The 54,761-nt window shown below is 35.2% G+C and carries 72 protein-coding genes and 2 rRNA genes (2 of these 74 cut by a window edge); 35 read left to right on the top strand and 39 right to left on the bottom strand.

Going from position 1 to position 54,761, the window contains the following annotated elements; genetic code table 11:
* Positions 1-988, bottom strand: partial view of a cryptochrome/photolyase family protein gene (locus C6990_RS02540; protein ID WP_182128181.1) — the 5' portion only. It extends 359 nt beyond the left edge of the window; 988 of the gene's 1,347 nt are visible here — the first part of the coding sequence; its start codon is at positions 986-988; its stop codon lies beyond the left edge, outside the window.
* Between the two features lie 23 nt (positions 989-1,011).
* A complete protein-coding gene (locus tag C6990_RS02535; RefSeq protein ID WP_182128180.1) occupies positions 1,012-1,557 on the bottom strand; it encodes a hypothetical protein in 546 nt (181 codons plus the stop codon).
* 95 nt (positions 1,558-1,652) lie between these two features.
* Between C6990_RS02535 and C6990_RS02530 the strand changes: the two genes are divergently transcribed.
* From C6990_RS02530 to C6990_RS02520, 3 genes are all read left to right on the top strand, one after another.
* Positions 1,653-2,060 carry a hypothetical protein gene (locus C6990_RS02530; RefSeq protein ID WP_182128179.1) on the top strand — a complete coding sequence of 136 codons (408 nt, stop codon included), beginning with the start codon at positions 1,653-1,655 and terminating at the stop codon, positions 2,058-2,060.
* 125 nt (positions 2,061-2,185) lie between these two features.
* Entirely contained in the window at positions 2,186-2,584 is a 399-nt protein-coding gene (locus tag C6990_RS02525) for a hypothetical protein (RefSeq protein WP_255465132.1), read from the top strand.
* Positions 2,585-2,652: 68 nt separating this feature from the next.
* Positions 2,653-3,498, top strand: a complete 846-nt coding sequence (locus C6990_RS02520) for a cobalamin B12-binding domain-containing protein (protein ID WP_182128178.1) — start codon at positions 2,653-2,655, stop codon at positions 3,496-3,498.
* Between the two features lie 6 nt (positions 3,499-3,504).
* Here C6990_RS02520 and C6990_RS02515 read toward each other — a convergent pair whose 3' ends face one another.
* From C6990_RS02515 to C6990_RS02505, 3 genes are read right to left on the bottom strand one after another with little or no spacing between them, the layout of a single operon-like run.
* Positions 3,505-4,839 carry a phytoene desaturase family protein gene (locus tag C6990_RS02515; RefSeq protein WP_182128177.1) on the bottom strand — a complete coding sequence of 445 codons (1,335 nt, stop codon included), beginning with the start codon at positions 4,837-4,839 and terminating at the stop codon, positions 3,505-3,507.
* Between the two features lie 54 nt (positions 4,840-4,893).
* Positions 4,894-5,334: an SRPBCC family protein gene (locus C6990_RS02510; RefSeq protein WP_182128176.1), complete on the bottom strand. Its 441-nt coding sequence runs from the start codon at positions 5,332-5,334 to the stop codon at positions 4,894-4,896.
* An 11-nt stretch (positions 5,335-5,345) separates the two neighbouring features.
* Positions 5,346-5,735: a hypothetical protein gene (locus C6990_RS02505; RefSeq protein WP_255465130.1), complete on the bottom strand. Its 390-nt coding sequence runs from the start codon at positions 5,733-5,735 to the stop codon at positions 5,346-5,348.
* A gap of 124 nt (positions 5,736-5,859) precedes the next feature.
* On the opposite strand from C6990_RS02505, the gene C6990_RS02500 reads away from it, so the two are divergent.
* Together C6990_RS02500 and C6990_RS02495 are read left to right on the top strand one after the other, a co-directional pair.
* The gene (locus tag C6990_RS02500; RefSeq protein ID WP_182128175.1) at positions 5,860-6,045 is read left to right on the top strand and encodes a hypothetical protein; all 186 of its coding nucleotides are present in this window, start codon (positions 5,860-5,862) and stop codon (positions 6,043-6,045) included.
* Positions 6,038-6,223, top strand: coding sequence for a hypothetical protein (locus C6990_RS02495; protein WP_182128174.1), 186 nt, complete (start codon positions 6,038-6,040; stop codon positions 6,221-6,223). Before C6990_RS02500 ends, C6990_RS02495 begins: the two co-directional genes overlap by 8 nt.
* On the opposite strand, the gene C6990_RS02490 is transcribed toward C6990_RS02495, so the two are convergent.
* Genes C6990_RS02490 through C6990_RS02480 form a run of 3 tightly spaced genes read right to left on the bottom strand, consistent with a single transcriptional unit; the run spans position 6,220 to position 8,244 of the window.
* On the bottom strand, positions 6,220-7,434 hold the full coding sequence (locus C6990_RS02490; RefSeq protein ID WP_182128173.1) for a redox-regulated ATPase YchF: 1,215 nt from the start codon (positions 7,432-7,434) through the stop codon (positions 6,220-6,222). The genes C6990_RS02495 and C6990_RS02490 overlap by 4 nt on opposite strands.
* 34 nt (positions 7,435-7,468) lie before the next feature.
* The gene (locus tag C6990_RS02485) at positions 7,469-7,834 is read right to left on the bottom strand and encodes a hypothetical protein (protein ID WP_182129049.1); all 366 of its coding nucleotides are present in this window, start codon (positions 7,832-7,834) and stop codon (positions 7,469-7,471) included.
* Positions 7,831-8,244, bottom strand: a complete 414-nt coding sequence (locus C6990_RS02480; RefSeq protein WP_182128172.1) for a CoA-binding protein — start codon at positions 8,242-8,244, stop codon at positions 7,831-7,833. The genes C6990_RS02485 and C6990_RS02480 overlap by 4 nt, the downstream gene beginning before the upstream one ends.
* An 84-nt stretch (positions 8,245-8,328) precedes the next feature.
* Between C6990_RS02480 and C6990_RS02475 the strand changes: the two genes are divergently transcribed.
* Complete coding sequence (locus tag C6990_RS02475; RefSeq protein ID WP_182128171.1) at positions 8,329-8,847, top strand: hypothetical protein; 519 nt, start codon at positions 8,329-8,331, stop codon at positions 8,845-8,847.
* A 36-nt stretch (positions 8,848-8,883) separates the two neighbouring features.
* The gene (locus tag C6990_RS02470) at positions 8,884-9,891 is read left to right on the top strand and encodes a biotin--[acetyl-CoA-carboxylase] ligase (RefSeq protein ID WP_182128170.1); all 1,008 of its coding nucleotides are present in this window, start codon (positions 8,884-8,886) and stop codon (positions 9,889-9,891) included.
* A gap of 2 nt (positions 9,892-9,893) precedes the next feature.
* Here the strand turns inward: C6990_RS02470 and C6990_RS02465 are convergent, their stop codons facing one another.
* Positions 9,894-10,256 (bottom strand): hypothetical protein, encoded by a 363-nt coding sequence (locus C6990_RS02465; protein ID WP_182128169.1) that lies wholly within the window; start codon positions 10,254-10,256, stop codon positions 9,894-9,896.
* Positions 10,257-10,371: 115 nt separating this feature from the next.
* Here C6990_RS02465 and C6990_RS02460 point away from each other — a divergent pair, with 115 nt between their 5' ends.
* The 3 genes from C6990_RS02460 to C6990_RS02450 all read left to right on the top strand — a co-directional run bounded on the left by C6990_RS02460 (position 10,372) and on the right by C6990_RS02450 (position 13,129).
* Positions 10,372-11,808, top strand: a complete 1,437-nt coding sequence (locus C6990_RS02460) for a M57 family metalloprotease (protein WP_182128168.1) — start codon at positions 10,372-10,374, stop codon at positions 11,806-11,808.
* Between the two features lie 120 nt (positions 11,809-11,928).
* On the top strand, positions 11,929-12,840 hold the full coding sequence (locus tag C6990_RS02455) for a transcription initiation factor IIB (protein ID WP_182128167.1): 912 nt from the start codon (positions 11,929-11,931) through the stop codon (positions 12,838-12,840).
* 1 nt (position 12,841) lies between these two features.
* A complete protein-coding gene (locus C6990_RS02450) occupies positions 12,842-13,129 on the top strand; it encodes a hypothetical protein (RefSeq protein ID WP_182128166.1) in 288 nt (95 codons plus the stop codon).
* Here the strand turns inward: C6990_RS02450 and C6990_RS02445 are convergent.
* Together C6990_RS02445 and C6990_RS02440 are read right to left on the bottom strand one after the other, a co-directional pair.
* Positions 13,126-13,536, bottom strand: coding sequence for a phosphoribosyltransferase (locus C6990_RS02445; RefSeq protein WP_182128165.1), 411 nt, complete (start codon positions 13,534-13,536; stop codon positions 13,126-13,128). The genes C6990_RS02450 and C6990_RS02445 overlap by 4 nt on opposite strands.
* A 36-nt stretch (positions 13,537-13,572) precedes the next feature.
* Positions 13,573-13,965, bottom strand: coding sequence for a DUF6659 family protein (locus C6990_RS02440; protein WP_182128164.1), 393 nt, complete (start codon positions 13,963-13,965; stop codon positions 13,573-13,575).
* 44 nt (positions 13,966-14,009) lie between these two features.
* Here C6990_RS02440 and C6990_RS02435 point away from each other — a divergent pair, with 44 nt between their 5' ends.
* Positions 14,010-14,618, top strand: coding sequence for a poly(R)-hydroxyalkanoic acid synthase subunit PhaE (locus C6990_RS02435; RefSeq protein ID WP_182128163.1), 609 nt, complete (start codon positions 14,010-14,012; stop codon positions 14,616-14,618).
* Positions 14,608-15,672, top strand: a complete 1,065-nt coding sequence (gene phaC, locus C6990_RS02430; protein WP_182128162.1) for a class III poly(R)-hydroxyalkanoic acid synthase subunit PhaC — start codon at positions 14,608-14,610, stop codon at positions 15,670-15,672. Before C6990_RS02435 ends, phaC begins: the two co-directional genes overlap by 11 nt.
* A 27-nt stretch (positions 15,673-15,699) precedes the next feature.
* Here phaC and C6990_RS02425 read toward each other — a convergent pair whose 3' ends face one another.
* The 6 genes from C6990_RS02425 to C6990_RS02400 form a co-directional block, all read right to left on the bottom strand.
* Entirely contained in the window at positions 15,700-16,125 is a 426-nt protein-coding gene (locus C6990_RS02425) for a hypothetical protein (RefSeq protein ID WP_182128161.1), read from the bottom strand.
* A complete protein-coding gene (locus tag C6990_RS02420) occupies positions 16,122-16,547 on the bottom strand; it encodes an AbrB/MazE/SpoVT family DNA-binding domain-containing protein (RefSeq protein WP_182128160.1) in 426 nt (141 codons plus the stop codon). The genes C6990_RS02425 and C6990_RS02420 overlap by 4 nt, the downstream gene beginning before the upstream one ends.
* A 34-nt stretch (positions 16,548-16,581) precedes the next feature.
* Positions 16,582-17,373 (bottom strand): alpha/beta fold hydrolase, encoded by a 792-nt coding sequence (locus C6990_RS02415; RefSeq protein WP_182128159.1) that lies wholly within the window; start codon positions 17,371-17,373, stop codon positions 16,582-16,584.
* 96 nt (positions 17,374-17,469) lie between these two features.
* A complete protein-coding gene (gene msrA / locus C6990_RS02410; protein WP_182128158.1) occupies positions 17,470-17,925 on the bottom strand; it encodes a peptide-methionine (S)-S-oxide reductase MsrA in 456 nt (151 codons plus the stop codon).
* Positions 17,926-17,964: 39 nt separating this feature from the next.
* Complete coding sequence (locus C6990_RS02405; protein WP_255465229.1) at positions 17,965-18,978, bottom strand: hypothetical protein; 1,014 nt, start codon at positions 18,976-18,978, stop codon at positions 17,965-17,967.
* Between the two features lie 86 nt (positions 18,979-19,064).
* A complete protein-coding gene (locus C6990_RS02400; protein WP_182128156.1) occupies positions 19,065-19,442 on the bottom strand; it encodes a DUF6659 family protein in 378 nt (125 codons plus the stop codon).
* Positions 19,443-19,586: 144 nt separating this feature from the next.
* Between C6990_RS02400 and C6990_RS02395 the strand changes: the two genes are divergently transcribed.
* A complete protein-coding gene (locus C6990_RS02395) occupies positions 19,587-20,660 on the top strand; it encodes a hypothetical protein (protein WP_255465228.1) in 1,074 nt (357 codons plus the stop codon).
* On the opposite strand, the gene C6990_RS02390 is transcribed toward C6990_RS02395, so the two are convergent.
* Both C6990_RS02390 and C6990_RS10945 read right to left on the bottom strand, forming a co-directional pair.
* Positions 20,661-21,494: a class I SAM-dependent methyltransferase gene (locus tag C6990_RS02390; protein WP_182128155.1), complete on the bottom strand. Its 834-nt coding sequence runs from the start codon at positions 21,492-21,494 to the stop codon at positions 20,661-20,663. It abuts the gene before it with no gap.
* A gap of 41 nt (positions 21,495-21,535) precedes the next feature.
* Positions 21,536-21,667, bottom strand: a complete 132-nt coding sequence (locus tag C6990_RS10945) for a hypothetical protein (protein ID WP_255465127.1) — start codon at positions 21,665-21,667, stop codon at positions 21,536-21,538.
* Between the two features lie 97 nt (positions 21,668-21,764).
* On the opposite strand from C6990_RS10945, the gene C6990_RS02385 reads away from it, so the two are divergent.
* The gene (locus C6990_RS02385) at positions 21,765-22,250 is read left to right on the top strand and encodes an RDD family protein (RefSeq protein ID WP_182128154.1); all 486 of its coding nucleotides are present in this window, start codon (positions 21,765-21,767) and stop codon (positions 22,248-22,250) included.
* Between the two features lie 167 nt (positions 22,251-22,417).
* Here the strand turns inward: C6990_RS02385 and C6990_RS02380 are convergent, their stop codons facing one another.
* Complete coding sequence (locus tag C6990_RS02380) at positions 22,418-23,494, bottom strand: two-component system sensor histidine kinase NtrB (protein ID WP_182128153.1); 1,077 nt, start codon at positions 23,492-23,494, stop codon at positions 22,418-22,420.
* A gap of 346 nt (positions 23,495-23,840) precedes the next feature.
* Here C6990_RS02380 and C6990_RS10940 point away from each other — a divergent pair, with 346 nt between their 5' ends.
* Positions 23,841-23,966: a hypothetical protein gene (locus C6990_RS10940; protein WP_255465126.1), complete on the top strand. Its 126-nt coding sequence runs from the start codon at positions 23,841-23,843 to the stop codon at positions 23,964-23,966.
* A 35-nt stretch (positions 23,967-24,001) separates the two neighbouring features.
* A complete protein-coding gene (locus tag C6990_RS02375) occupies positions 24,002-24,199 on the top strand; it encodes a hypothetical protein (RefSeq protein WP_182128152.1) in 198 nt (65 codons plus the stop codon).
* Between the two features lie 451 nt (positions 24,200-24,650).
* Here C6990_RS02375 and C6990_RS02370 read toward each other — a convergent pair.
* Both C6990_RS02370 and C6990_RS02365 read right to left on the bottom strand, forming a co-directional pair.
* A 23S ribosomal RNA gene (locus C6990_RS02370) occupies positions 24,651-27,640 on the bottom strand.
* Between the two features lie 147 nt (positions 27,641-27,787).
* Positions 27,788-29,258, bottom strand: a 16S ribosomal RNA gene (locus C6990_RS02365).
* Together the 16S and 23S rRNA genes form the textbook arrangement of a ribosomal RNA operon.
* A 377-nt stretch (positions 29,259-29,635) precedes the next feature.
* On the opposite strand from C6990_RS02365, the gene C6990_RS02360 reads away from it, so the two are divergent.
* Positions 29,636-30,934 (top strand): aspartate aminotransferase family protein, encoded by a 1,299-nt coding sequence (locus tag C6990_RS02360; protein ID WP_182129047.1) that lies wholly within the window; start codon positions 29,636-29,638, stop codon positions 30,932-30,934.
* Here the strand turns inward: C6990_RS02360 and C6990_RS02355 are convergent.
* The gene (locus C6990_RS02355; RefSeq protein WP_182128151.1) at positions 30,925-31,287 is read right to left on the bottom strand and encodes a hypothetical protein; all 363 of its coding nucleotides are present in this window, start codon (positions 31,285-31,287) and stop codon (positions 30,925-30,927) included. The two genes, C6990_RS02360 and C6990_RS02355, sit on opposite strands and share 10 nt — an antisense overlap.
* A gap of 99 nt (positions 31,288-31,386) precedes the next feature.
* Here C6990_RS02355 and C6990_RS02350 point away from each other — a divergent pair, with 99 nt between their 5' ends.
* Positions 31,387-32,208 carry a tetratricopeptide repeat protein gene (locus C6990_RS02350; protein WP_182128150.1) on the top strand — a complete coding sequence of 274 codons (822 nt, stop codon included), beginning with the start codon at positions 31,387-31,389 and terminating at the stop codon, positions 32,206-32,208.
* Positions 32,209-32,210: 2 nt separating this feature from the next.
* Here the strand turns inward: C6990_RS02350 and C6990_RS02345 are convergent, their stop codons facing one another.
* The gene (locus C6990_RS02345; protein WP_182128149.1) at positions 32,211-32,924 is read right to left on the bottom strand and encodes a hypothetical protein; all 714 of its coding nucleotides are present in this window, start codon (positions 32,922-32,924) and stop codon (positions 32,211-32,213) included.
* Between the two features lie 75 nt (positions 32,925-32,999).
* Between C6990_RS02345 and C6990_RS02340 the strand changes: the two genes are divergently transcribed.
* From C6990_RS02340 to C6990_RS02325, 4 genes are read left to right on the top strand one after another with little or no spacing between them, the layout of a single operon-like run.
* On the top strand, positions 33,000-33,386 hold the full coding sequence (locus C6990_RS02340; protein WP_182128148.1) for an SHOCT domain-containing protein: 387 nt from the start codon (positions 33,000-33,002) through the stop codon (positions 33,384-33,386).
* A 1-nt stretch (position 33,387) separates the two neighbouring features.
* Positions 33,388-33,843, top strand: a complete 456-nt coding sequence (locus C6990_RS02335) for a cupin domain-containing protein (RefSeq protein ID WP_182128147.1) — start codon at positions 33,388-33,390, stop codon at positions 33,841-33,843.
* Between the two features lie 5 nt (positions 33,844-33,848).
* Entirely contained in the window at positions 33,849-34,211 is a 363-nt protein-coding gene (locus tag C6990_RS02330) for a cupin domain-containing protein (RefSeq protein ID WP_182128146.1), read from the top strand.
* Positions 34,212-34,260: 49 nt separating this feature from the next.
* The gene (locus C6990_RS02325) at positions 34,261-34,938 is read left to right on the top strand and encodes a DnaJ domain-containing protein (RefSeq protein WP_182128145.1); all 678 of its coding nucleotides are present in this window, start codon (positions 34,261-34,263) and stop codon (positions 34,936-34,938) included.
* Here the strand turns inward: C6990_RS02325 and C6990_RS02320 are convergent.
* From C6990_RS02320 to C6990_RS02305, 4 genes are all read right to left on the bottom strand, one after another.
* Positions 34,935-35,342, bottom strand: coding sequence for an HIT family protein (locus C6990_RS02320; protein ID WP_182129045.1), 408 nt, complete (start codon positions 35,340-35,342; stop codon positions 34,935-34,937). The genes C6990_RS02325 and C6990_RS02320 overlap by 4 nt on opposite strands.
* Positions 35,343-35,380: 38 nt before the next feature.
* Positions 35,381-35,659 carry a hypothetical protein gene (locus tag C6990_RS02315; RefSeq protein WP_182128144.1) on the bottom strand — a complete coding sequence of 93 codons (279 nt, stop codon included), beginning with the start codon at positions 35,657-35,659 and terminating at the stop codon, positions 35,381-35,383.
* 1 nt (position 35,660) lies between these two features.
* Positions 35,661-35,828 (bottom strand): hypothetical protein, encoded by a 168-nt coding sequence (locus C6990_RS02310; protein ID WP_182128143.1) that lies wholly within the window; start codon positions 35,826-35,828, stop codon positions 35,661-35,663.
* A 134-nt stretch (positions 35,829-35,962) separates the two neighbouring features.
* Entirely contained in the window at positions 35,963-37,246 is a 1,284-nt protein-coding gene (locus C6990_RS02305) for a multicopper oxidase domain-containing protein (RefSeq protein ID WP_220463368.1), read from the bottom strand.
* 197 nt (positions 37,247-37,443) lie between these two features.
* Between C6990_RS02305 and C6990_RS02300 the strand changes: the two genes are divergently transcribed.
* Positions 37,444-38,583 (top strand): 3-hydroxyacyl-CoA dehydrogenase, encoded by a 1,140-nt coding sequence (locus tag C6990_RS02300; protein WP_182128142.1) that lies wholly within the window; start codon positions 37,444-37,446, stop codon positions 38,581-38,583.
* 26 nt (positions 38,584-38,609) lie between these two features.
* Positions 38,610-38,915, top strand: coding sequence for a hypothetical protein (locus tag C6990_RS02295; protein WP_255465125.1), 306 nt, complete (start codon positions 38,610-38,612; stop codon positions 38,913-38,915).
* A gap of 73 nt (positions 38,916-38,988) precedes the next feature.
* Here C6990_RS02295 and C6990_RS02290 read toward each other — a convergent pair whose 3' ends face one another.
* Positions 38,989-39,498, bottom strand: a complete 510-nt coding sequence (locus C6990_RS02290; RefSeq protein WP_182128141.1) for a TIGR00725 family protein — start codon at positions 39,496-39,498, stop codon at positions 38,989-38,991.
* Positions 39,499-39,758: 260 nt separating this feature from the next.
* Between C6990_RS02290 and C6990_RS02285 the strand changes: the two genes are divergently transcribed.
* Together C6990_RS02285 and C6990_RS02280 are read left to right on the top strand one after the other, a co-directional pair.
* Positions 39,759-40,169, top strand: a complete 411-nt coding sequence (locus tag C6990_RS02285) for a hypothetical protein (protein WP_182128140.1) — start codon at positions 39,759-39,761, stop codon at positions 40,167-40,169.
* Between the two features lie 2 nt (positions 40,170-40,171).
* Positions 40,172-40,369, top strand: coding sequence for a C2H2-type zinc finger protein (locus C6990_RS02280; RefSeq protein ID WP_182128139.1), 198 nt, complete (start codon positions 40,172-40,174; stop codon positions 40,367-40,369).
* 1 nt (position 40,370) lies between these two features.
* Here the strand turns inward: C6990_RS02280 and C6990_RS02275 are convergent, their stop codons facing one another.
* Genes C6990_RS02275 through tuf form a run of 3 tightly spaced genes read right to left on the bottom strand, consistent with a single transcriptional unit; the run spans position 40,371 to position 42,225 of the window.
* Positions 40,371-40,577 (bottom strand): TFIIB-type zinc ribbon-containing protein, encoded by a 207-nt coding sequence (locus tag C6990_RS02275; protein WP_182128138.1) that lies wholly within the window; start codon positions 40,575-40,577, stop codon positions 40,371-40,373.
* A gap of 29 nt (positions 40,578-40,606) precedes the next feature.
* Positions 40,607-40,915, bottom strand: a complete 309-nt coding sequence (gene rpsJ, locus C6990_RS02270; RefSeq protein ID WP_008299200.1) for a 30S ribosomal protein S10 — start codon at positions 40,913-40,915, stop codon at positions 40,607-40,609.
* 11 nt (positions 40,916-40,926) lie between these two features.
* Positions 40,927-42,225, bottom strand: coding sequence for a translation elongation factor EF-1 subunit alpha (gene tuf, locus C6990_RS02265; protein WP_048115949.1), 1,299 nt, complete (start codon positions 42,223-42,225; stop codon positions 40,927-40,929).
* A 130-nt stretch (positions 42,226-42,355) separates the two neighbouring features.
* On the opposite strand from tuf, the gene fbp reads away from it, so the two are divergent.
* The 6 genes from fbp (at position 42,356) to endA (ending at position 47,396) form a co-directional block, all read left to right on the top strand.
* Complete coding sequence (gene fbp / locus C6990_RS02260) at positions 42,356-43,492, top strand: fructose-1,6-bisphosphate aldolase/phosphatase (RefSeq protein ID WP_182128137.1); 1,137 nt, start codon at positions 42,356-42,358, stop codon at positions 43,490-43,492.
* A gap of 64 nt (positions 43,493-43,556) precedes the next feature.
* Positions 43,557-43,967: a hypothetical protein gene (locus C6990_RS02255; protein ID WP_182128136.1), complete on the top strand. Its 411-nt coding sequence runs from the start codon at positions 43,557-43,559 to the stop codon at positions 43,965-43,967.
* Positions 43,968-43,975: 8 nt separating this feature from the next.
* Positions 43,976-44,224, top strand: a complete 249-nt coding sequence (locus C6990_RS02250) for a hypothetical protein (protein WP_182128135.1) — start codon at positions 43,976-43,978, stop codon at positions 44,222-44,224.
* A 56-nt stretch (positions 44,225-44,280) separates the two neighbouring features.
* Complete coding sequence (locus C6990_RS02245; protein WP_182128134.1) at positions 44,281-46,047, top strand: ATP-dependent DNA ligase; 1,767 nt, start codon at positions 44,281-44,283, stop codon at positions 46,045-46,047.
* Between the two features lie 66 nt (positions 46,048-46,113).
* Positions 46,114-46,767, top strand: a complete 654-nt coding sequence (locus C6990_RS02240) for a DUF47 domain-containing protein (RefSeq protein WP_182128133.1) — start codon at positions 46,114-46,116, stop codon at positions 46,765-46,767.
* A 92-nt stretch (positions 46,768-46,859) separates the two neighbouring features.
* Positions 46,860-47,396: a tRNA-intron lyase gene (gene endA, locus C6990_RS02235; RefSeq protein ID WP_182128132.1), complete on the top strand. Its 537-nt coding sequence runs from the start codon at positions 46,860-46,862 to the stop codon at positions 47,394-47,396.
* On the opposite strand, the gene C6990_RS02230 is transcribed toward endA, so the two are convergent.
* Both C6990_RS02230 and C6990_RS02225 read right to left on the bottom strand, forming a co-directional pair.
* Positions 47,393-47,770, bottom strand: coding sequence for a hypothetical protein (locus tag C6990_RS02230; protein WP_182128131.1), 378 nt, complete (start codon positions 47,768-47,770; stop codon positions 47,393-47,395). The two genes, endA and C6990_RS02230, sit on opposite strands and share 4 nt — an antisense overlap.
* Positions 47,771-47,772: 2 nt before the next feature.
* The gene (locus C6990_RS02225) at positions 47,773-48,009 is read right to left on the bottom strand and encodes a hypothetical protein (RefSeq protein WP_182128130.1); all 237 of its coding nucleotides are present in this window, start codon (positions 48,007-48,009) and stop codon (positions 47,773-47,775) included.
* A gap of 96 nt (positions 48,010-48,105) precedes the next feature.
* On the opposite strand from C6990_RS02225, the gene C6990_RS02220 reads away from it, so the two are divergent.
* The gene (locus C6990_RS02220; protein WP_182128129.1) at positions 48,106-49,875 is read left to right on the top strand and encodes an SDR family NAD(P)-dependent oxidoreductase; all 1,770 of its coding nucleotides are present in this window, start codon (positions 48,106-48,108) and stop codon (positions 49,873-49,875) included.
* 2 nt (positions 49,876-49,877) lie between these two features.
* A complete protein-coding gene (locus tag C6990_RS02215; RefSeq protein ID WP_182128128.1) occupies positions 49,878-50,330 on the top strand; it encodes a hypothetical protein in 453 nt (150 codons plus the stop codon).
* A 103-nt stretch (positions 50,331-50,433) separates the two neighbouring features.
* On the opposite strand, the gene C6990_RS02210 is transcribed toward C6990_RS02215, so the two are convergent.
* Genes C6990_RS02210 through C6990_RS02195 form a run of 4 tightly spaced genes read right to left on the bottom strand, consistent with a single transcriptional unit; the run spans position 50,434 to position 52,911 of the window.
* A complete protein-coding gene (locus C6990_RS02210) occupies positions 50,434-51,207 on the bottom strand; it encodes a sulfite exporter TauE/SafE family protein (RefSeq protein WP_182128127.1) in 774 nt (257 codons plus the stop codon).
* Between the two features lie 40 nt (positions 51,208-51,247).
* Positions 51,248-51,889, bottom strand: coding sequence for a hypothetical protein (locus C6990_RS02205; RefSeq protein ID WP_182128126.1), 642 nt, complete (start codon positions 51,887-51,889; stop codon positions 51,248-51,250).
* A gap of 42 nt (positions 51,890-51,931) precedes the next feature.
* Positions 51,932-52,423, bottom strand: coding sequence for a DUF192 domain-containing protein (locus C6990_RS02200; RefSeq protein WP_182128125.1), 492 nt, complete (start codon positions 52,421-52,423; stop codon positions 51,932-51,934).
* 38 nt (positions 52,424-52,461) lie between these two features.
* Positions 52,462-52,911 (bottom strand): hypothetical protein, encoded by a 450-nt coding sequence (locus C6990_RS02195; protein ID WP_255465121.1) that lies wholly within the window; start codon positions 52,909-52,911, stop codon positions 52,462-52,464.
* Positions 52,912-52,944: 33 nt separating this feature from the next.
* On the opposite strand from C6990_RS02195, the gene C6990_RS02190 reads away from it, so the two are divergent.
* A complete protein-coding gene (locus C6990_RS02190; RefSeq protein ID WP_182128124.1) occupies positions 52,945-53,409 on the top strand; it encodes a metal-dependent transcriptional regulator in 465 nt (154 codons plus the stop codon).
* Here the strand turns inward: C6990_RS02190 and C6990_RS02185 are convergent.
* Positions 53,396-54,761, bottom strand: the 3' portion of a protein-coding gene (locus C6990_RS02185) for a PINc/VapC family ATPase (protein ID WP_182128123.1). Its footprint extends 455 nt past the window's final position; only the last 1,366 of its 1,821 coding nucleotides appear in the window; its start codon lies beyond the right edge, outside the window; it ends in the stop codon at positions 53,396-53,398. The two genes, C6990_RS02190 and C6990_RS02185, sit on opposite strands and share 14 nt — an antisense overlap.

Here is a 54,761-nt window from a genome sequence, read left to right as displayed (position 1 = left end):
CAATCATTCTAACTCGATTATGCATAAACCCAGACTGGTTAAGCTGTCTCATCCCTGCATCAACAATAGGGAATCCAGTTTTCCCATTACACCAAGCAGAAAAATGCTCTTTGGAATTAGACCACCTGATTTTTTGAAATTTCTTTCTAAATGATTTTTTTTGGGACCATGGGAAATGAAATAAGATATGGTTGAAAAACTCTCTCCAATAGATTTCACCCATCAGAATATGGTCTAAACCAAGTTTTTGTTTAATTGCATGATGAATTTCCCTGATAGACAAAGTTCCAAATTTGTTATGCGCAGATAATGTTGTAGTATGAAAAAGACTTGGAAAATCTCGAAATTTTTTATAATCTATGAACTTTTCCAAATTTTTTAGTATTTTCAAACCTTCATTTCTGCCACCTGGAATTTCGGGATTTTTAATTTCTGGTGCTAAGATTTGAGCACTAGATATTTTTGCATTAAAATAATTTTTTTTAGAATTTTTTGAAGGAGATCTAACAGGAAATTGGCGTGCCTTTTTGTAGAAATGAGAGTAAATCATGTAGGGGTTTTCATCATTTGTTTTTATTTCATTTGGATTATGTAAAAGATAATCAAGTGAATTATGAAAATTAATGTTATTTTTTTTACAAACTTGATGAATTTTAGCATCACGCGATTTTGAGTATTTAGAAAAATCAGTATTTGCAAAGATTGCATCTACATGGTGTTTTCGAATTATTTCATCTATGATCAGAGACGAATCGCCCTGAAATTGATTAAGAGTACTGTTCTTCTTTTTTAATTGTAAATCCAAATCAGATATGGATTGGGAAAGAAAAGTCCATCTAAATTTAGAAATTTTTGGATTCTTTACTAAATCAGCATCAAAAATAAAACACGGAATGACAGATTTTGAATGTTCGAGTGATTTTATTAATCCAGTGTTGTCATGTAATCTTAAATCTCTTCTAAAAATAAATAAGGACTTTTCATACATCTTTAGTTTAAAATGCTAATTTATTATTGAATTGTAAATTTTGCACCAAGTGTTTTGCCCATTACTTTTAGAGCGTATCGGCAAACATTTGGGTTAAGTGTGAAAAATCCTCTAAACATTCCAGCTTCAAATTCTTCAGCAATTAATCCAAATGGGCCATAAGGTCCTCTAGTGATTACAGTCCATACCTTTGCCAAATTTGTATTTCCACAATTCAACACTTGGATTTTTGGAGGGGTTTTGAATTCAGTTTTTCCAAAATTTGCAATAACCCATATTTTTGGAATTGTTTTAATCATTTCCTGATATCTTTTTTCAACAAATTTGTACCGCTTGACTTCTTCAAAAGAGGCCAATAATGGTTGACTATTTTTTTGCGCATAAGCTTCAATTAATTTACTAAGATGAAATAATGACTTTCGGTCAGATGAGAAGTTATGGTATCCTGCTTCAATGAATTTATCTAAACCCCATAAAGGAAGAATAGATTTATCTAAATTGTGCCATTCTGCAAGCTGGGGGAATTCTGCCCAAACTTTACCAACAAAATCAGTATAAGGACTATCCATGATTGATTAATTTTAAAATCAGATATAAGTTATCTCTTTAAAATTTACATAGTACCATCCAATTGTTTTTATTCATCAAGATTTTACTAGAAACAATGGGGCGTTATGAAAAACTTTTAGATATGCTGATGGATTTCAACAATTCCATCAGATTTGCTGCAATTAGTAATACCAAGGGGGAAATATTATGGCATAGTAAAAGAAACGATGTAAAACTAAAGGTGCCCTTAGCAGAGACTAAAAAAGCAATGAGGCGTGAAGCCGATGATTGGGCGGATCGTTCAAAATTTGAAGATAGGAATGAATTAGGAAGGGCAATGTATCACATAACTTCTTTTGAAAAAATTAAACGAATAACCATACCAGTAGATGCGTTTCATCTCTTGTTTGTAAGTGTAGATAATGAACCACTAGCAAAAACCAAAAGAAAAAGTTACGGCAGATTAGTCGAGATGGGAAAAATAATGTCCATTGTAGATTTTGTCAACACATTTGAAGAATAGTAAGAAAATATTTTTTAAAGAAGATTAGATTTTTAGAAATTTAATTCATAGAAATTCATTTGCTCTTATTTACCACTAGTTCAGAGATTTAGAATATTTATTAACAGAATTACCTAACAAAAAGGGTGGACAAATATGAAAAACTTCTCAACATGTTGATGGATTTTAACGAGTCTATCAGATTTGCTGCAGTTTGTAATAAAAATGGAGAATTTCTTTGGAACAGTCAGCGAAAAGGAGTCAAAAACATTGTCCCGTTAGAGGAGACAAAGGATACCATTTCAAGAGATATAGAGGCATGGAAAGAAAATTCAGCAATTACAGGCATCGTAGGTTCAGGATTATACACCATAGCATCATATGATAAAATCAAAAGAATAACAGTTCCGCTGGATGAAGGCAATATGTTATTTATCAGCGTTAACAACAAGCCCATGTCAAACATCAAAGGTAAAAGTTATGGCCATTTAGCCGAAATGGGAGAAATTTTATCGATTGTTGATTTTATCAAAGCAAAAAAATAGTCCAGAAAGTTTACCACTAGTAAAAATTATTGGCATTAGTTATATATCGAATATTTCTTAAAACTGTATTGGTATACATTAGAGCTAAAAAAGTAAAATCTGATCAATATCTCTATCTTGTAAGGAGTGTGTGGGATTCAAAGAAGAGCACATCAAAACAAGAGATTGTGAAATATCTTGGTAAGGCATCTGAAGTTGTAAAAGACGACATACCATTAGACTATAGAAAAGATCCAAAAGTTCTATCTGTTCTTGCATCATTTAATCCAAAAGACATTAAAAAAAGAGAGGATGCATCAAAAAAATCTAAGAAACAATTATACAAAAAATTGACTGATGGAAATATTCAAGATTCAATTAAAATTTATGAAGAATATGAAAAATTATTTAATACCGCAGACTTTTTTGACAAAATTCTCAAGCCAGTTATGTACCAAGTTGGAGAAGATTGGGCAAGTAACAAAATCAGTGTTGCCACAGAACACGTTGCAAGCAACATAGCACTCACACTAGTGAAAATAATTATGGATAGAGTAAAAGGTTCTGAAAATAAGAAAAAAATTCTCATATGCGTTCCCTTAGGAGAAGAGCATCATTTGGGATGTGATGTGTTGGAAACATATCTAACAATAAAGGGATACAAAGTATACAATATTGGAACATCAATACCAACAGAATCGATTCTTACGTTTATTGAAAATGATAAACCAAATCTAGTACTAATTTCAATTACCTTAGAAGATAACTTACTAGCAGCACAAAGATTGATTAAAAAAATTAAGGGAGAATTTGAAATTCCAATATTAGTTGGAGGAAGAGCAGTCCAATCGGAGAAAATTCCAAAGTTTGATGCTCAAGTAGTTTCAGATATCAATCTTGAGGAAATTCCAAAAATCATAAGAAAAGTAAAATGAAATAATTCAAGATTTTAAGAAGGATTGGATTTTAGGAGTGCATAAAATCGAGCTATGAGCTGCTGAATCTGTTCCTATCCCATAACTAATTGTAGAATCTCCAACAAAAAATAAGCCTTCAATACCAGGAATTTCATGAGGCATTTTAGACTTCCAAACCATTCCAGGCTCCTTTACAACTGACTCTACAAGCTTCCAAGCCATGGGCCTTTCCCAAAGCAAGGATGAATTGAATTCAGGATAAATCGATGAAATTTCATCTTTCATTTTTTCAACGATTTCTTTAATTTTTACAGAGTCATCAGCTACAGATGGATCAACAGGCGTTCCAGCAATTATCAAGTGTTCTCCTTTAGGAGAAACAGATGGGGCGATATTTGAAATAAAGAAAATGCCTTTTGTGGTATAACTATTCCCTACTGGAAAAACAACTTGACGAGAATCAATTTTAGAGTTTAGTGCAAAATGAACTTCTACCACGGCAGTTTTTTTATCCAAACGATTTATTTTTTCAGCAAATTTTCTGTCAATTATATTTTCATCAAATAATTGCTTTAGTGCCATGTATGCAGGATAAGAGACTACAACACAATCAGATTTAAAAAAAGTCCCATCATTTTCTATAATTCCTATAACTTTAGAATTTTCTATGACAATTTTTTTTACAGAATGATTTGTTTCAATGGTGCCCTTGTTCTCAATTATGTAATCACCTAAAACTCTTGAAATAGAATCATAGCCCCCTTCATCAGGGTATGCAAATTCACTTGTACCCCCTTTAAACGGATTTGCTCGGATTATAGTTCTTGCAAATTCACCCAATGAAATATGGTCAGCAGTATCTGCAAATGCCAGCATGCAAACTGCCTCAAAAAAGGCATTTGTGTCAGGATCAAGATTTTTTGTAATATCAATTAATGATTTATCATCCCACTCCTCTGTTTTTTCAATAGATGAGAATGCCATAGGAAGTAAAAGCTTGAGCAATCTTATTCTACTCTTTAATGGAATTAATGAAAGTTGTAGAAGGTCAATCATTCCTTTTGGATATTTATGAAATCCAGAATCAGAATGAAATGCAATGTCATTGACTTTTGCAAGCTTTAATCTATGTTCTATTCCAATTTCTTTTAATACACTAAAAATAGCAGATTTTTTGTAAAACGGCATTATATGAAATCCATTATCAAGAATATAATTACGATATTTCATGGAGGCTGTTCTACCACCAAGTTTGGATGATTTTTCTAAAATTCTAACGATATTGCCTTGTTTTGACAGCAGGGCTCCAGTCGTTAGCCCTCCAACACCGGCACCAATAATCACTGCTGTTTTAGTCATAACTTGTTATTGGTAATTCACTATTTATGCAAGTGCCAACAAAATAGCATAGTGCTAATTTTGATATGAGGTAAGAGAACTATCATACTTTTCAACAGCAACAATGAATTTATCCATGGTAGCACTTATTTTGTTTTTAAGAAATCCCTCTAAAAAACCAAACAAGCGGTAAAACCCACTAAGAATTAATTTTACCTCTATAGAGACTATAGTTCCATTTCCAGACTGAACATAGGTTTCAGTAAAGACAGTTCCTTTAGTAGGCCCATTTAAAATATGGATCTCATGTACATTTGGTTTTACAACAACATGCTTTGTTTTAATTTTTAAAGGAATTCCTAAAAAATTTATTTTTTCAATTACAATCTTACCATAATCATTTTCCTTTATCACTTCAAGTGATTTGAAATTTTCTGGCATAATATTATGAAAGTTTTCTACGTCAGTACTTAATTGAAAAAGTCTGTTTTGTGGTAAATAGGAACAACGCTCCATAGTAAAAGTACTCAATTTTTAATCACCACGTCCAGGTAGTCAGAGAGATTTGTTTTTGTTACTTCAAATTCAGGGTAATGACTCATGATTTGTTTTGCAAGTAATGCCATCGAAGTTTTAACACCATCAGTTTTTTCAGGATCAGTGTTTGGGTAAAGCCTAATCGTTGTTTTTGATTTACGTGTTGAAATCTCTATTAAAAACTGCTGATGAATATCAGAAATAACAACCGTAGGTAATAGTGCAGTTAATTTTTCCTTATCAACAAAAATATTTGTAATTTTAATCAAAAAGGGTTCTTTCTGAAATACTTCTGTAAACTTTTTTGAAAAATCATCAAGATCAATTCGTTCACCAAATACAATATGGGGCATCCTAATAATTCTGGGAGTTTGTGACATATATATGAAAAATAAAAAAGCGTATAGTGCTAAATTAAACAGTTTCTTTAAGCCACTCAGGCATGAATTAGCACTAGTTGAGAAATTTTCTTGATTTTATATAATTTAAAGTCATAATAAAATTATGGGGATTGAAATACTTCAAAAAGTTAACGAAAAAGAATTTTTGCAAATAGTCAATCATGAAATTAAAATTTGCATTATTTGCGGATATGACAAAATTGAATCTTTTGAGCATGGTATGTCTTGCGAGGAATGCGGAGCATCGTTTGGTAGAAGAAAGTACAAAGGAGGTGAAATGAATGGGTAGGACGTGTAGAGGAATATGTACAATGCATAGAGCAGAAGCAGTTCCAAATAAGATCAGATACGATGTAGGTCAAAAAAGATGTACATTTTGTGGTATATTTTTGTCAAGTGATGACACTAGATGTATTTGCTGTAGAGCAGTGCTAAGGACAAAACCAAGAAGTAAGAAACGAGACTAGGTATTTTTTCCTGCACTAACTAGAGACACCACATCTCTATCTCTTAATTGATAGTCAATTGGCAACCTAAGGTTATACCTCAAGTCTTTGCCATATAGAAGTCCCTTGGTCAAATCAGTATGGATTTCTTTTGCAAGATCATTTATTGTTGCTCCATCTTTTAAGAGAATTAAATCAGGTAAGATTCGTCCTTTTTTATCAGTTAGATTCATCTCATCAGCTACTGGGTAAATTGAGTTCATTTTGAGGAGTTTGAATACAGCTACATTAATTGCAAATTGAACGCCAGTTCTCATGTATTCACCCATTATTCCCTTTTTGATAAAATTGAGGGCGTTGATTTGTTTCTCATTTAGATCTTCAGATTTTATTATTTCAAATTGCTCAGAGCCAGGAGAATATTTTATCAATCCTTTTTGCTCTGCTCGTCTTAGACTAAATTCACTGTCTCCACTTACTGGGATGACTATTGAATCATTATAGCGCTCTCTGAGCCTTGCAAAATTTTTGTCTGCACCATCGACATCAACTTTGTTTGCAACTATCAATGTAGGTTTTGAAATTTTTCTTAGATATGATGCAAATTTCTTGCTATCAACCATATCAAAATCATCAAAGTCTTTTTCTGACAATCCTGTTGATACAAATGTCTCTTTAACATGATTTTTGTTTACGCCAATTCCACGATACAAATCAGTGATAGCATCAAAAACATCAGTTCCTGTACGGATTAGTTTGGACACTTTCTCTCTGTTTCCTTCCAAAATTTTATGATACCACATGATCAATTCCTCCTCAATGTCTGCAAAATCAGATATCGGATCACCAGTTCCAACCTCAGTGATTTTTCCAGTAGGATCAACTCCACCAGATGCATCGACAACGTGAAGTAGTGCATCAGACTGGGCGGCAATTGACAAGAATTGGTTTCCCAATCCCTTCCCTTTCCATGCATCCTTGATTAGTCCTGGCAAATCTATCAATTCTATCGGAATATATCGCCAGCCATCAAGACATTTCGAATTATTTGGATTATCTTGAATTTTAAATTCTGGGTGGACACATAATGTAATTGCGTGTGCAATTCCAGATACTGGTGCCTTGGTAGTAAACGGATAAGATGAAATTTCTTCAGATGATAATGTAGCAGAATTAAAGAATGTGGTTTTCCCAGTATTGGTTTTACCAATTAGACCGAGTTTGATTGGCATGGAATGATTTTCAGTCCAGAATATTTATCTCTGCCTAGGAATGAGGGATTTTTTTGCTTTTGATTTTTTCAAGTGTTTGCTCTAGTTCTTTTAGTGCCCAATCTATATCAGATAAATCATTTCCAGATAGAGTGTCTTTCCATTTCTCCAATACGCTATTTGCAATTTCAGATGAATTGTAGAGCATATTCCAATAGGGATGATGCTCAGCTGTGGCATATGCCAATTCAGTGACATCATTTAGACCATTTTTTGCTCTTGCAATAGATGTGATATTTTCACCAAAAATTTTGATAATGTTATTTTCTAGATCTTTTTCAATCTTCAAAGGGATGTTTTGCTTTTCATATTTTTTTGCCAAATCAAGTAATTCATGATAGAAATTTTCAAACGTCATTATTTCATCAATCTCTGATGTTCTGCCAGCATGCATCTATTGAAGACTACAGTAATTCCTTCTTTTCTGGCCAGTTCTTCAGCTTCAGAATTGTGTATTCCTTCCTGGAGCCAAATTACTTTGGGTTTTTTCTTTATTGCATCATGGATTACGGATAAAACTTGCTCTGATGGTCTGAAGATGTCAATAATTTCAACATCTTCTTCAATTTCTGAAATAGAAGCATAGCATTTTTTTCCCAGAATTTTATTAGTTGTAAGATTTACAGGTTTTATATCATATCCATTATCAGAAAGGTATTTTGGTACATAATGTGCTGCTTTGGAAGAGTTTTTAGACATTCCAATAACTGCAACTTTACGCATTGAAAGAATATCACGTATTTGATCATCAGTGTGTATGTCTTGCTCCATGAAAGTAAAAGATAGTTGAGGAATATAATTTTTGAAATTTTACTAAAACAAAGAATTTTTTACCCAGAAAAAACTAAAAATCGTATGGAAGAGGAGCCAAAAGACGTCATAGTTTTAGGTGCAATTAAGCACGGAATTAACAAATTTGAAAAAATTCAAAAAACAACTCAGATTGAAGCCGAAGAATTGAACAAAATTTTAGAACAATTAGAAAAAAGAGGATTAATTGAGGTTGTAGAGAAAAAAGGATGGCTAGGAAAGAAAATAGAAATGAATGTCACAGAAAAAGGATCTAAAGAAGTAGATGAGAGAGTGCACGAATTACAAACTAGATGGAATCAAATGTCACAAATTTACAAAACGGGAGATAAGGAAAAAATGAAACAATCTATGGAAGATAACAAGTCATTCTTACCAATGATGATGTTCTTTGGAGTAATGGATATGATGATGTTTAGTATGATGTTTAGTATGATGGGAATGGCAATGTCAGATTATGTACCCGCAGAAAGTATGCCAGAAGGAGGAGATGCCGCAATGGATGATGGCAGTATGGACGGAGGTATGGATGATGGCGGATTTGATATAGATATCGGATTCTAGTTCATATTTTATACCCGGGCTTAAAACATAACATGGTTGATTTACAATTCATTTGACAGTCCAGGATTAGTTAAAGTTCTAACATTTTTGCAGACACATAACACCGAATATTTGTCAGGTCAAGATTTGAGTGATGTTCTAAGAATTAGCAGAGTCGCAATATGGAAGCATATTAAAAAAATTCAGGAGTTAGGATATACTGTTGAGTCAAAACAAAAGTTAGGTTACAAGCTTACATCAAACTCTGATGCTCTTCTACCTTGGGAGATAACATCGGGGTTGAAAACAAAAAAAATTGGGAAGAAGGCATATTATTTTGATTCAATTGATTCTACTCAAAATCAAGCACTAAAAATGTCTGAAGATACTTCAAATGATGGTACCATAATAATTGCAGCAAAGCAGACAGGTGGAAAGGGAAGATTGGGAAGAAAATGGATTTCACCTAAAGGAGGCATATGGTTTTCAATAATACTTCATCCAAAGTTTGATATTTCAATTACCACGTTATTTCCAATTGCATCATCACTTGCACTATCATATGCAATAGAAAAAACATTCAAAATTAAACCAGAGTTGAAATGGCCCAATGATGTTACAATAAAAGGAAAAAAAGTTGCAGGAATGCTAGTTGACGTATCACTAGAGTCAAACAAGATTGAAAGTTTGGTTTTAGGGGTAGGAATAAATTTTGATGTAGATGTCAAACAGATTGAAAAAAATCTCAAAGATACACCTAATTTTTATGGAGTTACATCACTTGGGGAGCAAAAGATGAAAATAAAGCCAAAAATTTTGGTTCAGACATTTTTACTAGAGTTAGAAAAAATCTACGAGTTATTAAATAGAAAACAAACAAAAAGTATTATTTCAAACTGGTCAAAAAGATCTTCAACAATTGGAAAAAAAGTAGAACTCAATACAATAGAGGGCAAGATAAAAGGTGATGCAGTTAAAATTGATGATGATGGAGCTTTAATCTTGTCAGAGAAAAATAAAACAAGCAAAATAATTGCAGGCGATATAATTCATTTATCAAAATAAGATTATTTTTTAGTACTTTTAGGCTTGGTGGCTTTCTTTTTTTTAGATTTAATCATAGAGGGTTTCTTTTTAGATTCAAGCATAGAAGATTGTGTTTTAAGAATCTCTTTTAGATCTTTTTGTATCTCAAAAACAGAAGAAAGCATTTCCTCTAATTCTCCAGAATAATTCTCATATGCAGAGATCAATTCCGTTTTCTTATCATTTGCTTGTGATAAAAATTCGTTTGAGCGCAACAAGTTTGCAGAAGTAATCATTTCTGGGATATCAGAAGGCAAATCTCCTAATTGATTCAAATCATGTCTGATTTCTTGTATTTTTTTTCGTAAATCATAAATTATTTCACCTGCTCCAACTTTTGCCAATACAAAAGACGTGTTAATGAATAAATTAAAGATTTTCTAATAGCGATAATTATCCTATACAAAATAGCTTGGAACTTAGTATAAAATAGAAATAGATTATATCTAAAACAACAATATGGAAAAAGGCATAATGCAAAATATTCGTATTCTAGTCATATTTTTGATTAGTTCATTTATTTTTACAACACCTGCTTTTGCGCAAACAGAGAAGGAAGCAGAGCAAATGTTTAATCAAGCTACAGACCTGTTTGTAAAGGGAAATTATAAGCAGGCAATTACAATTTATGATGAAATTTTAGAGATTGCACCAAACAATATTTCAACTCTGAAGATGAAGGGGATAGCACAAAGTAATCTAGAAGATCATACAAATTCACTAAAGCAATTTTTCAAAGTATTACAATATTCTCCAAATGATGCTTTAGCATTAACTGGTATGGGAGTGGGATTTGGAAATCTTGGTGAATATCAAGAATCAATTACATATATTCAGAGAGCATATGATGAAAAACCTAACAGTGTAGTGATTAATAATTATAAAGAATTTATTGAAAAAGTTATTTCAAAATACCCATACACACCAACAGAAAAGCCAAAAGGGTTAGAAAAAGAATTCATCACATCAATTCCTGAATGGGTAAAACCAATAGCCAAATGGTGGTCTGAAGGAAATATTGAGGATGCAGAGTTTGCCTCAGCATTACTATACCTTATTGATAATAAAATAATCCAAATTCCACCTGTAGAGACACAAAATATCTCAAATGAGATCCCAATATGGATTAAAAATAATGCCGGATGGTGGGCAGATGGAGAAATTGACGACGACTCCTTTGTGTCAGGAATTCAATACATGATTGAGCAGGGAATTCTTACTGTAAATCTTAAAGACACAAATAAAAAATCACAAGACGAGATAGATCACGAGTTTTACTTGTTTGGAAAGTATCTACGGGACATTTCAAACAACATTGCTAAAGAAAAAAGATACATTGAATTTCCCAATCCAAGCCAGGATGTCATAAAGAAATTCCTTAGGGATTACGTCAAATGGAATTTTGAGGCAGAGGTGTCAAAGGCATCCAGCAATTTCCCAGATCCAACATATGAGATAGTCGATGGAACATACAATATTTTATACAAAGTATTCATCAATGAGCAACCAATAGGACTTCCATTAGATCATATAAATACATTACAAAACTCATTAGCATTTTGGGAGAAGCAAGAGTTGAATACAAATGATCAAAAAGCCAAAATAAAATTTGAAATAACAAATCAAAAACATGAAGCAAATGTATGGGTGACATGGGTTGTTAGAGATATCGGAGAGGGAGTTTTAGGTCACGCACATCTGGGAAAGGGAGTAGTTGAAGTAACATTGGGAGATTACAATTGTGATGGAAGTTTTCAATTGTACGATGTTAAAAGTGTCGAGACAATCATGACACACGAATTAGGACATTCAATAGGCTTGAAACATGTGGAAGATCAAATGAACATAATGTACCCATCATACACGCCATCATATGCTTATTGTCTATTGAGTTAATTTCAAAAATTCGATCATGTTCTAATTATTGAGAACAAGTATTAGCTTAACCTACACACAATTAACCTGCAGAAATTAGGTAAAATGGATAATAAGGTAATTAGTCAATAACTGATTATTATGCTTAAAAACACAATGATTTCGGGCCCAAAATGCCCATCATGTGGAAATCAGAAAATTGTTACTGATCAAGACACAGGGGAATTATTTTGTGGAAAATGTGGTTTTGTAGTTACTGATAAAGTCGCAGACACTGGTGCTGAATGGCGTTCTTTTTCAAATGATGAGACAAATCGTACAAGAGTTGGAGCTGGAACATCATTAACGATGCACGACATGGGATTATCAACAGTGATTGGAGCTGCTAACAAGGACTCTACTGGAAAACCACTATCTGCAAGTGTAAAAAGTTCAATTGAAAGATTAAGAACATGGGACAGTAGGACACAAGCACATTCATCAGCAGATAGAAATCTAAGACAAGCGCTTAATGAAATGGACAAGTTAAAGGATAAACTTGCATTAACTGATGCAGTGGTAGAGAAAGCAGCTTACATTTACAGAAAAGCCATGGAGAGGAAACTAGTTAGAGGCAGATCAATTCAAGGATTGGTTGCAGCTTGCCTGTATGCATCATGTAGAAACACAGAAACACCTAGAACATTAGATGATATTGCAAAAGGAATCAACATTAGAAGAAAAGATGTGGCAAGATGCTACAGATTAATTTTCAGAGAGCTCGAATTAAAAATGCCAGTAGTGGATCCAGTCAAGGGAGTTTCAAGAATTGCAAGCATTGCAGAGTTGAGTGAAAAAAGTAAGCGAAAGGCAATTGAGATTTTAAATCAAGCAAAAACACTGGGCATTGTGGCAGGAAAAGACCCAATGGGTATTGCCGCAGCAGCATTGTATCTTGCATGTATTAGCACAGGAGAAATAAAATCTCAAAAAGATATTTCAATTGCATCTGGAGTAACAGAGGTCACGATACGAAACAGATGTGCAGGATTAAGAAAAATGCTAAATGATTAAAATGTTAGAAAGTAAATGGTCTGAGTGGCAAGATAACAATCAAGAGAGTATTTTAGAAATTCCTGAAAAACCTGGCGTGTATATGATGCATGAATCCATGATAATATTGTTCATTGGAGGCTCCCAAAACATGAAAAAATCAATTATTGATTCATTAGAGAAGAAATGTGTTTCAAATTCAACTAGAATTAGATTTAGGGAAGAAACAAATTTTGACGAAGTAAAAAAAGAGTTAATTTCAGAGTATAAGAAAAGACATGAGGGAAACATACCTCATTGTATGAGTTAATGCGTATCTCTTTTAAATTCTAATTTATCCCATGGAAAAACAACATATGCGGAATTTTTTGTTTTTGTAGCATAAATTAATTGTTCAGGGTATTTTTTGCCACGTCTTGCAAATAATGTAACAAAGACCAATTTTGATGGTTCATCAATCATTGAAATAATTTTGTTAAATGTTTCACCTGTATCATAAATATCATCAACAAATAAAGAATCTGAAGATATCTTTTTTTTATCAACTAGAATTTTCTCAATTCCAAGATGATCAGCAAGTAAACGTGAAGGAATCAATCCACCTCTACTAACAGTGGATATACTTGTAAAGGTCCGAGGTAATTTTGAAATAGTTTTTGAAAGTGTTTTAACCATTGACTCTATCTCATCCCAATCAACATTCTGACTTGTTACCATATTTTTTAATTCCATAGAGAGTGTTTTGTAGCTTTTTTAGAATGTTTTTGTGGGGGATTTTTTCAAAGGCTCAATTATTTTTAGGACTTTAAAGGGTAATTTTCCAAAATCTAATTCTTTTTCAGATGACACAAGTAATACGTCATCATTATTTAATGGGAAACTCATTACAATAACCTTATCTCTATAAGACATTGAAAAATGAACTTTACCAAATTCATGATCAAATTCACGCCTCATCCTAACACGTAGGGCTAATTCCATGAACATCATCTCATCTTGTTTTTGAGCTTCAAGTGAAAGCAGTCCTTTTTTCATCCCACCAGCTGCTAGATGGCCTCGGCTGTTGATTATTCTTGCAGAGCGCATTTTGGGATCAAGTTTAATGATTTTTTGACAGATTTTTTCTAGTTCTTCTGCATTCTCCATTAGTCTAACTTTACAAGCGATCTATTTATTGCGAGCTGTGATAAATGATATCTGTGCAGCCAGAGCAAACTAAAGAAAAAGTAGAGCCATCAAAAGAAATGTCAGATCAATTCAAGCATCTATCATTATTTTGGACAGATATTATGCATCTAATGGCTAGTAAGCCTCAAGCACTCACATCAATTGGGCCTATGCGTGCATTTGCTGCAAACTCTAAGAAAATTTCAACGGAATTAATAGAGATTAATGAAGATTTAATGGAATTTAACAAATACCTCACACAATACTACAAACAGCTTTCAGAAGCTTGGGGGATTGCCCAAAAGAAAGTAAATCTAAAAGCACCTGAAGTACCTCAGGATGTAGAGCAGATAGAGGCATTCAAACGAATATGGATTGACATTTTTGATAACGATTTTACGGAATTATTTGATTCTGAAAATTTTGGAGATAATTATGGAAAACTGGTATCAAAAGAACTTGAATTGACAAAACACTGGAATAACATAGCAAATGTAATTTTACAATCAGTAAATCTTCCAAGTAAAGAAGAGATAGATGAAGTTTACAAAGAGATGCATTCATTAAAAAAAAGAGTAGGAAAGTTAGAATTAGAATTAAAGAAAAAGGAGATGAAGGAAAATGCAAAGTGAATCAAAAGTAGATCCAAAGATCATTGAAGAGATTTTAAAATTTAGTAAAAATGTAATTAATGCTCCAAAATTAGTTTCAGCACCTGACGAGATTGTTTTGGAAGTAACTCCACACGACACTGTACAAAAGATGGATAAAACCAGACTAATACACTATAGACCTCTTACTGAAAAACAACACAAAACGCCACTACTAATTTCATATGCATTGATAAACCGATATCATATTCTAGATATTCAACCAGAAAAAAGTTGGGTGAGAAATTTACTACAACAAGGATTTGATGTATACATGTTAGATTGGGGAACACCCACAAGCATGGATAAGTATCTTGATTTTGATGATTATGTCAATGGTTATTTGGATTCTTATGTCGAATATATCAAAAATGAATCTTCAAATGAAAAAATTTCACTGCAAGGGTATTGTACTGGTGCAACTATCGCGACAGCTTACTCATCTTTACATCCCGAAAGTGTAAAAAATTACATTGCAACTGCACCCGTAATTGACGGATGGAGAGACACTACAGTGATAAGCAATCTTGCAAAACACATGGATGTGGATAAAATGGTGGAAATCATCGGAAACATGCCTCCTGAATTCATGTATTACTGCTTTTCAGTGCTAAAACCATTTGAGCAAGGAATCGAAAAATATGTTAAATTCTTCAAAAATATAGACAATAAAAAATTTGTAGATAATTTCCTAAGAGTAGAAAAATGGTTAGGAGATACACCTCCAATCCCAGGAGAATTATTCAAACAATGGATAAAAGACATCTATCAAGATAATCTATTGATTCAAAATAAAATGTACATAGAGGGGCAAAAAATTGATTTAAAGAAAATAGACATGCCAGTATTTACGCAGGTGGCAGTAGGGGATCACCTGGTATCACCTGAATGCAGTATGCCTTTGCATTATGCTATTGGAAGTGAAGACAAAACATTGAGAATGTATCCTACAGGACATGTTGGAATGATTGCAAGTTCACTATCACAAAAGAAAGTGTTGCCTGAGCTGGGACAATGGTTAGCTGAAAGATCATAAAAAAGAAAAAGAATAAAAAAATTCTTTCTAATTATTTTTTGTAGTGAATACAGAAATCCAAGATTGTAGTATGTTTCTGTTTAGGTCAGCAAATGACTTTGCATTATCGTTGAATGTTTTGATGTTTTGTTGTGTTGCATCGATAGTTGCAAGTGCTACTTGATTTTGAATTGAAGTTGCTTTTACAATTTCTTCTGTTGTATCATTCATTACTTTTAGTGTAGTTGCAGGAATATTTGCTGCAATACCGGATTTCTTTGCATATTCTTTTTGTAATGTAATAGTTGAATCTACAACATTTTCATATGCTTGTAGGAATTCCTGTTGTACGTTAGTAATTGATTGATGATACTGAGGTACTGATTGCTTAATACCATTGAAGATTTTGTCAATATTTTCTTGATATGTAGAAAATAGATCTTTTGGATTACTGGTTGTTTCGTTTTTACTCATTGTTTCACCTCCTTAGTTTTTGATTTTTTTGCAATTGGTAGGATGATAACTTGAACCAAGTCACCGTCACTCAAGCCAAGTGCATTACGTTCAGCTTCAGGGATTGAGATTCTGCCATTACTGCTAATGGTAGTTTTGTATGCACCCCAATTCATGAAGGATGGAAGCATTTGTCCGATGTTAAACATGGTATCCATGCTTTTGTTTTGCATAGATGTTACATTTTCCATAATATTGGATTGAGTTTTTCGAGTACTGTCAGAAACTCCTTTGAGTGTTTCTAAGGGATCAAATGTTTTGCCAGGTTGATTTGTCATCAAGGCACCAAAATTTTTCATAAATTCTGCTTGAGCTTGACCACTTTTTTTGATCCAAGATTTGAACATTTCACTAGGATCATATAGGTTTTGATTACCATTCATAGGTAATCATAGGGAATAGATGTATTTAAATGATCTAAGAATTAGTTAAAAACTCCAAAGATTTACTTGAAAAAGACTTTGGATCCTGTACATAGGGAGTATGCCCACATCCTTCCATGGTGTAAAGTTGGCAGCCAGGGATTTTAGAGATAAAAATTTCAGCGTTTTCAATTGGAATGACGGGATCATCAGCACCCCAAATAATTAAAGTTGGAACAACTATTGATTCTAATTTTGACGAACCTAGCTTTGAGTTTTTTAATCCTAAGATGGTAGACATGAATGCAAGTTTTGCATTAGGCAATTTCATTCGCTCTACAAAACCATGAACAATCTCTTCAGGAACTTCTTCCCCAGAGCCTTCCATTAACTCAAATGCTTTTTTTGCGTTTACTTCATTAGGATATAAAGCGGCCATAATGTATGCATCAAGGGCAGGAGTAGAATGCTCCATTACTCCAGCAGGAGAGGTTAGAATTAATTTTTCAACTTTTTCCGGATGAGATAAAGTGAATTCAGCACATACTTGTCCCCCCAAAGAAGATCCAATTACACTAGCATTCTTAGTATTTGTCAAAGAGAAAAATTTACTTAAAAAATCTGAAAAGTACTCAGGAGTATAATCTACCAGAGGTTTGTCACTATATCCAAACCCAATAAGATCGGGAACCAATACTCTATAGTGTTTTGCAAAAATAGGAATTACCTTATCCCATCTTTCAGCTGATGCACCTAAACCATGTACAAGCACTAGCGTTTTTTGAGAATTGCCTGATTCAAGATACCGTATTTTATTTTCGTCTATTTGAAGAAATTTTTCTTCCACTGTTTTTGCTCAATTAAATGACTAGATAAATTTAATGAAAACAGCGATCAGTAAAATTATCGGTATGAATATTCCAATAGTTATTGTAAAATAATTTTAAGAGAATCCGTGTTTCTTGAAATACTTTTGATGGTATTCCTCAGCTTTGTAAAAAGTGGGAGCAGGGACTATCTCAGTCACTATAGGATCATCAAACTTGCCTGATTTTTCAAGATCTTGTTTTGATTTTTCTGCAATTTTTTTTTGTTCTTCATCATGAATAAAAATTGCAGAGCGGTATTGATTTCCAACGTCTGGTCCTTGACGGTTCAAGGTTGTAGGATTGTGATTATTCCAAAATACATCAAGAAGTTCTTTATATGATATTTCATCAGGATCATATTCTACCTCTACAGCTTCTGCATGGCCAGTTTTATCAGCACATACTTCTTCATAAGTTGGATTTGGGAGTTTGCCTCCAATGTAGCCTACTTTAGTCGATTTAACACCTTTAGTTTTATTCAATAAATCCTCAACATGCCAAAAGCACCCTGCGCCAAATGTTGCTTTCATAAAATTATTTATCCAGTATAGAATTAAAACCATTCTGAATTATTCAATTAAAATTATATCTTTTTCAATAAGAAATTTTATAGAATTGATGAATTCTTGTTGAGAGATTAAATCATTAGACCACCAGTGGGAAGTATTCCGAAACCAAGATGGGACATCATCTATGCTTGAATCAATAGAATCAACGTTAGGAATAACAATAATTTTGTTTTGTATCATAAAATCCAATCCAGACATAAATTCAGAATCAGAAATATCACCTGTTGCCCAATTTTTTGCATATGTTTTTATCCACTCAGGAATGTCTGTAGAAAATCCCAAGACATCATAAATTGTTTTACCCGGGAATTGTGAATCAAACCATGATTGGTATTGTGGCTCTGTGTAATATCTGTCGATGTAGTATTGGGGGGATTTTTCAAATGAAGGGAAGTTGTTAATTTGAGTAGTAGGATATCCTACAACATCTTCAATAGAATATAATGGAAATTGTGAATCAAACCATGATTGGTATTGTGGCTCTGTGTAATATCTGTCGATGTAGTATTGGGGGGATTTTTCAAATGAAGGGAATCCAAAAATTCTCATTTTAGGATTTTCTGTGAAAGATATTTCAGATTCAGTCTCAATAATTAATTGCGGTGTTTCTGTTTTAGTTTTTTCTGGTAATGCAGGTGAAGGTTGTGGATTACCAGATTCAGAGTTCTCGGATTCTGAATTAGGGTTTATTTCTTTATAATCAATTGATTTTTCAAGGTTTCCAACATAAGAGATTTTGATAGTGTATTTTCCATCTTCATTCCAAGTTGGGCCTCCAGCATGAAGAGTTTTAGAAAAAGTACCATCATTTTTGGGAATTGCACTATCAATATGGGCCAAGCCACTACCACTAGGGGTAATGATTTGAATGATTATTGATGGAATTGCAGAATCATATGCAACACTACCAGTAATTTTGATGGAGTCTCCAAGATGATATAGTGATTTATCGGTTGTAAAGTCAGTTACTTCAGCAAAAGATGAATTTAAGTTAAAAGGAATAAAAAGTAACATCAAAAAAAGTATGAAAAAATAATTCATGTTTGAATGCTAATTTGATCAGATATAATTAAACAATTCTACAAAAAGTTCTGTGAAAGTTAAGTCACATCCGTGAATATTTCTACAACTTTTTTTGCCAAAGTTTCAATATTTGCAGTAGGCTCTGCAGATATCAACAATAGGATTTGTGTGATAGGGAATGGAAAACTTACCAAAACTGCCTTGTCTCGTCTTGCTGCAAGGTAATTAATTGGTCCCAAACTCTCATCATATTCTTTTCTTATAGACGCTTTAGACACAAATTCAAGAAAAGACTGTAATCTAGTTTCATCTCCTTCATGAGGTACAAGACCCTCCTTGAAACCACCAGCTATTAGCTGACCATCTTTATCAACAATTCCTGCAAAACGTATTTCTTCTTCACGGAGTAGTTCATTGCACTTTTCACCATATAATTTCAAAGCATTATCAGACATACATGAAGTTAATATATCAAAAATAAAAACCTAGTCAATTTCAAGATCAAAGTTATGTTGAAATTCCAAATTGGTCTTCATGTTTAAGAATTTTTTACATGGAATTAATAAGCAAAAACAAGATATGATTCATTATTGAAAACGGTGGTTTTTGGGATTTTTGTAATTGCCATAATAGCTAGTTTTAATGCTCAAAGCGCTTTTGCACATAGCCCAGATTTTGAAATTAGTACCACAGAAGATATCCTAAAATTTTGTGAGTTTTTTTATGAAGAATTCCAATTACTTGGAATATACGATTTAACGTTGCAGCACCCACAATTTCCAAATTTAAGGGCATGTGCAATTTTGTATAATCATGTTGCTTGGAATAGCACCCACGAAGCAAGAGATATTGTGTTAATTAATGAGATAGAGAAATACTTGGGGGATTCTAGCTACATAAAGGAAAGGCACATTGTAATTCCAGACATTATTCCCGAATGGGCAAAAAGAGAAGCAAAATTATGGATAAATGATGAAAATCAAGATGCAGGGTTTGCTTATGTCGTTAGAACAATGCTAGAATCAGGAATTTTAAAATTGAATTTTATTGAAAAGAATTGCGAAGAAAACAAAATATGCTTCAAAGAAGGGGAATACATCAAGTATTCTCATTTTGATAAATTTGGCAATATTTCAACAATAAAGCATACGGTAGAATCTTTTGATGATGATGAGATTGTTTTGAAGCAAGAAAAAATCTCCAAAGAGGGGAAAATAGAGGAGGAGATAATTTTAGATAAGAGCGGACTTGTAAAATCAAAAGATTGTTGCGAATATTATGAATTTTTAATACCCGTTCCAAAAAGTTTAGGAGAGGGTATCTCAGAAAAAATAAAAATTGTAAGTGAGACAACATTTACTTTTGATGATGATTATAAACAATCTTGGTTTGCAACAGATATCACAGGTCAAAATACTAAAATCATTGATAAAAAAACTGGACTAGTATTCCAATATGAGCATCATGAGACAAAGGTATTATCAGTAGGAGAGAAAACAAAAATTACAGATACCAATTTTTTTGATACAAAATATGATATGAAAAAACACGACATAGTAATTCCAGAATGGTGGAAAATAACAACAATGTGGTTGTTAAATGAAAGAATTTCAGAATCAGAATATTTACGTGCAATGGAAAATTTGATTTCCAGAAATATAATCAAAGTGTAACTAAAGTCTGCATTTCAATAAGACATAGTCAATAATTTTTTCTTCAGATGTTTTTTTCATTTTCAAAAGAGATTTGAAAAGAATTTTTTCGACATATGGAGAATATTTTGTTAAAATTAATTTTTTTAGATATTCTCTATTTTTAACGTAATAATCTGTAAGTGGCGGATAAACATTTGACCCAATAAATTCTTCTTCAGAGATTGTAAAACCTGCAGCATTTAGTAGATGTTTCAAGTAATCCAGCGTATAGTGTTCAGATGACCAAGTAAATTTTAAAACACCCAACTTTCCAAAAGAGGATTTTTCTGTGGTTATCGGAATTGCAATTACTAGTAATCCAGATTTTATCAATATTCTTTTTGATTCCAAAATAAAATCATTTAATGGTTTGAAATGTTGGGCAGACTCTAATGCCAATACACGATCCACACTTTCATTTGCTATTGGCAGTTTGATAGAAGTTGCGTTTAAAAATTCAATATTTTTTTGAATTCCAGAAAAACCGAGTTGTTTGAAATTAATATTTACATCATACAAATCAATATTTGGGAAATTATCTCGCCACAGTTTTGAAGGGGCAGACAATCCACTTCCAACATCAACCACACGTTTTGCAGAAGATAATTCTGCTAGATCTGCAAATATCATGCACAAATTATTTTGAGCTGAAATAGGATCAGTGTGTTTTGATGACCAATAGCCAAAATTTAGCATGGACCCACCTGTTGAAATCTGCATAACAGGTGATAATGTGCTGTAAAGATTCACAACATCTTTTTCATTTCTACGAAATGTCCACAGTAATAATTGGAGAGGGTTAATCGATACCAAAAATAATTTCAAATTTATTTAAAAATGAGGGATATTAATTTCTAGGGCAGTCCTTCTGAATCCTCAGCACAATGCTTATGGACCCAATTCTCATCTTTATTTTTTGAGATCTCTTTTCCAGGTTGGATTTCATCCCCACAGGAAATACAAGATGTTGCAAATTTTGCTTTCATACTAATACATCAGAATTAGCAAATAAATTATCTGTGTTTGAATAACTATTAGCTAAAGATTAACACATTTTATTAATTTGAAATTAAAAGACATCTCATGGAACCTACAAATTCAGACATCCCATCTAAGATAATTTTAGCAAAGTGGACAGATAGATTCTTTGCATGGCTTATTGATTTTATCATAATTTCAATGATATCAACTGCAATAATTTTTGCATCATTTGGTTCATTAGATTATGAATTTGAAAATAATTCATTCTGGATGGAGAATATACAGTACATTCCAACTAGTGTTTTATTTTTCATTTATTGGACTGTGTTAGAATACAAAACAGGTCAAACAGTTGGAAAGAAGATCATGAATTTGAAAATAGTACACGTTAACGGAAAAAAACCAAGTTTGAAAGGAATCATGATTAGCAGTTTTGGGAAGGCATTTCTTTTACCAATTGATGTGATTTTGGGATGGTTATTAACAAACGAAAAACGCCAAAGGATTTTCAATAAGCTAAGCGACACAGTGATTGTAAAAACTAAAGATGCAGATAATGTTTCAAATATGAAATACTTGAAAGACTAAATTTTGTCAGATTTTCTTGAATAGTTACTTTGAAGAATTAACCAACAGATCTATTAGCAAGTTTAGATCAATTTTGCATGATGTCTGAGAATCAAAAAGAATGGTGGATTGGATTACCTAATGAACTTCAAAACGACATAGAATTAGAAGAGTAAACCAGTAGGAAATCAAGCAGGTAGTTTGATGGTAAAAGTTGTAGGATTGTTATTTACAGATATGCTTCCCCCGTGTTGCTCAATAATGCTTTTACAAATTACTAATCCCAGACCAGTTCCAGTATTTTTAGTGGTAAACATTGGCTCAAAGATTTTCTCCAAGTTTTCATCAGGAATTCCAGGGCCAGAATCTTTTACTTGTATTATTACATTTTTTGAATCAGAGGAAAGGGTGATTTCGATCTCTCCTTGTCCATCCAAAGCATGAACAGCGTTGCTAATCAGATTTGACATCACTCCTTCAATTTTTCTACGATCACAATTCAAAACTACATCGTTCTGAGGCTGTTTTATCACAATTCCGTAAGAAGAACGAACATTATTCAAAGATAGTCTCAATATGCTCAAAAATGATGCTTTTTTCTTATTGATTTCACTAGTCCTTGCAAAATCCAACACATCATCAATAATTCGATGCATATCAAAAATAGAGTTTTGAAGTCGAATCCATTTTTCTTTATCTTTTGAATCTAATTTTGAAAGAATTTCAGGAGTTAGCATGTCAGCATAAGTATGCAGTATAGTCAAAGGGTTTTTCAAATCATGAGCTATTCTGCTAGCCATAGTTCCAATTGTTGCAAGTCGTTCATTCTTTACAATATCAGAACTCTTCAGTGCAACTTTAGCTGCTAGTGATAAATTTTGTTGGATAAGTTGTTCTTCAACTTGTAAAAGTTTTTCATACATCTGTTTTTCTTTTGTAATATCGGTTCTAATCACAACATAATATTTTATGCTTTTTTCAGAATCTTTAACTGGAATGATTGTAGTTTTAACCCAATAAAATGTTCCATCTTTTGCACGATTTTTTATTTCACCAACCCAGATTTTATCTGAAGATATTGTTTTCCACAGATCAATATAAAATTCTGGATCATGTTCATCAGATTTTAGAATCCTATGATTTTGTCCCAATAATTCTTCTTCAGGATATTTTGAGAGATCACAGAATTTTTTATTTGCATATACAATAGTCCCCTGAGCATCAGTTACTGTAGCAATAGAGTGTTCGGTAAGTATTTCTTCCAAATCGGATAAATTCAAATTCAGACTTTTGAGTGATGAGATAAGCCCCATAATGATTTAATTTTATCATTTGATATAATACAAGCGCTAGTGTGTAATTTTCGATAACACAGTAAACAATCGTATCTTTCAGGTATGAATCACATTCCAAAGGTCATTTGAGGGAAATTAAGATGTTGACGGGCTAATATGCATGCCATGTTTTATCATTTATTCAAAAAACAGTTCATTACACCCCATTCTGAAAATGATTCATTTGGTCATGTAAATTTTGTATTTTTTGATGAAATTAGATCTCTTATTCAAACTCCAACCATAAGCTTAAGTTCATACTTATTTCAAGAAAGTTATGAGTGAAAAGAAGTTTTATACTTGTAAAAATTGTGGAACGGAATTTCTATCAACAGAAGTAAGACTCTATTGTAAAGTTTGTAAATCAAATTTAGACAAATCAGGAAATCTACCTAAACTTTAGTAAAATCCTTAAGTTGTTTAAAATATAGAAAAATTGTGAATTGTTTTGTTTGTGGGAAAAAGAAAGAAGATTATGAAGTTTGGACTAACAAGATTGTCATAGGTGCAACTTACAATTCAGATTTTCAAAATAACGAGATCATATGTAATTTATTAGATAAATCAGTTATCTGTCATGTTTGTATCAAAGTAATAGAGAAGCAAGTTGAAAAAGAAAGAAACAATCACGTCTAGATCATTTGTTGAAGATACAAAGATTATTTTTAAGATAATTTAACAGTGCAAACTAATGGGTAGAAAAATTAATTGTGAATGCACCCAATGTAACTGTAAAAAGATATTTGAAATTATTGAAACTGAAGAATTGATTAACCTAATTCAACATGGACGATTAAACTCTGATCAAATTTCATTCTTAAAGACAAGAGTGGGAAGTAAAATTTGCAAGCAATGCTTTATTGACAATCATCACAAAAATTGAAGTTCTTTATTTCATCAAATAAGTAGATAAAATATTGCCAGGATTTTTTTGTCGTGTATAGTATTCACTAAGAGATTTTAAATCACAAAAAAATGCATAGCATTAGCTAGAGTGATTAAAAATATAATCATCGTACAAGTCGTGTATATTTTTCCACTTGATGAATGAAAATGATTCATCGCGCATAGTCTCTATGTAAGTGGCTGAACCGATGTGTTGGTCTATTAGTAAAGGCTGGCTCACCACTCGCCGAAGCTTGTGATCTACACCACCTTCCTATCAACGCAGTATTCTGCTGCCGACCTTCATCTTACGAAAGAATAACTTGTCTCGGGATAGGATTCGTGCTTAGATGCTTTCAGCACTTAGCCTAAATGGCTTAGCTGCCCGGCCTGCCTTATCAGACAACCGGTAAACCAGTGGCCACGCTGCTCTGTTCCTCTCGTACTGAGAGCAACTTCCCCTCAGTTATTCGCGCTTCCATCAGGCAGAGACCGACCTGTCTCACGACGGTCTAAACCCAGCTCATGTTCCCTTTTAATAGGCGAGCAGCCTCACCCTTGGCCCCTGCTGCAGGACCAGGATAGGAAAAGCCGACATCGAGGTACCAAACCGCGGGGTCGATAGGAGCTCTCGCCCGCGACGAGCCTGTTATCCCTGGGGTAATTTTTCTGTCACCTCCGGGCCCCAATAGTGGGCACACGAAGGATCGCTAAGCCAGACTTTCGTCTATGAATTCCGTGCGTTTGGAAATCCATTCAGTCGAGTTTTTGGCTTTGCCCTCTTCAACGGATTTCTGCCCCGTTTGAACTCAACTTTGGGCCCCTTTGATATCTTTTCAAAGGGGTGCCGCCCCAGCCGAACTGCCCACCTGCACGTGTCTCCGGTCTTCACTGGATAAGTGGTACTGCAAAAAGAGTCTGGTGTTACATCGTTGCTTCTTAACATCCCGGGGAATGTTAAGCATGGCTCCCAGATACCCTGTGCAATTCTTACTATACCACAAGCACAAGCTGCAGTAAAACTCCACGGGGTCTTCTCTCCCCGATGGAAGTTGATGGACTGTTCGTCCACCTTATGTGGCTTCACCGGGTTGTAGGCGGGGACAGTGGGGCTCTCGTTGTTCCATTCATGCGCGTCGGAACTTACCCGACAAGGCATTTGGCTACCTTAAGAGAGTCAGAGTTACTCCCGGCGTTAACCGGCCCTTAGCTCGGTTGAACCCAAGTTTTAGGTACCGGCACCGGCCAGGATTCAGCGACTATACAAATCCTTTCGGACTAGCAGTCGCCTGTGTTTTTATTAAACAGTCGAAACCCCCTTGTCATTGCAACCTGCGATCCCCATTCCTCATGAAGACCGCAGGCATCCCTTATACCTAAGCTACAGGACTAATTTGCCGAATTCCCTCGCCATACGGTATACCCGTAGCACCTTAGCTTTCTAAGCCAGCGCACCTGTGTCGGTTCTGGGTACGAACTTACATTTTGCTAACTACACAGTCTTTCATGGTCTCCTGGATTCGAGAAAACTTCGCTAACGCGAAGCCATTCCTACCTCGGACTGGTTCTCGTCATTACGACACTCCCCAATCCTTGAATAGTTAGATACAACGATGATTGTACAATCCCTATCCGAAAGCGAACCATATAGCTCAAACGCTCCATGTAAGGTACTAGAATATTAACTAGTTTCCCATTCGATTTACTCTTTTGAGGCAAACCTTAGGATCGACTACCTCCAGGCTGATAACGCATTGCCTGGAAACCCTTACGCTTGCGGTGGTATAGATTCTCACTATACTATGCTGTTACTGCCGCCAAGATCTGCAATAGAAACCGGTCCACAGGACGTTACCGCCCTGCTTCGACCCAATCACTACGCCAACCTACCACGAATCATCCACTGATGATTATCTAAAGTATCGGTACTTTGCTTTAGCCCCGTCCGTTTTTGAGGCATCCCCCCTCGGCAGGTAAGTTGTTACACACTTTTTAAAGGATAGCTGCTTCTGAGCTTACCTCCCTGCTGTCTTGGCGAGAATACGCTCTTTAGCTTGACACTTAGCAAAGATTTGGGGACCTTAACTTCAGTCTGGGTTAAACCCCTTTCGGTCATGAGCCTTACGCCACATGAACCCGTGTCCTTGCTTCTACGATGTATATCCGTTCGGAGTTTGAATGAGAGGTGAGGGATTTCTCCCCCGCGCCTCTCTATCAGTGCTCTACCGGAAACACTATCTCCACAAAGCACGCCCTGCGAGACGCTTCGGTTGGAACTAGCGAGCGCCAGTCTAGATTGGTTTTTGACCCCTATTCCCAAGTCACAACAACGATTTGCACGTCAGAACGTCTTAAGACCTCCAGCGGGCTTTCGCCCGCCTTCATCTAGCTCAGGAATAGATCGACTGGCTTCTAGCCTAGCCGCTATGACTCAACGCACTTTCACACGCTTCTCCTCACAATGCTGCGAGAACTCGGTTTCCCTTCGCCTCCACCTTTACAGGTTTAAGCTTGCCATAACGGTTAGCTCCTTGGCCCGTGTTTCGAGACGGAACGCGTAACACTGATGATTTGAACATCAAATCTTCAACTCTATTGCTAGAATCTCTAATCTGAAAAAATCACCTTCCATGCCACGCACGTCTGTAAGTAATAGGTTTCATGCACTTTTCGCCCCCCTTCCGGGGTACTTTTCAGCTTTCCCTCACGGTACTAGTCCACTATCGGTCTTGAGAGATATTTAGCCTCGGATGCTACTTTCACCCATATTCATTGCCCACTACCAAGGACAACTACTCGGGTATGAATAGGACTCTTCCCACTTCGCCTAAGGGGGTATCACCCTCTATGCCAGAACTTTTCAGATCATTTCAGCTGTGTTCCAAGTTTCCATATTATCATACCAAAACACCACATCTCCCGAAGGATTCAGTTTGGGCTCTTTCCTTTTCGATCGCCTCTACTTGGGAAATCTCAATTGATTTCTTTTCCACGTGGTACTAAGATGCTTCAATTCCCACGGTTCGACTTCCAATACTAGTGTACTGGAATACACAAATGTGTAAGATTCTCATTCGGACATCTCGGGATCATAGGATGCGTGCGCCTACCCCGAGCTTATCGCAGCTTGCCACGTCCTTCATCTCTCCTCAAGCCTAGCAATCCACCTATTACCGTCTTTACACCGGCAAATTCAGCCACATATTACACGACTATGCACGACGATCATTGCATGCCTCCTGGCAGAGACCTGCTACATCCTTCATACACCACTTTCGTGATGCATTGCATCGATGATTTGATGTGAAGATTAGTGCATCCGTACACTTTCCATGTCTAAGGAGGTGATCCGACCGCAGGTTCCCCTACGGTCACCTTGTTACGACTTTTCCCTTGTCACGAACCTCAAGTTCGATAACGCCAATCAGACGTCACCTCGCTAAAAGCTCACTTCAATGAAACGACGGGCGGTGTGTGCAAGGAGCAGGGACGTATTCACCGCGCGATAATGACACGCAGTTACTAGGGATTCCATATTCGTGAGGGCGAGTTGCAGCCCTCAGTCATAACTGTGGTAATGTTTGGGGATTACCTCCTCCTTTCGGATTTGGAACCCATTGTCATTACCATTGCAGCCCGCGTGTGGCCCCAGAGTTTCGGGGCATACTGACCTGCCGTGGCCCCTTCCTTCCTCCGCATTAACTGCGGCGGTCCCGCTAATTCGCCCCACTACTCCTGAGAGTAATGGTGGCAACTAGAGGCAGGGATCTCGCTCGTTACCTGACTTAACAGGACATCTCACGGCACGAGCTGGCGACGGCCATGCACCACCTCTCAGCTTGTCTGGTAAAGTCTTCAGCTTGACCTTCATTCTGCTGTCTCTCCGGGTAAGATTTCTGGCGTTGACTCCAATTGAACCGCAGGCTTCACCCCTTGTGGTGCTCCCCCGCCAATTCCTTTAAGTTTCATACTTGCGTACGTACTTCCCAGGCGGCAAACTTAACGGCTTCCCTGCAGCACTGCATTGGCCACAAGCCAATGCATCACTGAGTTTGCATAGTTTACAGCTGGGACTACCCGGGTATCTAATCCGGTTTGCTCCCCCAGCTTTCATCCCTCACCGTCGGACGTGTTCTGGTAGACCGCCTTCGCCACAGGTGGTCATCAATAGATCAAAGGATTTTACCCCTTCCTACCGAGTACCGTCTACCTCTCCCACTCCCTAGCTCTGCAGTATTCCCGGCAGCCTATACGTTGAGCGTATAGATTTAACCGAAAACTTACAGAGCCGGCTACGGATGCTTTAGGCCCAATAATCATCCTGACCACTTGAGGTGCTGGTTTTACCGCGGCGGCTGACACCAGAACTTGCCCACCCCTTATTCAACAGTGTTTCTAGGACTGTCAAAAGGTTCCTTTAGCAGAAACCACTCGGATTAACCTTGTCGTGCTTTCGCACATTGCAAAGTTTTCTCGCCTGCTGCGCCCCATAGGGCCTGGGTCCGTGTCTCAGTACCCATCTCCGGGCCACTCCTCTCAGAGCCCGTACCTGTAATAGTCTTGGTGGGCCATTACCTCACCAACAAACTGATAGGCCGCAGTCCCATCCTACGGCGATAAATCATTTGGAACATAAACCATTCCAGGCATAATGTTCTATCGGGCATTATTCTCAGTTTCCCGAGGTTATTCCCGTCCATAGGGTAGGTTGACTACGCGTTACTGAGCCGTCTGCCTTGTATTGCTACAATGACTCGCATGGCTTAGTATCAATCCGATAGCAGTCAGGTCCGGCAGGATCAACCGGATTCTGAATATTTTGTATTTTGATTATTGAAGTACATTTGTACTTTAATTGGAATTGACGGATGCACATAATCTTCACATCTCAGATATTGATCTTTCAATCAAATCCTCATTCTTGTATGCGTAACTGGAGGCCCATGAATCACAAAATGGCATATTGCCAAACTTCATCACAAGCGCCGCCTATTGCGTTACGTATGCAGAAGGTGAAGTATGGAGAATCCATATAAACCATACGTGAATTTGTGCCTGATCGGGGCTATTTTTTGTAAAAATTACAACTTTTAATTTTTACCCCCCCCCCTTAAACACATCCTAGTCGTAAAATTGAACCATTTATGGTCATTTTGAGGGTTAAAATGACAGATAGATTACGTGAATTTGGTTTTGGATTATACAAAAGAGTACAAGAAAAAGACTCCACAGTCTGCAAAATTATTTGCAAAGTCAGCAAAGCTTCACGTGAATGGTGTAAGTCATAACATAAGATATTATGAGCCATATCCATTTGTCGTAAAATCATCTGCAGGGAAGAATCTTGTCGATGCTGATTCCAACAAATATACTGATTACTGGATGGGTCACTGGAGTCTGATTTTGGGACACGGACAAAAAAATGTCAAAGACTCTATAAAAAAACAGATTGAGAAAAGCTGGATGTATGGGACAGTAAATGAGCAGACAATATTACTATCAGAATTAATTTCCAAAAATGTTCCAGTAGCTGAAAAGATTCGCTATGTCACATCAGGGACTGAAGCTACAATGTATGCAGTAAGACTTGCACGCTCTGTTACTGGGAAAAAAATTATTGCAAAGATTGATGGTGGATGGCATGGATACACTTCTGACTTGCTAAAGTCAGTTAACTGGCCGTTTACAGAGTCTGAAAGTTCAGGAGTTGTTAATGAAGAGAAGATTGTTTCAATTCCTTACAATGATTTGGAAAACTCACTTTCTGTTTTGAAAAAACATGCAAAAGATTTGGCAGGTGTAATTATAGAGCCGGTGTTAGGTGGGGGAGGATGCATTCCTGCTGATGCAGATTATCTAAAAGGGATTCAAGAGTTTTGCAAGAAAAACAATTCATTGTTTATTTTAGATGAGATAGTTACAGGTTTTAGATTTCGCTTTGGATGTCTGTATCCTACAATGAAACTTGATCCTGACATTGTTACACTAGGAAAGATTGTTGGCGGCGGCATGGCAATTGGTGTGATGTGTGGGAAAAAGGAAATCATGGAGTATGCAGATACCACTGGAAAGAAAAAATCTGAACGCAGCTACGTTGGTGGCGGAACGTTTTCTGCAAATCCAACATCAATGGCATCAGGATTTGCAACACTTTCTGTTTTGAAAAACAACAAGTCAATTCATTCTACAATTAATGAGTTAGGAGATTATGTAAGAAAGGAACTAACCAAAGTGTTTGATGGCAAAGTAATAGTATCTGGTAAGGGCTCTTTGTTTATGACACATTTTGTGAAAAACGGAATTACAGAAATCACTAATGCTACTCAAGCCTCAAAATGCGATACTAGATCATTGCACGCTTATCACTTTAAGATGCTAGCCCATGATGGAATCTTCTTTTTACCTGGAAAGCTAGGCGCAATATCATATGCCCATACAAAGGCAGACATCAAGAAGATGATTGAAGCTACAAATGATTATTTGTAATCTGGAAAGAATTTCTTTCTCCAATCAATTAACTGATTAAAAATCTCAAGATAGTTTTCATTCTTTATGGTAATGTGGACATGCGCAAATAATTCCCCAAATTTGGCTTCAAAGATCATAGTACATTCGTCTTTGAATAGAGGTACAGTAACTCCAACTTTTTTCAAAGAGTAGAATTTGACATGCTGGATTTTTACAGTAGATTCTCCAACTGTGATCTGCTTTCTTTGAGAATTTTTGTTGATATTTTTATCCAACTCTTCAATTGTGTTTTCATCCCAATCAGGGGAGTCTTTTGGCCACCTATGCACATGGACCTTGTCTGCCACGTATGATAATTCAATATCAGACACAATTCAATTATTTTCTAATTCAAATTAAGCATATCTTCATCATACATCAAATTAATGTCTAGTGACAAAAGTAATTAGCAATATCATTTTGTAGAAATCATGGGCTTATTTGGAGGAAAAGAAAACGTAGAAGATTTGCTATACAACGCAATGTCACTAATGGAGAAGAATCAACCAAAGGGTGCAATCTCACTATTAAACAAAGTCCTAAAACAAGAACCAAAAAACACATCAGCATTATTTAACAAAGGATTGGCACTCAACCAGGTAAAAAAATACAGTGATGCAATAACATGTTTTGATAAATTGCTTGCAATCAACCCCAAAGACGCCCAAGCTTACAACAACAAGGGAATTGCATCAGCTGAATTAGGCAACATACAAGGAGCTGCTGAATGCTATGATAAGGCAATTGATGCTGACCCAAAATATGCTGCATCTTTTTTTAACAAAGGAGTGCTACTAGACAAACTAAAAGAGCATGAAGAGGCATTAGATGCTTTAGAAAAAGCTATTCTAATTGAGCCAAGAAAGCCAAATGCAATGGTCTACAAGGGAATTGTTCTAGGCAAGATGAAAAGACATGAAGAGGCATTAAACTGCTTTCAGAATATCTGTAAAAAATATCCAAACAACCAAGATGCATTTTTTCAAAAAGGAGTTCAATTAGCAGAACTAGGACAACATGAAAAAGCATTAGATGTATTTGACGATATTCTAAAAAAATTCAAAGATAATGTAAATGTTATTTATGCAAAATCAAGAAGCAATGCAGCATTAGAGAAATATCCTGAATCACTAGAACTTCTAAAACAAGCTGTTGCAAAAAATCCCAAAGTAATTCGTTCATGGGCAAAAGAAGAGCCCATCTTTGAGAAACTACACAGTAATGAACAATTCAGAAAATTAGTTAAAATTTAAGATCACAAAACTTTCTTTCTTACAGCATCAATTCTAATAATCTCGACTCTTTTTTTAGGATCAGAGAGTCTTGCTTCAAAAATTGGAATGTATACTTCGGTAATATCATGTAAAACAAACTCATCAGAAAGATCTCGCACATCAGGGTCCATTGGTTTTTTCAAATGAATTTGAAGTTTCTCAATTGCAGAATCATATGTGAATTCAGGTTTTTTTATAGTGAATGTGTTATCTTCTAGAATTTTTTTAGGATAGTTCTCTATTGTTTTTGAATCAATTTTGAATGGGAGTTCCACCTCTAGCCCATAATGATCAAAGGTCAGTTCATCTTCTTCTTCAACAAAAACATGCTCCTCTAAACTCAAGTCTACTTTGTTCTTTCCTTTTTTTCCAACAAATGCTTTCTCCAAACCAGATTTTGAGCGAACAGGAAATACTGCATCGCCCATAACAACGCCATGCACATTTGAATCTACATCAATTGTATGAGATGCTTTTCTAAAATAATTTGCAGCATATTTTCCAGATACAATCAATGATGCCTCATAGTATAATTTTAGAGAGTCAAGATGAATGTCCTCTTTTTTGGGTCTTGACAGTAATGACTTGAAAGGGTCTGTCTTTTTTTGCTCTACAATTTTTAGAGCCTCTTCGTCATCAAGGTTTTTTCTAATTACAATGGTCTTTACACCATAGTCATTGTTTTCCAAAATCACTATATCTTGTAAAATCAGGCTATTAAACCAATTCTACTAGGAAAGAAATAATAGATTTGGAATTACTTAATCATCATGGCAGCAACAAAGAAAACTAAACCAAAATCAAAAAAAGGTGGGTATATCGATAAATTCCTTAAAAAAGCTGATGAGGCAATCCAGGAAGGAATCAAAAAAGCAGATGAAGCTCTAGATGAGGCAGTAGAGTTAGGAGAGTTAACTGCAAAACAAGCTTCAAAGGCAAGCAAGGAATTCACCACTAAAGCAAAAAAAGAAAGCGAGTTATTACAAAAAAAGAGTTTAGAAAAAATTAACGAGGGATTATCATCTGCAAAGAAATTAGGTGCAAATTCCAGAGAAGATTTGAACATGCTTGAAAAACTAGCAGAGTTGCGAAAGGCAGGCATTCTTACTGAAAAAGAATTCAGAGAAAAGAAAACAAAGATTTTGAGTAGAATATAACATGAAAAAAACAAACATTACTGGTACAGGGGATCAACGTAAGGTAAACCCAGACTGGTTTACAGGTAAAACATGGATGAAGATATTATCTGAAAAGATAAAATCAAAAGATCAAGACATCTACCATGTTCATTTTGAGAAAGGTTCTAGAACAAAAATTCATCAGCATGATGGAAATCAAGTCTTAATTGCAGTAAAGGGGAAGGGGAGTCTTGAGATTTTCAAAAAATATGGCACATCAAAAAGTAATTTCAAAATCAAACGAACTGAAAGAATTACTCTAAACGAGGGAGATATTGTGCACATTCCAGCCAAAGTACTCCATACTCATGGCTCAATTGACAAGAAAAAACCATTCTCTCATATTGCAATAAACATTTTATCAAAAAAGAACAAGCCGTACAAGACTACATGGTATGAGTCTGATTTCAAATCTAGTGTTACAAAGATCATTTAGATGAAATGTCAGTTCAAAAAAATTCAGAGATTCAGTCAATCCAAGGAAATGAAGGAACAAAGATAAAACAATATTTTCATCCACATAATACACTAAACGGAATTAACTATAGTATAGCACAATTTACTTTAGAGTCAGGAAAACGATCTAGACTTCACAAACTAAAATCATCAGAAATTTACTATATTTTAGAAGGCAATGCAATTCTTACTGTAGATGAAGAGGAACTTAATCTTCAAAAAGATGATTCAGTATATATCGCTCCAAATTCCAAACAATTCATAAAGAATGCAGGATCCGAGGATTTGAGATTTTTGTGTATTGTAGAGCCTGCATGGAAAGCAGAAGACGAAGTCTTTCTAGATTAAATACAAACCATGGCAATTATTTTTATCATATGACAAATCTCTATTTTCAGTGAACGCATATCAGGCAATCAAAGTTTTGAATGTGAATCAAGATTCATCACAAGATGAGATCAAAGCAGCATATAGAAAGCTGGCACTAGAGTTGCATCCAGATAAAAATAAAGAGATACAATCAGATTCAGAGTTTAAAAAAGTCACAGAGGCCTATAATTTTTTAAAGAAAAATCCTAATAATTCCAGATATTCGCCAAATCAAAAAACAGAAACTAAACCCAACCCCCAACAAAGATACAAGAAAAAACCCCAGTGGGGAGCACCAGATGATGGTAGTATACCAGAGCAAGATTGGGGAAAGTATACTCGTGAATTTGAAGAAGGGGATCCGGATTTCTGGAAAGAGTATGAAAGAAAGTTCTGGGAAGATTACAATGCACGAGTTCGTCCTGACGGAAGAAATGGAGAGTATGAAAAAGCCAAAGAACCAAAAAAACAGCCAAACCTATTTGTCGATGTAGATGAAAGTCGTTGTATCGGATGCTGCAGTTGTGAGATTATTGCACCAGATGTTTTTGAAATTAACAAGAAAAGTAAATCAAATCCAAAATCATCTGTAATCAATCAGAAAGGTGCCGGAGTAAATAAAATAATGAATGCTGCTGAAACGTGTCCAACAAAAGCAATCATCGTAGAGAATTCAGATACTAAAGAAAAACTATTCCCTTATTAGATTTTCAATTTATCATACAGTTCATCAATTTCAGAATCAGACAGTTTTACAGTTCCATCAAACATAGAATGTATTGCACCTGCCGAATCATCTCTACTTCGTGGAACTAGATGTACATGTACATGTGGGATTTCTTGTCCTGCATCTTTACCATTATGCACTGCAAGCAAAGTGGAGCCAGTAATAGAATCAACCTTGGATATCATCGTATGCACAAGCAAAAATAAATCAGTATTTTCTTTTTCACTCAAATCCTGAATCTTTTGGTGATGGTTCTTTGGAATAACAAGTACATGTCCCTTTGCAACTGGAAATGCATCCAAAAAGGATATTGAATTATCAGTTTCTTGGAGAAGTTTTGCAGGAATTTCCCCTGAAACAATTTTACAGAAAATACAATCCATCATTATCCAAAGAATTTTTCAAAATATTAAATCATCGATTACGGTGTAACTATTGTAGCCCAAGCAAGACCAACACCAAATTTGATGGAAACTGTATCTCCAGGATTTGCAGTACAATCTTCAATGGTTTTGGGGATACTATTCAAAGTTTCAACATAGCAAATACCATCATTATTAGACAAAATTACTACATCTTCAAAAACATCTTCACGGATTAGATTCCAAAAAGGAAAGACCATAGTGGATAAAACAATCCCTGCAGTCAAAAATGCACCAATAAAGACCAAACTAGTTTTTTGGCTAGAATTTAATTCCATTCTACCAGAGTCCACCATCACCAGAATTTGGATCTAGTTTCTTTGCAGGTACGTTGCCATGTGCTTTTTTCATATGTCTTTTTAGACGTTCAGGATCATGCAGATCAGTCCCACATACATCACATTTTGTTTGATTTTCATCCTCTTTCTTGCGTTTGAACAAGCCCATAATTTGTGATATTTTAAATCCATTAAAAACGATACGAAATTTCCAGCCTTCAGGATTTTGTGAAAGAATAACTTAACGTGATACAATTATGCATAAAATGGGGGATAAATTAGCATATGAAAAATAAAAAAGGATTAGATCACTTTGAAAAGTGACATCATTCCTGCAGAAATATGATCATTGACGTGACAATGGAACATCCATGTTCCCACATTGTCTGGAATAAAATCAACAGTCTTTAGACTTGCTGGCATTAACTCCATAACATCAACTCTCATTCCATTCCACAAGACAGTGTTTCCATGCCAATGTGGTGTGTGTAAATCTACTTCAGTTCCCATACCAATTAGGTACCAACGTACATGTTCACCTTTTTGAAGTGTTTGTCCTGGAAGATTACCATAGACATATCCATTAATTCCATGCATGAGATTACTTTCAGCAAAATCATCATCTCCAACTAACTCTTCATTATCACAAGTTTCTTCGGTGAATCTTTCTAAATTATCACATAGATAATTGCTAGAATTTTCATCAGAAACTGTAAAGAGACTTACCATTTCTCGGTCCACATCCATGGGTCTACCATCTGAATCAGCCATACCTTTAGATGTTACAACCATTGGACCAACAAGTCCTGAATTGGTATCCATTGGAGAATCAACATGTGAATGATACATCCAAATTATTGAACTTGGATCATTTGGTCCAGGACCTGCACGTTCAGGTACTTCCCACTCATAAGTATGAGTTTGGCCTGGAGAAACAATACCATCAGATTTGTTACCAATAGAAGTTCCATCATTGTATTCAGCACCTTCTGAATCTTTATCATAAAAGACTCCGTGTGGATGAACAGAATAGTCTAGTTCTTCAGAATTGTTTTTGAATACAACTTTGATGGTATCACATACTTCAGCATGAATCATCGGACCTAATGTTCCAAGATGTTGCCATTCAGAAGAACGTGGTTTAAGTTTTGAAAATGTATCATCAGTGTATTCACGATATAATGCCTTGATGTATGTACTACCAATTCTATCTGAAGAATTTTCTACAAATACATTTTCATCTTCATTAAACTCTTGTCCTTTCATCTGATTAATTCCCAAAGGAGCATAATCCCATTCTACTTCATCTGCAGCAATGTAATAGGTACGTGTTTTACCTTCATTGTTTTCACATTCACTGGTTTGTAAAGAATTATCTGATGAAGTTTGAACTGAAGTTTCCTTGTAAGAACTTGTTGCAGGCTCAGAGCACAGTCTGTCACCACAAACTTTGTTTGAGCCAATTTCTGGCAATCCAACCCCATGACCTTTAGCAGCTTCACTTTCTTGAAATAAACCAAAGGACAGGGATACTACAAATGTAGCAGATAATGCAATTAGCATAAGAGATGTTCTTGATTTAGTCATTGTACGAAGGAAAGAAAAATTTCTTTTAAATTGTATGTCTATTATTCGAGTTTATTCTAACTTTTCAGAATATGCCAGATTCAATTCATGCAGACTTGAGTTGTAGTGAAGATCAGCTTTAGATGCACATAATCAATATTTTAAAGTGGAATTAGTCGTCAAATACATTATAAAGGATACTCCATTTTTTAGAACCAGTGGCAATTAAAAATATCACAGTTTTGGGTTCCGGAGTTATGGGACATGGAATAGCACAGGTCTCAGCAACTGCGGGATACAATGTTGTTTTGAGAGATATCAAACAAGAGTTTTTGGATAAAGCAATGGAGAAAATTAAATGGAGTTTAGACAAACTAGTATCAAAAGAAAAGATTTCAAAAGAAGAGAGTGATTCGATTTTTGCAAGGATAAAACCAGTAGTAGATTTAGCAGAGGCAGTCAAAGATGCAGAGTTGGTAATTGAAGTAGTACCAGAAATTATGGATTTAAAGAAAACAGTTTATGCAGAATTGGACGAAGTTGCAGCACCCGAAGTAATCTTTGCATCAAATACCAGTACATTACCAATTACTGAAATTGCAAACACCACATCACGTCCAGAAAAATTCATAGGAATTCATTTTTTTAATCCACCTCAGCTTATGAAATTAGTTGAGGTGATTCCAGGAGAAAAAACATCTCAAGAAATTACTGATTTAACTCAAGACTATGTAAAGTCTGTAAACAAAGTGTCAGTACTATGCAGAAAAGATGTTCCAGGATTTATTATAAACAGATTATTCATCCCAATGGTTCACGAAGCTTGTTTTGTCAAGGATAGAACTGGAGCAACGCTTGAAGAAATAGATTCAGCTGTAAAGTTCAAGCTAGGATTCCCAATGGGCATATTTGAGTTGGCAGACTTTACTGGAATGGATGTAATCCACAAAGCAACAGTTGAGATGCATCTACGAGACAAAAAAGTAATCAAACCACACCCACTTGTAGAAAAAATGTTTGATGAGAAAAAACTAGGACAGAAATCAGGTGAAGGGTTTTACAAATATTCAGATGACAAATATGAAAGAGTGGAACTATCTGAAGAACTAGCAAAAAAATACAATCCAATTCAACTTGTTGCAAACATACTAAACAATGCAGCATGGCTGGTATCAAATGGTGCAAGCGATATTGAGGAAATTGAAAAGGCAGCTCAGCTGGGATTGGGATTGAAAAAGCCATTGTTTGAAACTGCAAAAGATATCGGCATCAAAAATATTGTCGACGAATTAAACAAACTAGCATTAAAGCATGGAGAGTTTTACAAACCAGATTCATTACTAGTATCTATGCAGTAGTTAGTCATCATACTATGTCAATGATAATGAAATCTAAATTAAAATTTCTTCTGATTCTACCTCTACTTGCAGGGATTGTTTATTTTGGAACTAGCATAGGTGATTTCGATATCTTGGAAAGTATTGATACTCAAAAATGGAGGTTAGAACAATTTGGAATAAATTATGAAGCAATGATGATTGCATGTAGTGAAGATAATCTCAATCCTGATGAACTACAATCATGTCTTGATGCATTTGTTGAAGTAAGGGAATTTTGTGCCATCGAGAGTGCAGAACAATGTGGTGATGAAAAAATGGAACAGTTAGAACAAAAATTATTAGACATCTGATAATGTAATTTACTTCCATGAGTAGTAAAGTAAACACTTGGTTCGGTAAAAATGACATGAGATCGATTTTTACCTATGCAGTAATTAATTCTAAAATTTTACTTACTGCCTCTTGAGCAGTATCGACTCCAATGATTTTGACATTTTTTCTCTGATCAATATAGCCATCAATGAATGGTGAAACAGGTCCACCCAAATTTCTAATTGCAACAAGAGGTTTTTTGTACATATATGCAGCAGTTGTTTCAGATAGCGTCCCAGAACCCCCACCAATTATTATTACACCATCTGCACTTAGTGCATTAAGAAAATCACGGGCCAATCCCATTCCTGTAGGTATTACGACATCACAGAATTCATTTGCCATAGAGGGGTCATTTTGTGGAATTATCCCTATGGTCAAACCGCCACCATCACTTGCACCATGAGCTGCTGCTGTCATAACGCCCCCCAATCCACCACAAATCAGAACAGAGTTTGATTTTGCAATTTCAAAGCCAACATCATATGCAATTTTTTCATGCTCAGGAGTACAACCATTGGTATTATGACCAATAACTAGGATCTGTCTTTTCTTTACCACATGAAATATTAGAAAAATGGTTTGAAATATCTTCCGAGAGAAAAAGATATTAGTAAAAAATACAACATTATTTTATGGAAAGACGTTCAATGCCAGTTTGTTTTACAGAAAAACAATACAAAATGATCGAAGAGTTTGCCAAGAGAAATGGTATGCTCAATGCAAGCCAAGCTCTTGAGAAAATCTTAAGCCAATAAGCACTTTATTGTGATTTTTATTTTGTTTACATTTATAGAATAAGTCATATCATAATGATCAAAATGGGCCTATTTAGCAAAAAACCATCATACTGTGCTATTTGCAACAAAGAGCTTTCACACAAACACAAACCAAAAAGAGAATGGAATATCAAAGGTGCACTATGCGGAGATTGCCATTTTGAAAAATCAAAAGAGTACTATGAAGGTAAAGTAAGACAGCCATGTGTAATATGTGGACAAACTCAAAAGATTACTGATCTATGGGAGCCAAGATGGCAATGGGACATGGAAGGTCTATTATGCAAGAAATGTTTTGACAACAAAGAAGAAACACACGGAAAAAAGAAAAACTTTTGCTCATTGTGTAATGGAAAGATAGGGTTAATCAGATACAACCCAAAGGGGCATTGGAAGATTGAAGGGCAGTTATGCAGAAGATGTTGGGATGAAAAGAAAGCAGAGTTTGGATAAAGTTGGGATTATTTAAAAAAATTAAATGCGAAAAATGTGACAAAAAATTTTCAAAGCAAGAAGAGATGATGAACCACATACAAATTATTCATGGCAAGGATTTACAGTATGATTGCAAAGAATGTAACAAATTTTTCTCAAACATGGAAGACATGAGGACACACCTACAAAGAGAACACAGTTACAAAAAAGACAGATAGATTAGATTGCTTTAACAGTTTTAACTACTGGTGGTCTTACTTTGGTAAAGACTCTGAATCCACAAATACATTTGATTTCAGGCAATCTCGATAGCTCAGTGTTTGAAACAGATGTTCCACATCGCAGACAAGAGTAATTTACTTCAAATGTCTCAACAGGAGTCTCTTCTATTTCTTCATCAAAATTTTCTTCAACCATGTTTATCATCAAAATTTCTATAATTTAAGGCTACCAGATTATGTCAAAGACAGTTCAATGTAAACGTCATCAGGAATCTTTAGTCTCATTAGTTGTCGTATAGCTTTATCATCAGCGTTGATGTTGATTATTCTTCGGTGCATCTTCATCTCCCATTTCTCATAAGTTTCAGTACCGCTGCCGCAAGGAGATTTTCTAGTTGCAACGTGTAATCTTTTTACTGGAAGTGGAGTTGGACCTTTGACTTTAACGCCAGTTTTTTTACCAATACCCATTATTTCCCCACAAACACCATCCAATTTTGGTAGACTGGTTGATGTGAGTTTGACACGGGCGGTTTGAGTCATAAAGAATCCGCCTATGGTTTGTACTCTTCGGTAATTTCCTTTACAATTCCTGCTGCGATAGTTGCGCCCATGTCTCTCAGGGCGAATCTACCCATCTCAGGGAATTCTTGGAATGTTTCAATACAAGTTGGTCTAACCGGTCTGATTTTAACAATTGCTGAGTCACCAACTTTGAGGAACTTTGGATTTTCTTCCTCAACTGCACCAGTTGCTGGGTTAATCTTTTGGAGGAACTCAGTAACAGTTGCTGCGACTTGTGCTGTGTGTGCGTGCATTACTGGAGTGTAACCAGGTGCAATTGCTGTTGGGTGATGAATTACAATGATTTGTGCTTTGAATTCTTTTGCAACATTTGGTGGTGCATCAGGAGTTCCAAGTACATCGCCTCTCTTGATATCTTTCTTTTCAATACCTCTGAGGTTAAAACCAATGTTATCACCTGCTTCTGCAGATGGCATTTCTGTGTGGTGAGTCTCAATTGATTTGATTTCACCTTGTGCGCCAGATGGCATGACAATGATTTTTTGGTTAGCTTTCATGATACCAGTTTCAACTCTACCTACTGGAACTGTACCAACACCTGTAATGGTGTAAACGTCTTGAATTGGTACACGTAGTGGTTTACCAACTGGTTTCTCAGTTACTGTAAAGTCATCAAATGCTTCAAGTAGTGTTTTACCAGAGTACCATGGCATGTTCTCGGTTTTCTTAACCAAGTTATCGCCTTTCCATCCAGAAACTGGAATGAATGGTACGTTCTCTAGTTTGTAACCTACAGATTTTACTAATTTTTCGCCTTTCTCTTTGGCTGCTTTGAATGCGTCTTCTTTGTATTCAACTGCATCCATCTTGTTGATTGCAACAATTAGTTGGCTTACACCGAGTGTCTTGAGCAAGAATGCGTGTTCTCTTGCTTGTCCACCTGCTGCAATTGCAGTGTCAGTTTCACCTTCTTTTGCAGAAAGTACTAAGATAGCGGCATCTGCTTCAGAAGCGCCTGTAATCATGTTTTTAATAAAGTCCCTGTGACCAGGAGCGTCAATCAAAGTAAAGAAGTACTTTGGAGACTCAAACTTTTGGAAAGCTAAATCGATTGTAATTCCTCTTTCTCTTTCGTCTTTAATATTATCCATTACCCATGCATACTTGAAGGTGTCACCTTTTCCGGTCTTCTCGGATTCTGCACCGTGAGCTGCAATAGTTCTTTCATCTACAACTCCAAGATCCATCAAAAAATGACCCATAGTAGTTGATTTTCCATTATCAATATGTCCTGTAACAATCAGGTTCAAGTGGGGTTTATCTGCCATATCAAGTGCGTATCTGAGGGCATTTATTACTGTTATGAATTTTTGAAGAAAAATTAAAAAAAATTCAATAAATTTCAGATCATAAAGTTTTCTCAAAAGCACATAAATCAAAGGGACAAAAAGAAAAATTATGAAAATTACAGTTTCAGTTATCAAAGCAGATGTTGGTGGAGTTGGAGGTCATACAAAACCAAGTGACGGACTAATCCAAGCTATTAGAGACACCGTCAAAAATTCAGGAGATTTACTAATCGATCATTACATTGGTTATTGCGGAGACGATACCCACATTGTCATGACACATACACATGGTGTTGATAATGAAAAAATTCACAAGTTAGCATGGGATGCTTTTATGGCGGGAACCCAAGTTGCAAAAGAAGAAGGATTGTATGGTGCAGGTCAAGACTTGCTAAAAGATTCTTTTTCTGGAAACGTAAAGGGGATGGGTCCAGGAGTTGCAGAGATGGAGTTCGAGGAGAGACCAAATGAGGCATTCACAGTCTTTGCTGCAGACAAAACAGAACCAGGAGCATTCAACTATCCAATTTATAGAATGTTTGTAGATGCACTAAGTAATACAGGATTAATTGTAAACAAGAGTCTTGCAAAAGGAGTAAAGATGCACATCATGGATGTTGAAAAAGCACAAATTGCAGAACTTGAATTATGGCAAGACAAACCAACAATTGAAGCAGCACTAATGTATCCAGGAAGATATGTTGTAGATTCAGTGTACACAAAAGATGGCGAACCAATTTTAGATGCATCAACTGATAGACTACATAACATTGCAGGAACATATGTTGGAAAAGATGATCCAATTTGTCTAGTAAGAACTCAGAAAAATTTTCCAGCAACAGAAGAAGTTGGAAGTGTCTTTAACAATCCACATTATGTTGCAGGAAACACTAGAGGCAGTCACAACATGCCTTTGATGCCTGTAAAGCTAAACTCTGCAGCAACAATCAACTTTTGCATTCCAATTGTTGAATCACTAGTGTTTAGTATGCATAACGGAAAATTGACAGGTCCATTTGATGGATTCTCAACTCCAGATTGGGATTACATAAGAGAGATTGCAACAAAGAAAGCAATGGCAATTAGAAGTCAAGGGTTTATTCATCCAGCAACACTTGTCCCATCAGAATTAGAATATGCTGAAGGATACAGAGCAAGAATGGATGTTCTTGAGACCAAGATGAAACCAATGGAAGAAACATCCTCAAGTGGGGATAAAAAAGAGAATTACGAAGATCCAGATTAGTAATTCCAATTCTTGCAAATCATAGGAAATAGTTAAATCAAAACAACGTGCATATAATGTGTCATTGAATTCTTTTCAGAAAATTTTTGATTGGAAGACATACATTTTCACAGCATTAGCTGTCATATCATTTTCAAATTTTATGGCAGTGTTATTTGGCCAAACCATTCCAGGGGTGGTTTTAGCATTTTTCAAAATAGCTGGAGAATATGTAATTTTAGGAGCAGTATTCATTTTTGCACTTGCATGGCTGCTTAAAGCAAAACCACATAATCGTCCAAAGCAATATTCTGTTGTTGTCTTTGATGTATTTGGAAAAATCAGTAACATCGATGGAATCAGGACGGAATTCAAAACACATGATGTTGCTTGGAGTTTTATGAAACAATACAAAGAGGCATACCCACTTTACAACTTTGCACTGGTTTCAGAACTTCCAAAAACAGACAAACCAACAATTTTCAGATACATCTAATCAAAAAAATGCCTCACGAGGATTTTTTTGAAGCTACACTAATAGAATTTTCAACTTGGGATAAAGGCAAAGAGTCAATTGTTAAAAAATATGAAAATTTTGATGAAATTCCAAAAGAGATGACTGATGAACTTGACAAAGACAACCCAAGAATTACATTTAAAGGAAAAAAATGGAAGGTCTTGGGAATAAATCAAGACAAAAGAGCACACGGTAAAGGAATACACATCAAAATAAGAATAGAAAAAGAAACATGAATAAACACGTCTTAAAACTAATTCAAACTTTTATTCAGGATTTGTAGAGAATCAGAATGGAGTTTTCTATTTTAGCTGAAGCATTTTACAAAATGGAATCAACTAGAAAAAGATTAGAGTTAACACAATTTCTAGTAGAATTATTTGAAAAAACCCCACACGAGGTGATTGCAAAAATAGTTTACCTGTTACAAGGAAAGTTAAGACCAGATTTTGAGGGCGTAGAGTTAGGAGTAGCTGAAAAACTAGCAATAAGAGCAATTTCAAAATCATCAGGCAGCCCAATTAAAAAAATTGAAGAAGAGTACAGAAAAGGAGGAGACTTGGGACAAGCAGCATCGATAATAATGGAGCAGAAAACACAGACAACATTCCTTGTAGAAGACATTACAATTGAAAGAGTCTATGAAACATTATTCAAGATTGCAAACTTGGAGGGCTCACGTTCTCAAGATATGAAAATGAAATACATCTCAAGTCTACTAAATGATGCAAATCCATTAGAAGCAAGTTATATTTTGAAAATTTTACTTGGGACACTAAGACTTGGAGTTGCAGAAAATACAGTGATGGATGCATTAGCAATAGCATTTTCTGGAAGTAAAGAAAACAGAAAAAGTTTGGAGCATGCATATAGTGTTTCAAGTGATTTAGGAAAAGTTGCCGAAGTGATTGCAACAAAAGGGATTGATGGAATTGAAAAATTTGAAATTATTTTGTTTAATCCAATTAGACCAATGCTTGCAGACAGAGTAAAGAGTGAAGAAGAAGCAATGGAAAAAATGGGGAAAGAATTTGCAGCAGAATACAAACTTGATGGAGAAAGAGTACAGCTTCACATTGAAGGAAATAAAGTGGTGTTGTACTCAAGAAGTCTAGAAAATATTTCAAGTTACTATCCGGATATCATAGAGAAAATACCCAAAGCAATTCAAGCAGAGAACATCATACTAGAAGCAGAAGCTGTTGCAATGAATGAAAATACTGGGGAGTTTTTGCCTTTTCAAGAATTAATGCACAGAAGAAGAAAATACAAAATAGAAAAAGCTGTTACCCAGTACCCAATATCAGTGAATTTATTTGATATTCTATATTGCAACGGGAAAAGCTGTTTGGAGTTGAGCTACAAGGATAGAAGAGAGAAATTAGAAAAAGTCGTAAAAGAAAATGAATTTGTCAAATACATACCAATGACAATTGTGAAAAATGAAATTGAAGTCGAAGACTTTATGGAAAACAGTATCAATGCTGGGAGTGAGGGACTTATGCTTAAAATGTTAGACAAACCCTACCAAGCAGGTTCCAGAGGAAATTATTGGCTAAAATTAAAACGAGAGTACCAAAATGAATTGGGAGATAGCCTAGATCTAGTAGTGATTGGGGGATTTTTTGGCAAAGGAAGAAGAACTGGAAGTTATGGAACGCTGCTCTTGGCAACATATGATGAAGACGAAGATACATTCCCAAGTATCTGTAAAGTAGGAACAGGTTTTTCAGATGAATCATTAGACCAGTTGTATCAGATTTTACATCCAAAAGTCACAATCAAAAAAAATCCACGTATCATTAGTGAGATGGAAGCTGATGTTTGGTTTGAGCCAGAGCTTGTAATTGAAGTTGTTGCCTCAGAAATTACACTGAGTCCGATTCACAAAGCTGCAAAAGATGTAATACGAAAGGGGGCAGGTCTTGCATTAAGATTTCCAAAGTTTACCGGAAAGATTCGAGTTGAAAAAGCAGTTGAAGACGCATCCACTAATGAGGAAGTAGTAACATTATACAAAGGTCAGAAAAAAGTGGCGCATGATAAAAATTTGATGTGATCACGCACCAAAATCATCAAAAATCATAAAGGATTTAAATTACCTGAAGATTTTTCACATTCTGTTATGTATAGCGGAGAGCTTGAAGTTCAAGCAAAAAGAAAGGCTATAGCAGTTTTACAAGACGAGATTAACAGAATCCTAAATGCTGCCAGAGAGCTGGCCACACTTCCTGAGCTTATGATGAAAAAAGACAAGACAGGAATAAAAAATGCATTAGAGCAAATTTCAACCATTGAAGAAGAAGTAGAAAGTCTAAGAAGAAAGATCACAAGAGAAGTCGCAGATGTCGGTGGATTGATCATGAATAGAGAAAATCTTCTAAATACAGCATATACAATGGACGAAATTGCAGGATATATCACGGGAATTTCGTTTAAACTATCAAACGTAAAACCATCTACGCTAAAAAGTTCAAAACTTGATCAAGACATCACTAAATTAATCGAACTTGTTGTTGATGAAGTCTACAAGTTAAATGAAATTATTAGAAGCCTAAACACAAACACTGCAAATGCAATTGAATTGGCTCAAGAAACACAGACAATAGAGAGAGAAATAGACATCAAATACAGAGATGCCACAATCAAACTGCTAAACGAAGTATCATCAACAAAAGAATTGATGTTGATCAAAGACGTGATAGAGGGAATTGAAGAGATGTCTGACAAATGTCAAAGAGTATCAGATTCTTTCATATTATTAGCATTGAGCCTATAGACAATTCATTCAAAATCTTTATTTTTAATATTTTAAAAAAACGCCATACTGCAACTACAGAATTCATATACAAAGAATGATTTAGAAAGTCAATGAAGAGCGAACTAATCGAAAATAGAATTATTGTTTGGAATATAGAAGATTCGCGTAAACTTTTCAGTCAAGGGTATTATGGCAAACCTATTGGAATTCCAAAACCAAAAATTGAAGAGATTGATGCACCACTAATTTTAGATTTAATTGAGGGGCTGTATCTTTTAGAAAATAAAAAAATCACAATTACAAATGCAAAACAAAAGATTACAGTAGAGGAATTAATTGAGATTTGTAAAGAGGAAGTTCACGAGTTTGATAAAAAATATCTTGTGTACAAACATTTTCGAGACAAAGGCTACATAATCAATCCAGGGATTAAGTTTGGTTGTGATTTTGCAGTATATGAAAAAGGTCCAGGTATTGATCATGCGCCATTTTTAATTCAAGTTTATACCAGAAACGAATCAATTTCAGCTACAGGTATTGTTCTTGCAGGAAGACTTGCAACAACTGTTAGAAAACAATTCATTTTGGCAATCCCTAAAGGAAAAGATAAAGTTGATTTTCTTGCGCTTGATTGGTGGAAGGCCTAAATTGATTTTATGTGGCCTGCAATCCTATCATAAATCTCAAAGAGTTCTTTTGTAATTCCAAAAGCCAAATGGTTATTCCAATTGTTTCTAATTCTAATTGCACCATCAGTTGGTTCAACATAGATTGTAGCGTCTTTGACTGATTGCTTTGCAATCATTTCATTTAGTTCATCATCCGAATTAAGTTTTGAGGCCAAGCTGCCAGCTCCAATCCATTCAACTTTTTGAACAGTCTTTGCTGCAAAATGACCTTTGGTTTTAAGTTTAGTTTTTGCAACAAAGTTCCCAACTCCACTGCCAGCATCCCTTTTTACAATAAAATGTGCTTGAAATCTATCTAAAGCGCCCCAAGGAAGTGGATTTGGATCTTGCATTTCTATCCCTTTTGAATAATCTGTATTGTGTCAATATTTGAGTTCTTGACATCAAGACAGCCCCTATTTGTTATCATTCTAGCTGTATGAGCAAAATATCTACTATAGTAATCACCTTTTTCAACATCATCAGTACCAATTTCTTTGGGTTGCGAATCAACACCAATCTCTTTTAGCATACTGCTAAATTTCTCAGGCCATGTTTGATAAACAAATGTATCTGGCTCTGTGTCATGCATCAAAAATCATGAACTGTACCCACAAATAAAGATATCAAGAAAATAGCACATAGATCAATCGAATTAAATATCACAAAAGTTTTGAGTTTTTATCTAATGCTAAAATTCCAAAATAAAATTGCTCTAGTAACAGGAAGCGGGACAGGAATAGGCAAAGCCATCGCTACAAAATTCATAGAGGAGGGAGCAAGTGTGATTATCCTTGGAAGAAGAAAAGAGCCATTAGAAGAAGCTGCCAAAGAGCTTGAAGGGAAGATTCCTGAAGGTACAAATTCATCAGTTAGGATTTTTGCAGGAGTCGATGTTGCAGATGAATCAGCAATGAACAACATGTTTGATACACTAAAAAATGAAAATACCACAATAGATTACATAATTAATAATGCAGGAGTATCAGGACCTGTTACCTGTTTTGCAAATGCACCACTTGAGGAATTCAAAAGTACTATCGGAATTCATCTGACAGGTACATTCTGGGGCTCTGTTCAGGCATTAAAAGTAATGAAAGAGGGAGGAAAAATAATCACAATCTCAACATTCTTTACAGAAGAAAGACCATTAGAGCAAAGACCTTATAGATTTAGAAGTCCATATACAGCTTCTCAAGGTGCAAAGAATAGATTAGCAGAATTAATGTCATGGGAATTAACTGATAAAGGTATTATGTCAATTGCAACAAACCCTGGACCAGTACATTCAGACAGAATTTACAAAACAGTGTATCCAAAGGCAGCTGCTGAATTTATGAGAGTCAGTGGATTTGAAGATCTAATACCAACTGAAGTTGACAAAGCCAACAGAGAATTACTCCCATTATTAGGAGAAGATGAGAATGTAATCAAAGACGGAATTGTAAAAGCTGCAGAAAAACTTGCAAACGGCAAAGATGTTGCAAAATTAACTGAGACATTTACAAATCTTTTAAACAAAATTCAAACCATAGCAGAAAAAGTTCAAAACAACACATCACATATGATTGCAAATAGAGAATTTCTATCACAAGGACAAGTTGCAGAATCAGTCCTCAATCTTTGCGATGATGAAATTGCAAAAATTATCAACGGCAAAGTAATTCCTGGAGACAGAGTATTTTATCCAGTTAAACCACATATTGGAACTACCACACCTGGTTGCCACCAACCAGATTTTACAGGAAAGGCCGTTGTTTTTACAATTGATGCAACAGATAAAGCAGATGCAGAACGAGTGGAATTTTTAGCACAGCACGTTGAGAAAAATGGCGGCAAAGTTGCATGTTTCATATCCCAATCAACTTCCACAGAACTTCAAGAATACATCAGTGGAAAATTTCACTCTCATGTTGTAGATATTAAAAATCCAGATGAAGTTGCAAAATGGTTAAACACTGCAAAAACCAACATCGGAGAGATTCTAGGAGTAATCCACATTACTGGAAAACTCCCAGAGATATCAAAATTAACAGAATCATCAAGAGCAGAGTGGGAGGCATTAATTGCAAAATTCATCACAACGCCTGCAACAGTTGCACAAAGAACACTTGAACAATTTGTTCCAGGCGGAACCAATGATCCACGTCTTTACAAAGATGCAAAAGGTGCAATTATGATTGTAGGTCCAGATTTACCAGTGGGCAGAAAAGTCACAGGTATACAGAGAGGACAAGTAGAAGTATTCAGAGGAGCTCTAAGACCATTTACAACTACAGTCAATCAAGAATTAAGTGACGTTCTAAAATCTAAAATCAGGATGTTTACAATTTTCCCAGGTTCAGTAACAGGTTCAGAGCCAAATAATCAAAGAATTGTAGATGCATTTAATTTTCTAGTATCAGGCAATGCAGAGTCATCATCAGAGATAGTTTTCTGTGTTGATGAATCAAGATAAGAATGAAAAAATTTTCAGAATTCAGAATAGGTGATTCATTTTATTCCACATGCAGTATTTCAGATAAAGAGTTAGAAGAATATCTTAATTTTTCCAGAGTCAAGAATGCATTTCTTGATGAAAGGAAAAAAGGAGAACAAAAAATTGTCTCAGGAAGAGCTATTTTATCTAGAATGGAAGGAGAATTTACAAGGCTAAGTCAAATTTATGGAAACCACATTGTTTTTGTTGGTACAGACGGGGATCCAGAATGGAGTAATAGAAATACCAGATTTTTAAAAACACTGTTTACTGATCAAGTTTTGAAATTGAAATTTACAGTATCACAAAAGGATGACATCGATGAGGAATTTGGAAAGATTGGAATTGATTATGAAGGAACAAACCAAGATGGAGAGATAATTGTTCTTTCAAAAAGAAACATTTACAGAATAAAGAAAGAACCGCCAAAATAAAATACCGGGAAGCCGACTAGTCTCCCCAGCCCTCAGATCAAATGACCTGAAAGACATCATGTATTACAAAATAACTATAAAAACACAATAAAAAAATTCAAGGCTAAAATCCAAAAAAGCCAGAATTTCCAGTTGCAGAATCTAAAAATAGTTTTCCTGCAGCTATCAAAATTACAACAGAGACAATTATTTGCAAATATCTTTCTTTGATGTCAATGGATAAGCGTGCACCAACTAACCCACCTACAAAAGATCCAATTGCCAAAAATCCTGCTTGGGTAAAATCAGGATGACCCAAAAGAGTATGAACAATAACTCCAGATAAAGAAGAGAAAAGTAATATCAATTGAGATGTAGGAGCAGCTCTTTTCATGGCCATTCCCATCCCAACAACCATTAATGGTACAAAGATTATTCCACCACCAATTCCAAAAAATGCAGAGATGATTCCCGCAAAAAAGCTTGCACCAATTGCAAATATCATAATTTGTTTTGATAATGTTTTTTCTTTGCTTTCGATTTTTTTTCTCAAAAAAATGTAAGATGCTGAAGCAATGAGAACAAATCCAAATAAAATTTTAAAAATCTCAGGTGCAACATCAGTTGAAATTACAGCACCCAAAACAGTCCCAGGAATTGAAAGTAATCCTAATTTCAATCCAAGGGATATTTCAATTCTTTTTTGCTTTGAATAAGATATTGTTGATGCGACAGCATTACTTAATGCTGCAAAAAGACTGTTACTTGCAGCGGCAGTAGGTGGAAAACCAAGAAAAGTTAAGACTGGAACCACAACAATTCCCCCACCTAGCCCAATCATCGAGCCCAAAACGCCTGCTGCAAAGCCTAAAAGAATAAACCAAAATTGTTCAATCACGGTAATCGCCAATCAAAGAATTTTGCAATATATAATTAAGCTACTTTAACACCAGCAACGTCCAAAGGTAGGATTCACCACTAGATGTAATCTCTAGAATCAGTCGCTTGTTATCCAATCCAGTAATTTCAGACTTCATTGTTGTTTGCGAGGATTTCTCATATTTCTCCGAAGCTGCATCAATCCAAGATTTGACGGTATCAAAACCACCGGGTTGGCGTTGCTCCCAGCAATCACAAACTAATGTTTCAACCATAATTTCAAAAACAGAATTTACCTCATCATACCTCGAATTTAAAAAGGGGGATGCATCAATAATTGCAAGTGCCATTACAGGACCATCAGTAGTACCACCCATGTTTAGATTACCAATGGTTTGATCATCAGAATTCAAGAGAGCCGTTGTTGTGCAATACTCTACAGTTTTTTGCTCGTTTTTAGAATCAAAATATGTACAATATTGAGAAACAGTATGATCAGTTATAGCAACAGGAGTAGACATGAAAATGTTTTTTCCTTCAAGAGATTTTTTAATTTTTTCTACATCATAAAAAGTGAAATCGTTTTCATAAACAGTTTTTTGAATTTGTGATTCTAAAGAATCTTCAGAAAAAACTACAATTGAAGCAGCTCCAATAATTGAAAGTCCAATTAAAATTGAAATCAAAATTAATTTATTCATCATAAATACATTAAGAGAATATCACATAAAGTTTTTTTATAGTCAGATAGAAATTATACTTAAGATAGAGTCTTTAGTAATGTTGTTTTGTTTAACAAATCCAGATGTGACTTCTAATACATATACTGCTTCTTTTTGAGGAACTACGCTTTGACAAGTTGTAATTTCTAAAGGACTTTTGCATGGTGGAATATTTTCTTCAATGTGTACAACTTTGCCATCTTCATCAAACCAAATCATATCAAGCGAAAATTGCATGTTAAGCATCCAAAGAGAGTAAAGACCAGATTGCTCAAAGACAAATATCATTCCTTGATCATAAGGCAATACGTCTTGGAACATCAAGCCACGAACACGTCTTGGTTCAGTGTCTGCTATTTGTACTTGTAATGGAACATCATCAACCTTTATTGTACCTCTTGGAAATTCAACAGACTCTAATTTACTTTCACTTGGGATAGATATCAAACCCACGGCACCAATAATTACAGCTGCGATAAAAATAGGAATCAGGACTTGTGATCTAGTTGTCATGAGTAAATTAATCGCAGTCTATTTAAAAACTAAAGGTGTCACATTATAGAATTCTTAAAGTCACTTATTGAAGAAAGCGTACTTTTTGTCTCATGGCCAATATCATGAATAGTAGAACCATTGTATTTCTTGTCAAGATATCTCCCTGCAACAATCATCGGACCACCAACTGCAATAGTTACACCAGTAGGTTCTGGAACCCATAACATCAAAAATCCAATTTTTTGGAGTTTTTTACCAGGTGCAGGAGCTTTTTGAAGTGCACCCAATGACGAATGGGTATTTTTACTGTCAATTTTAGCAATATCAGTATACAAATTTGCTCTTCGTTTAGCTGAATCAGAGATTTTCCTCAAGTTTGCTAGTCGTTCCTTTAGGGGGTCTACCATACCAATATCAATTTCATAAAAAATAGTTAACATTCTAAGATCAACTAGCATCACACCCAAGTCAACAAAGAGTAACCAAAGAGGGGGAAAGACATCCAATTATACTAGACACATGTTAGTTACAAAGAACATATGAAACCTAAAAATTCAAAGAGACTAGATTCAATAAAAGCTGCCCATCAAACTGAGAGAACTCGTTCAAGCACTAGAATGGAGGACTATTTAGAAATAATATCAGAGCTTGTTGAATTAAAAGGATATGCCACCACATTAGATATCTCAAGATACATGAATGTTAGTGCCCCAAGTGTTACAAAGATGCTTCAAAGGTTAGATGAGGGAGGATTTTTAGAATATGAAAAGTATCACGGAATTAATCTCACAAAGAAAGGAATCCAAGTAGCTGAAGGCATCAGGCAGAATCACGGAATATTATTAGAATTCTTTGAGATTTTAGGAGTGGGATATGATACGGCTAATCAAGACACAGAGGGAATTGAACATCATCTCAATCCAAAAACCATCAAGCAGTTAAGAAAATTCATTACTTTTCTTAAAGCAAATCCAAAGATAATTGAAAATTTTAAAAATCTTTAAGATATAATTTTATGTCACTTTGTGAGGATGTCTCATCCATCAAGTTTCTTGCAACATCTGAGCGCTTTGGGATTTTTATCTGTCCCTTTTTACCAATTCTCACTGAAGCCAAAAATTTGTCATTGGCATAGACATCTGCATGCATAGAGGTGTATTCTCTACTTACAGTAAGAAGTAAGGCAGTTTTGGATTCTGAAAATGTAAAGGGAAGATCATTTGATGTCAAGGAGAGGCTTTCAGAGTTTTTTGCCACAACATCAATGTGAACTTGAAGAGATTTTTCAATTTCATTAATGTTAGAGCCACCTCTTCCTATGATTGAGGGAATGTATTGCTCGTTTACTAGAACCTTGACCCGATTATCAGATAAAATTTCAACTTGAGCATGAGGATCATATCTTTTGAAGGTGTCTTTTATTTTATCTTCTGCAAGCTTTTCAATTCCAACTTTTTGTACTCGTTTTGAGACAGGAACAATAACATTCTCTTCCCCAAATGTGTATATTTCATGCTCTAGAACATTATCTTGGAAGTTTCTTACCTCAATTACAGGTCTTGCTAGATCAGATTCAGTCATACCTGAAGGGACTTTAACTTTTAGCTCCAAGTCATAGACTTTTTCTATTCTTCCATCGTTTACGAAAATTACAGTATCTAAAATATTTGGAATAATTCCCAATTCAATTTTACCGATGAATCTTTGGATTGCATCTAGAGGAGAGTTTGCATGCACAACGCCCACCATTCCAACTCCAGTTAACCTCAAATCTGCAAATGTTCTAAAATCTTCACGTCTTCGAACTTCATCAAAAATGGTGTAATCAGGACGAACTAAAAGTAGGATATCTGCGGTGTTATCAAAACTTCCATCAAGTTTTCCGTATTGCGTGATACCAGAATCAACTTGCAAGTCACGAGGAGATTCAAATGTTTTAACAATTTTTCCCTTTTTGTGATAAAAATTTGCAAGTCCTGATGCAAGTGTACTTTTACCAGAACCTGGTGCACCTGAAATTACAATGCCTTCAGCCCTATCAGATAATCTAGCCATTAACTCATCAGAAATATCATAATCTTCCAAAGACAATTTTATGATTGGATGAACAATAGTAATCTCATAAGATTCTGAAAATGGAGGATATGTAATTGCAATTCGATAATCTTCATGCTGTATTACTGATGCACCAGTCTTCGAGATTTCAATGGTACTTGAATCAGAAATGTTTGCAATATCAAATATTTGAGATGAAATCATTTTCAAATAAGAGAGTGTTAGAATTTCATCACCAATTTGAGTAAGTGAAAATGCGCCAGGAGTTCCTTTTTTTGCAAGTGGAAATTGGTTCTCTTTT

It is taken from the genome of Nitrosopumilus sp. b3 (genome assembly GCF_014078525.1).
GTDB lineage: Archaea > Thermoproteota > Nitrososphaeria > Nitrososphaerales > Nitrosopumilaceae > Nitrosopumilus.
The sequence above is the reverse complement of the archived record's forward strand: the minus strand, read 5'-3'. Positions and strand labels throughout refer to the sequence as shown.

What these genes read in the sequence shown, in the direction of transcription:
- C6990_RS02535 (WP_182128180.1), bottom strand. Translation starts at nt 1,557, where the DNA reads ATGGATAGTCCTTATACTGATTTTGTTGGTAAAGTTTGGGCAGAATTC.
- C6990_RS02530 (WP_182128179.1), top strand. Translation starts at nt 1,653, where the DNA reads ATGGGGCGTTATGAAAAACTTTTAGATATGCTGATGGATTTCAACAAT.
- C6990_RS02515 (WP_182128177.1), bottom strand. Translation starts at nt 4,839, where the DNA reads ATGACTAAAACAGCAGTGATTATTGGTGCCGGTGTTGGAGGGCTAACG.
- C6990_RS02510 (WP_182128176.1), bottom strand. Translation starts at nt 5,334, where the DNA reads ATGGAGCGTTGTTCCTATTTACCACAAAACAGACTTTTTCAATTAAGT.
- C6990_RS02505 (WP_255465130.1), bottom strand. Translation starts at nt 5,735, where the DNA reads ATGTCACAAACTCCCAGAATTATTAGGATGCCCCATATTGTATTTGGT.
- C6990_RS02500 (WP_182128175.1), top strand. Translation starts at nt 5,860, where the DNA reads ATGGGGATTGAAATACTTCAAAAAGTTAACGAAAAAGAATTTTTGCAA.
- C6990_RS02495 (WP_182128174.1), top strand. Translation starts at nt 6,038, where the DNA reads ATGGGTAGGACGTGTAGAGGAATATGTACAATGCATAGAGCAGAAGCA.
- C6990_RS02490 (WP_182128173.1), bottom strand. Translation starts at nt 7,434, where the DNA reads ATGCCAATCAAACTCGGTCTAATTGGTAAAACCAATACTGGGAAAACC.
- C6990_RS02480 (WP_182128172.1), bottom strand. Translation starts at nt 8,244, where the DNA reads ATGGAGCAAGACATACACACTGATGATCAAATACGTGATATTCTTTCA.
- C6990_RS02475 (WP_182128171.1), top strand. Translation starts at nt 8,329, where the DNA reads ATGGAAGAGGAGCCAAAAGACGTCATAGTTTTAGGTGCAATTAAGCAC.
- C6990_RS02460 (WP_182128168.1), top strand. Translation starts at nt 10,372, where the DNA reads ATGGAAAAAGGCATAATGCAAAATATTCGTATTCTAGTCATATTTTTG.
- C6990_RS02455 (WP_182128167.1), top strand. Translation starts at nt 11,929, where the DNA reads ATGCTTAAAAACACAATGATTTCGGGCCCAAAATGCCCATCATGTGGA.
- C6990_RS02450 (WP_182128166.1), top strand. Translation starts at nt 12,842, where the DNA reads ATGTTAGAAAGTAAATGGTCTGAGTGGCAAGATAACAATCAAGAGAGT.
- C6990_RS02445 (WP_182128165.1), bottom strand. Translation starts at nt 13,536, where the DNA reads ATGGTAACAAGTCAGAATGTTGATTGGGATGAGATAGAGTCAATGGTT.
- C6990_RS02440 (WP_182128164.1), bottom strand. Translation starts at nt 13,965, where the DNA reads ATGGAGAATGCAGAAGAACTAGAAAAAATCTGTCAAAAAATCATTAAA.
- C6990_RS02435 (WP_182128163.1), top strand. Translation starts at nt 14,010, where the DNA reads ATGATATCTGTGCAGCCAGAGCAAACTAAAGAAAAAGTAGAGCCATCA.
- phaC (WP_182128162.1), top strand. Translation starts at nt 14,608, where the DNA reads ATGCAAAGTGAATCAAAAGTAGATCCAAAGATCATTGAAGAGATTTTA.
- C6990_RS02425 (WP_182128161.1), bottom strand. Translation starts at nt 16,125, where the DNA reads ATGAGTAAAAACGAAACAACCAGTAATCCAAAAGATCTATTTTCTACA.
- C6990_RS02420 (WP_182128160.1), bottom strand. Translation starts at nt 16,547, where the DNA reads ATGAATGGTAATCAAAACCTATATGATCCTAGTGAAATGTTCAAATCT.
- msrA (WP_182128158.1), bottom strand. Translation starts at nt 17,925, where the DNA reads ATGAAAGCAACATTTGGCGCAGGGTGCTTTTGGCATGTTGAGGATTTA.
- C6990_RS02405 (WP_255465229.1), bottom strand. Translation starts at nt 18,978, where the DNA reads ATGTTACTTTTTATTCCTTTTAACTTAAATTCATCTTTTGCTGAAGTA.
- C6990_RS02400 (WP_182128156.1), bottom strand. Translation starts at nt 19,442, where the DNA reads ATGTCTGATAATGCTTTGAAATTATATGGTGAAAAGTGCAATGAACTA.
- C6990_RS10945 (WP_255465127.1), bottom strand. Translation starts at nt 21,667, where the DNA reads ATGAAAGCAAAATTTGCAACATCTTGTATTTCCTGTGGGGATGAAATC.
- C6990_RS02385 (WP_182128154.1), top strand. Translation starts at nt 21,765, where the DNA reads ATGGAACCTACAAATTCAGACATCCCATCTAAGATAATTTTAGCAAAG.
- C6990_RS10940 (WP_255465126.1), top strand. Translation starts at nt 23,841, where the DNA reads ATGAGTGAAAAGAAGTTTTATACTTGTAAAAATTGTGGAACGGAATTT.
- C6990_RS02350 (WP_182128150.1), top strand. Translation starts at nt 31,387, where the DNA reads ATGGGCTTATTTGGAGGAAAAGAAAACGTAGAAGATTTGCTATACAAC.
- C6990_RS02340 (WP_182128148.1), top strand. Translation starts at nt 33,000, where the DNA reads ATGGCAGCAACAAAGAAAACTAAACCAAAATCAAAAAAAGGTGGGTAT.
- C6990_RS02335 (WP_182128147.1), top strand. Translation starts at nt 33,388, where the DNA reads ATGAAAAAAACAAACATTACTGGTACAGGGGATCAACGTAAGGTAAAC.
- C6990_RS02330 (WP_182128146.1), top strand. Translation starts at nt 33,849, where the DNA reads ATGTCAGTTCAAAAAAATTCAGAGATTCAGTCAATCCAAGGAAATGAA.
- C6990_RS02320 (WP_182129045.1), bottom strand. Translation starts at nt 35,342, where the DNA reads ATGGATTGTATTTTCTGTAAAATTGTTTCAGGGGAAATTCCTGCAAAA.
- C6990_RS02315 (WP_182128144.1), bottom strand. Translation starts at nt 35,659, where the DNA reads ATGGAATTAAATTCTAGCCAAAAAACTAGTTTGGTCTTTATTGGTGCA.
- C6990_RS02310 (WP_182128143.1), bottom strand. Translation starts at nt 35,828, where the DNA reads ATGGGCTTGTTCAAACGCAAGAAAGAGGATGAAAATCAAACAAAATGT.
- C6990_RS02305 (WP_220463368.1), bottom strand. Translation starts at nt 37,246, where the DNA reads ATGACTAAATCAAGAACATCTCTTATGCTAATTGCATTATCTGCTACA.
- C6990_RS02295 (WP_255465125.1), top strand. Translation starts at nt 38,610, where the DNA reads ATGAAATCTAAATTAAAATTTCTTCTGATTCTACCTCTACTTGCAGGG.
- C6990_RS02285 (WP_182128140.1), top strand. Translation starts at nt 39,759, where the DNA reads ATGGGCCTATTTAGCAAAAAACCATCATACTGTGCTATTTGCAACAAA.
- C6990_RS02275 (WP_182128138.1), bottom strand. Translation starts at nt 40,577, where the DNA reads ATGATAAACATGGTTGAAGAAAATTTTGATGAAGAAATAGAAGAGACT.
- rpsJ (WP_008299200.1), bottom strand. Translation starts at nt 40,915, where the DNA reads ATGACTCAAACCGCCCGTGTCAAACTCACATCAACCAGTCTACCAAAA.
- tuf (WP_048115949.1), bottom strand. Translation starts at nt 42,225, where the DNA reads ATGGCAGATAAACCCCACTTGAACCTGATTGTTACAGGACATATTGAT.
- fbp (WP_182128137.1), top strand. Translation starts at nt 42,356, where the DNA reads ATGAAAATTACAGTTTCAGTTATCAAAGCAGATGTTGGTGGAGTTGGA.
- C6990_RS02250 (WP_182128135.1), top strand. Translation starts at nt 43,976, where the DNA reads ATGCCTCACGAGGATTTTTTTGAAGCTACACTAATAGAATTTTCAACT.
- C6990_RS02245 (WP_182128134.1), top strand. Translation starts at nt 44,281, where the DNA reads ATGGAGTTTTCTATTTTAGCTGAAGCATTTTACAAAATGGAATCAACT.
- C6990_RS02240 (WP_182128133.1), top strand. Translation starts at nt 46,114, where the DNA reads ATGTATAGCGGAGAGCTTGAAGTTCAAGCAAAAAGAAAGGCTATAGCA.
- endA (WP_182128132.1), top strand. Translation starts at nt 46,860, where the DNA reads ATGAAGAGCGAACTAATCGAAAATAGAATTATTGTTTGGAATATAGAA.
- C6990_RS02230 (WP_182128131.1), bottom strand. Translation starts at nt 47,770, where the DNA reads ATGCAAGATCCAAATCCACTTCCTTGGGGCGCTTTAGATAGATTTCAA.
- C6990_RS02225 (WP_182128130.1), bottom strand. Translation starts at nt 48,009, where the DNA reads ATGCATGACACAGAGCCAGATACATTTGTTTATCAAACATGGCCTGAG.
- C6990_RS02220 (WP_182128129.1), top strand. Translation starts at nt 48,106, where the DNA reads ATGCTAAAATTCCAAAATAAAATTGCTCTAGTAACAGGAAGCGGGACA.
- C6990_RS02215 (WP_182128128.1), top strand. Translation starts at nt 49,878, where the DNA reads ATGAAAAAATTTTCAGAATTCAGAATAGGTGATTCATTTTATTCCACA.
- C6990_RS02205 (WP_182128126.1), bottom strand. Translation starts at nt 51,889, where the DNA reads ATGAATAAATTAATTTTGATTTCAATTTTAATTGGACTTTCAATTATT.
- C6990_RS02200 (WP_182128125.1), bottom strand. Translation starts at nt 52,423, where the DNA reads ATGACAACTAGATCACAAGTCCTGATTCCTATTTTTATCGCAGCTGTA.
- C6990_RS02190 (WP_182128124.1), top strand. Translation starts at nt 52,945, where the DNA reads ATGAAACCTAAAAATTCAAAGAGACTAGATTCAATAAAAGCTGCCCAT.